The sequence below is a fragment of the Bradyrhizobium sp. S3.12.5 genome, assembly GCF_040548225.1.
In the GTDB taxonomy this organism is placed as follows: Bacteria; Pseudomonadota; Alphaproteobacteria; order Rhizobiales; family Xanthobacteraceae; genus Bradyrhizobium; species Bradyrhizobium cytisi.
In genome coordinates, this window is the sequence record NZ_JBEPRF010000004.1 from 225774 (window position 1) to 282341 (window position 56568).

General features: G+C 64.3%; 55 protein-coding genes (2 of these 55 running past the window's edge). 39 read left to right on the forward strand and 16 right to left on the reverse strand.

Annotated elements, in window-relative coordinates; genetic code table 11:
* The 5 genes from ABIC09_RS07125 to ABIC09_RS07145 all read left to right on the forward strand — a co-directional run.
* On the forward strand, positions 1-432 hold the 3' portion of the coding sequence (locus tag ABIC09_RS07125) for an aspartate/glutamate racemase family protein (protein WP_148749489.1). The gene continues 312 nt to the left of window position 1, outside the view; 432 of the gene's 744 nt are visible here — the last part of the coding sequence; the start codon falls outside the window, past its left edge; the stop codon is at positions 430-432.
* Between the two features lie 17 nt (positions 433-449).
* Positions 450-1154: a GntR family transcriptional regulator gene (locus tag ABIC09_RS07130; RefSeq protein ID WP_354108820.1), complete on the forward strand. Its 705-nt coding sequence runs from the start codon at positions 450-452 to the stop codon at positions 1152-1154.
* Positions 1155-1315: 161 nt separating this feature from the next.
* Positions 1316-1858, forward strand: coding sequence for a thiamine pyrophosphate-binding protein (locus ABIC09_RS07135; RefSeq protein WP_354108821.1), 543 nt, complete (start codon positions 1316-1318; stop codon positions 1856-1858).
* A 5-nt stretch (positions 1859-1863) separates the two neighbouring features.
* Complete coding sequence (locus ABIC09_RS07140) at positions 1864-2454, forward strand: thiamine pyrophosphate-dependent enzyme (protein WP_354108822.1); 591 nt, start codon at positions 1864-1866, stop codon at positions 2452-2454.
* Between the two features lie 57 nt (positions 2455-2511).
* Positions 2512-3291: an SDR family NAD(P)-dependent oxidoreductase gene (locus tag ABIC09_RS07145; RefSeq protein ID WP_354108823.1), complete on the forward strand. Its 780-nt coding sequence runs from the start codon at positions 2512-2514 to the stop codon at positions 3289-3291.
* 216 nt (positions 3292-3507) lie between these two features.
* Here ABIC09_RS07145 and ABIC09_RS07150 read toward each other — a convergent pair whose 3' ends face one another.
* The 3 genes from ABIC09_RS07150 to ABIC09_RS07160 are packed head-to-tail and all read right to left on the reverse strand — an operon-like array spanning position 3508 to position 7279.
* The gene (locus ABIC09_RS07150; RefSeq protein ID WP_354108824.1) at positions 3508-4302 is read right to left on the reverse strand and encodes an IclR family transcriptional regulator; all 795 of its coding nucleotides are present in this window, start codon (positions 4300-4302) and stop codon (positions 3508-3510) included.
* A gap of 20 nt (positions 4303-4322) precedes the next feature.
* A complete protein-coding gene (locus ABIC09_RS07155; protein WP_354108825.1) occupies positions 4323-6056 on the reverse strand; it encodes an FAD-dependent oxidoreductase in 1734 nt (577 codons plus the stop codon).
* An 8-nt stretch (positions 6057-6064) separates the two neighbouring features.
* A complete protein-coding gene (locus ABIC09_RS07160; protein ID WP_354033063.1) occupies positions 6065-7279 on the reverse strand; it encodes an ABC transporter substrate-binding protein in 1215 nt (404 codons plus the stop codon).
* Between the two features lie 395 nt (positions 7280-7674).
* Between ABIC09_RS07160 and ABIC09_RS07165 the strand changes: the two genes are divergently transcribed.
* Complete coding sequence (locus ABIC09_RS07165; RefSeq protein WP_354108826.1) at positions 7675-8976, forward strand: MFS transporter; 1302 nt, start codon at positions 7675-7677, stop codon at positions 8974-8976.
* A 6-nt stretch (positions 8977-8982) separates the two neighbouring features.
* Here the strand turns inward: ABIC09_RS07165 and ABIC09_RS07170 are convergent, their stop codons facing one another.
* Positions 8983-10455 carry a glycosyl hydrolase family 79 N-terminal domain-containing protein gene (locus ABIC09_RS07170; protein ID WP_354108827.1) on the reverse strand — a complete coding sequence of 491 codons (1473 nt, stop codon included), beginning with the start codon at positions 10453-10455 and terminating at the stop codon, positions 8983-8985.
* A 263-nt stretch (positions 10456-10718) separates the two neighbouring features.
* Here ABIC09_RS07170 and ABIC09_RS07175 point away from each other — a divergent pair, with 263 nt between their 5' ends.
* The 11 genes from ABIC09_RS07175 to ABIC09_RS07225 all read left to right on the forward strand — a co-directional run bounded on the left by ABIC09_RS07175 (position 10719) and on the right by ABIC09_RS07225 (position 21954).
* Positions 10719-12080 carry an ABC transporter substrate-binding protein gene (locus tag ABIC09_RS07175; RefSeq protein WP_148754820.1) on the forward strand — a complete coding sequence of 454 codons (1362 nt, stop codon included), beginning with the start codon at positions 10719-10721 and terminating at the stop codon, positions 12078-12080.
* An 81-nt stretch (positions 12081-12161) separates the two neighbouring features.
* Complete coding sequence (locus ABIC09_RS07180; protein WP_354108828.1) at positions 12162-13052, forward strand: ABC transporter permease; 891 nt, start codon at positions 12162-12164, stop codon at positions 13050-13052.
* Positions 13049-13939 (forward strand): ABC transporter permease, encoded by an 891-nt coding sequence (locus tag ABIC09_RS07185; RefSeq protein WP_354108829.1) that lies wholly within the window; start codon positions 13049-13051, stop codon positions 13937-13939. Before ABIC09_RS07180 ends, ABIC09_RS07185 begins: the two co-directional genes overlap by 4 nt.
* Before the next feature lie 7 nt (positions 13940-13946).
* The gene (locus ABIC09_RS07190; protein WP_354086113.1) at positions 13947-15053 is read left to right on the forward strand and encodes an ABC transporter ATP-binding protein; all 1107 of its coding nucleotides are present in this window, start codon (positions 13947-13949) and stop codon (positions 15051-15053) included.
* A gap of 19 nt (positions 15054-15072) precedes the next feature.
* The gene (locus ABIC09_RS07195) at positions 15073-15564 is read left to right on the forward strand and encodes a (2Fe-2S)-binding protein (protein WP_354108830.1); all 492 of its coding nucleotides are present in this window, start codon (positions 15073-15075) and stop codon (positions 15562-15564) included.
* A gap of 2 nt (positions 15565-15566) precedes the next feature.
* Positions 15567-17954 (forward strand): xanthine dehydrogenase family protein molybdopterin-binding subunit, encoded by a 2388-nt coding sequence (locus tag ABIC09_RS07200; protein ID WP_354108831.1) that lies wholly within the window; start codon positions 15567-15569, stop codon positions 17952-17954.
* A gap of 11 nt (positions 17955-17965) precedes the next feature.
* Positions 17966-18763: an FAD binding domain-containing protein gene (locus ABIC09_RS07205; protein WP_354108832.1), complete on the forward strand. Its 798-nt coding sequence runs from the start codon at positions 17966-17968 to the stop codon at positions 18761-18763.
* A gap of 16 nt (positions 18764-18779) precedes the next feature.
* Positions 18780-20264, forward strand: coding sequence for an amidase (locus tag ABIC09_RS07210; protein WP_354108833.1), 1485 nt, complete (start codon positions 18780-18782; stop codon positions 20262-20264).
* 239 nt (positions 20265-20503) lie between these two features.
* The gene (locus ABIC09_RS07215) at positions 20504-20965 is read left to right on the forward strand and encodes an Hsp20 family protein (RefSeq protein ID WP_354086118.1); all 462 of its coding nucleotides are present in this window, start codon (positions 20504-20506) and stop codon (positions 20963-20965) included.
* Between the two features lie 74 nt (positions 20966-21039).
* On the forward strand, positions 21040-21531 hold the full coding sequence (locus tag ABIC09_RS07220; RefSeq protein ID WP_148754811.1) for an Hsp20/alpha crystallin family protein: 492 nt from the start codon (positions 21040-21042) through the stop codon (positions 21529-21531).
* 87 nt (positions 21532-21618) lie between these two features.
* The gene (locus ABIC09_RS07225) at positions 21619-21954 is read left to right on the forward strand and encodes a hypothetical protein (protein WP_354108834.1); all 336 of its coding nucleotides are present in this window, start codon (positions 21619-21621) and stop codon (positions 21952-21954) included.
* A gap of 90 nt (positions 21955-22044) precedes the next feature.
* Here the strand turns inward: ABIC09_RS07225 and ABIC09_RS07230 are convergent, their stop codons facing one another.
* From ABIC09_RS07230 to ABIC09_RS07245, 4 genes are all read right to left on the reverse strand, one after another.
* A complete protein-coding gene (locus ABIC09_RS07230; protein ID WP_354108835.1) occupies positions 22045-22221 on the reverse strand; it encodes a hypothetical protein in 177 nt (58 codons plus the stop codon).
* On the reverse strand, positions 22218-22436 hold the full coding sequence (locus ABIC09_RS07235; RefSeq protein ID WP_354033051.1) for a hypothetical protein: 219 nt from the start codon (positions 22434-22436) through the stop codon (positions 22218-22220). Before ABIC09_RS07235 ends, ABIC09_RS07230 begins: the two co-directional genes overlap by 4 nt.
* Before the next feature lie 142 nt (positions 22437-22578).
* The gene (locus ABIC09_RS07240) at positions 22579-23478 is read right to left on the reverse strand and encodes a LysR substrate-binding domain-containing protein (RefSeq protein WP_148754809.1); all 900 of its coding nucleotides are present in this window, start codon (positions 23476-23478) and stop codon (positions 22579-22581) included.
* 74 nt (positions 23479-23552) lie between these two features.
* Entirely contained in the window at positions 23553-24521 is a 969-nt protein-coding gene (locus ABIC09_RS07245; RefSeq protein ID WP_354086121.1) for a LysR family transcriptional regulator, read from the reverse strand.
* 135 nt (positions 24522-24656) lie between these two features.
* Here ABIC09_RS07245 and ABIC09_RS07250 point away from each other — a divergent pair, with 135 nt between their 5' ends.
* The 7 genes from ABIC09_RS07250 (at position 24657) to ABIC09_RS07280 (ending at position 33847) form a co-directional block, all read left to right on the forward strand.
* Positions 24657-25970 carry a cation:dicarboxylate symporter family transporter gene (locus ABIC09_RS07250; RefSeq protein WP_354108836.1) on the forward strand — a complete coding sequence of 438 codons (1314 nt, stop codon included), beginning with the start codon at positions 24657-24659 and terminating at the stop codon, positions 25968-25970.
* 18 nt (positions 25971-25988) lie between these two features.
* On the forward strand, positions 25989-27023 hold the full coding sequence (locus ABIC09_RS07255) for a PdxA family dehydrogenase (protein ID WP_354108837.1): 1035 nt from the start codon (positions 25989-25991) through the stop codon (positions 27021-27023).
* Complete coding sequence (locus tag ABIC09_RS07260; RefSeq protein ID WP_354108838.1) at positions 27013-28467, forward strand: MmgE/PrpD family protein; 1455 nt, start codon at positions 27013-27015, stop codon at positions 28465-28467. Before ABIC09_RS07255 ends, ABIC09_RS07260 begins: the two co-directional genes overlap by 11 nt.
* 17 nt (positions 28468-28484) lie before the next feature.
* Positions 28485-29921 carry an MmgE/PrpD family protein gene (locus ABIC09_RS07265; RefSeq protein WP_354108839.1) on the forward strand — a complete coding sequence of 479 codons (1437 nt, stop codon included), beginning with the start codon at positions 28485-28487 and terminating at the stop codon, positions 29919-29921.
* Between the two features lie 209 nt (positions 29922-30130).
* Positions 30131-32290 (forward strand): carboxypeptidase-like regulatory domain-containing protein, encoded by a 2160-nt coding sequence (locus ABIC09_RS07270; RefSeq protein ID WP_354108840.1) that lies wholly within the window; start codon positions 30131-30133, stop codon positions 32288-32290.
* Positions 32291-32349: 59 nt separating this feature from the next.
* Positions 32350-33141: a fumarylacetoacetate hydrolase family protein gene (locus tag ABIC09_RS07275; RefSeq protein ID WP_354033045.1), complete on the forward strand. Its 792-nt coding sequence runs from the start codon at positions 32350-32352 to the stop codon at positions 33139-33141.
* Positions 33142-33430: 289 nt separating this feature from the next.
* Entirely contained in the window at positions 33431-33847 is a 417-nt protein-coding gene (locus tag ABIC09_RS07280) for a hypothetical protein (RefSeq protein WP_354035306.1), read from the forward strand.
* Positions 33848-33856: 9 nt separating this feature from the next.
* Here the strand turns inward: ABIC09_RS07280 and ABIC09_RS07285 are convergent, their stop codons facing one another.
* The 4 genes from ABIC09_RS07285 to ABIC09_RS07300 are packed head-to-tail and all read right to left on the reverse strand — an operon-like array spanning position 33857 to position 37170.
* A complete protein-coding gene (locus tag ABIC09_RS07285) occupies positions 33857-34597 on the reverse strand; it encodes an IclR family transcriptional regulator (RefSeq protein ID WP_148754800.1) in 741 nt (246 codons plus the stop codon).
* A gap of 21 nt (positions 34598-34618) precedes the next feature.
* The gene (locus tag ABIC09_RS07290; RefSeq protein ID WP_354108841.1) at positions 34619-35470 is read right to left on the reverse strand and encodes an HpcH/HpaI aldolase/citrate lyase family protein; all 852 of its coding nucleotides are present in this window, start codon (positions 35468-35470) and stop codon (positions 34619-34621) included.
* Positions 35470-35958 carry a MaoC family dehydratase gene (locus ABIC09_RS07295; RefSeq protein ID WP_347340246.1) on the reverse strand — a complete coding sequence of 163 codons (489 nt, stop codon included), beginning with the start codon at positions 35956-35958 and terminating at the stop codon, positions 35470-35472. The genes ABIC09_RS07290 and ABIC09_RS07295 overlap by 1 nt, the downstream gene beginning before the upstream one ends.
* 9 nt (positions 35959-35967) lie before the next feature.
* Positions 35968-37170, reverse strand: coding sequence for a CaiB/BaiF CoA transferase family protein (locus ABIC09_RS07300; protein WP_354086128.1), 1203 nt, complete (start codon positions 37168-37170; stop codon positions 35968-35970).
* 227 nt (positions 37171-37397) lie between these two features.
* On the opposite strand from ABIC09_RS07300, the gene ABIC09_RS07305 reads away from it, so the two are divergent.
* From ABIC09_RS07305 to ABIC09_RS07325, 5 genes are read left to right on the forward strand one after another with little or no spacing between them, the layout of a single operon-like run.
* Positions 37398-38423 (forward strand): TRAP transporter substrate-binding protein, encoded by a 1026-nt coding sequence (locus tag ABIC09_RS07305; protein WP_354108842.1) that lies wholly within the window; start codon positions 37398-37400, stop codon positions 38421-38423.
* Positions 38424-38450: 27 nt separating this feature from the next.
* The gene (locus ABIC09_RS07310) at positions 38451-39005 is read left to right on the forward strand and encodes a TRAP transporter small permease (RefSeq protein WP_354108843.1); all 555 of its coding nucleotides are present in this window, start codon (positions 38451-38453) and stop codon (positions 39003-39005) included.
* 12 nt (positions 39006-39017) lie between these two features.
* A complete protein-coding gene (locus ABIC09_RS07315; RefSeq protein WP_354108844.1) occupies positions 39018-40307 on the forward strand; it encodes a TRAP transporter large permease in 1290 nt (429 codons plus the stop codon).
* Positions 40308-40355: 48 nt separating this feature from the next.
* The gene (locus tag ABIC09_RS07320) at positions 40356-41522 is read left to right on the forward strand and encodes an acyl-CoA dehydrogenase family protein (protein ID WP_354035296.1); all 1167 of its coding nucleotides are present in this window, start codon (positions 40356-40358) and stop codon (positions 41520-41522) included.
* A 7-nt stretch (positions 41523-41529) separates the two neighbouring features.
* Positions 41530-42777 (forward strand): acetyl-CoA hydrolase/transferase family protein, encoded by a 1248-nt coding sequence (locus ABIC09_RS07325; protein WP_354108845.1) that lies wholly within the window; start codon positions 41530-41532, stop codon positions 42775-42777.
* 1 nt (position 42778) lies between these two features.
* On the opposite strand, the gene ABIC09_RS07330 is transcribed toward ABIC09_RS07325, so the two are convergent.
* The 4 genes from ABIC09_RS07330 to ABIC09_RS07345 all read right to left on the reverse strand — a co-directional run bounded on the left by ABIC09_RS07330 (position 42779) and on the right by ABIC09_RS07345 (position 47124).
* A complete protein-coding gene (locus tag ABIC09_RS07330) occupies positions 42779-42994 on the reverse strand; it encodes a hypothetical protein (RefSeq protein WP_354108846.1) in 216 nt (71 codons plus the stop codon).
* A gap of 105 nt (positions 42995-43099) precedes the next feature.
* Entirely contained in the window at positions 43100-43315 is a 216-nt protein-coding gene (locus ABIC09_RS07335; RefSeq protein WP_354108847.1) for a hypothetical protein, read from the reverse strand.
* Between the two features lie 13 nt (positions 43316-43328).
* A complete protein-coding gene (locus ABIC09_RS07340) occupies positions 43329-44630 on the reverse strand; it encodes a hypothetical protein (RefSeq protein WP_354108848.1) in 1302 nt (433 codons plus the stop codon).
* 79 nt (positions 44631-44709) lie between these two features.
* Positions 44710-47124, reverse strand: a complete 2415-nt coding sequence (locus ABIC09_RS07345) for a hypothetical protein (protein WP_354108849.1) — start codon at positions 47122-47124, stop codon at positions 44710-44712.
* Positions 47125-47637: 513 nt separating this feature from the next.
* On the opposite strand from ABIC09_RS07345, the gene ABIC09_RS07350 reads away from it, so the two are divergent.
* From ABIC09_RS07350 to flgK, 10 genes are all read left to right on the forward strand, one after another.
* Entirely contained in the window at positions 47638-48336 is a 699-nt protein-coding gene (locus tag ABIC09_RS07350) for an RNA polymerase sigma factor (RefSeq protein WP_354108850.1), read from the forward strand.
* Positions 48337-48477: 141 nt separating this feature from the next.
* Entirely contained in the window at positions 48478-49302 is an 825-nt protein-coding gene (locus ABIC09_RS07355; protein ID WP_354108851.1) for a flagellin, read from the forward strand.
* Between the two features lie 72 nt (positions 49303-49374).
* A complete protein-coding gene (gene fliD / locus ABIC09_RS07360) occupies positions 49375-51066 on the forward strand; it encodes a flagellar filament capping protein FliD (protein ID WP_354108852.1) in 1692 nt (563 codons plus the stop codon).
* Between the two features lie 14 nt (positions 51067-51080).
* Positions 51081-51494, forward strand: coding sequence for a flagellar export chaperone FliS (locus ABIC09_RS07365; RefSeq protein WP_354108853.1), 414 nt, complete (start codon positions 51081-51083; stop codon positions 51492-51494).
* 174 nt (positions 51495-51668) lie between these two features.
* Positions 51669-51938 (forward strand): hypothetical protein, encoded by a 270-nt coding sequence (locus ABIC09_RS07370; protein ID WP_354108854.1) that lies wholly within the window; start codon positions 51669-51671, stop codon positions 51936-51938.
* A 259-nt stretch (positions 51939-52197) separates the two neighbouring features.
* Entirely contained in the window at positions 52198-52866 is a 669-nt protein-coding gene (locus ABIC09_RS07375) for a flagellar hook assembly protein FlgD (protein ID WP_354108855.1), read from the forward strand.
* Between the two features lie 31 nt (positions 52867-52897).
* Positions 52898-54163: a flagellar hook protein FlgE gene (gene flgE, locus ABIC09_RS07380; RefSeq protein WP_354108856.1), complete on the forward strand. Its 1266-nt coding sequence runs from the start codon at positions 52898-52900 to the stop codon at positions 54161-54163.
* Positions 54164-54166: 3 nt separating this feature from the next.
* Complete coding sequence (locus ABIC09_RS07385) at positions 54167-54427, forward strand: hypothetical protein (RefSeq protein ID WP_354108857.1); 261 nt, start codon at positions 54167-54169, stop codon at positions 54425-54427.
* Positions 54428-54436: 9 nt separating this feature from the next.
* Positions 54437-54910: a flagellar protein FlgN gene (locus ABIC09_RS07390; protein WP_354108858.1), complete on the forward strand. Its 474-nt coding sequence runs from the start codon at positions 54437-54439 to the stop codon at positions 54908-54910.
* A gap of 18 nt (positions 54911-54928) precedes the next feature.
* A protein-coding gene (flgK, locus tag ABIC09_RS07395; protein WP_354108859.1) for a flagellar hook-associated protein FlgK crosses the window boundary here: on the forward strand, positions 54929-56568 show its 5' portion. It continues 136 nt past the right edge of the window; the window shows 1640 of its 1776 coding nt (coding positions 1-1640); its start codon is at positions 54929-54931; the stop codon falls past the right edge of the window.

Here is a 56568-nt window from a genome sequence, read left to right on the forward strand (position 1 = left end):
GCCGCCGTCGGCGTTCCCGTCGCGACCTCGTCACTGATGCAGGTGCCGTGGGTGCAGGCGACCTTGCCCCCCGGCAAGCGCGTCGGTCTCGTCACGGTGTCGGGCTCGACCCTGACGCCGGCCCATCTCGAAGGCGCCGGCGTGCCGCTCGATGCGCCACTGGTCGGCACCGAGCACGGCAAGGAGTTTTTCCGCGTCCTGATCAAGGCCGAGAAGGACGACATGGACGTCGGCCTGGCCGAGCGTGACGTGGTCGAGGCCGGCAAGCAGCTGGTCGCCAAAAACCCTGATGTCGGCGCCATCGTGCTCGAATGCACCAACATGCCGCCTTACGCGGCCGCGTTGCAGGCCGAGGTGGGGCTGCCGGTTTATGATATCTATTCCATGATTACGTGGTTTCATGCTGGACTGCGGCCGCGTCGGTTTGGTTAAAGGTCGAGAAGCTGCCCATGAACAAGCACCTGGAACTCACTTCCGACAGCATCGTCGATCGCGTCTATGAACAGCTCAAGGCGATGGCGATCAGCTATGAGTTCAAGCCGGGCGAGCGGCTGAACGAGGGTGAGCTGGCAAAACGCCTCGGGGTCAGCCGCACGCCGCTGCGTGAAGCGCTCAACCGTCTCAACACCGAGGGCTTCCTGCGCTTCACGCCGGGCAAGGGCTTCTTCTGCCGCGAGCTCGACGCCCACGAGATCTTCGATCTCTACGAATTGCGCAAGTCGATCGAGGTCGCCTCGGTTCGCCTCGCCATCAAACGCGCCAAGGACGAGGACATCGACGCGCTGCTGAAATTTCTCGAAGCCACCGGCCCCGATCCCGGGGAGCGCTCCTCGGTGGAGCTCGTCGAGCTCGACGAGACCTTTCACGAGCGGCTGATGGCGATGTCGAACAATACCGAGATGCTGCGCGTGCTCCGCAACGTCAACGCCCGCATCCGCTTCGTGCGCTGGATCGACATGGACAGCATCAACCGCTCCAACACCCAGGTCGAGCACCGCGCGGTCGTCGAAGGGTTGAAGGCGCGTAACGAAGAGGCTTGCGTCTCCGTGCTGGAAAAGCACATCGACCGCCGATTGGATCGCATCACGTCGGCGATCAAGGAAGGCTACGCGCAGATCTACATGCCGGCCGCGGCAAGGTCCGCGGCGAATTAGCTTTCGAGCCGCAGTGACGGTGCCCTCCCTTCTCCTCTTGTGGGAGAAGGTGGCGCGAAGCGCCAGCTATACAATCCGTCGATACCTGCTCATGCCAGACGGTCAGAGCTTTCGCGCCCGAATATCGCTAGCATGCCGCTCGAAATCTAGGGAGACACGCGGTGCACAGCCCTCAACCGAATCCCGACTCGCGCAGCAGCGACGACTGGCCATCCGAGCTCTTTCGCGTCCTGAAAGCCGCCGACGTCAGGCAGATGTCGTACGTCCCGGATGCCGGCCACAGCCAGCTGATCCGCCTGTTCTCGGCCGACACGGACGTCACCACCAACGTGCTGACCACGGAAGAGGAGGGCATCGCCATTGCCGCACGCGCCTGGCTTGGCGGCCAGCGCAGCGTGCTGCTGATGCAGTCGAGCGGCGTCGGCAATTGCATCAACATGCTGTCGCTGTCGGCGATCGGCCGCTTTCCGCTGCTGATGCTGGTGACGATGCGCGGCGAATGGGCCGAGTTCAATCCGTGGCAGGTGCCGATGAGCCGGGCGACGCAGCCCTCGCTGGAGGCGATTGGGCTGAGGGTGATGCGCGCGGAAACGGCGGAGGATCTGGTCGAGACGGTCGAGTCGGCCGCTTCGCTGGCCTACGAGGCCGACCAGCAGATCGCGGTTCTGATCGGGCAGCGCCTGATCGGCAAGAAGAAGTGGTGATGTCGATGTCCGTTCGCTCTCAGCTCGATCGCCGTGCCGCCGTCGCGGCTCTTCTCAACAGCCGCAAGGACACGCTGGTTGTGTCCGGCCTTGGCTCGCCCACCTATGACCTGCATTCCGTCGGCGACCACGACGGCAATTTCTATCTCTGGGGCGCCATGGGCGGCGCCGCGCTGATCGCGCTTGGATTGGCGCAGGCGCAGCCGGGCAAGCGCGTTCTCGCCTTGACCGGCGACGGCGAACAGCTGATGGGCCTCGGCGGCATCGCCACCATCGGGGTCGCGCGCCCGCACAATCTCGACATCGTCGTGATCGACAACCAGCATTTTGGCGAGACCGGAATGCAGGCGAGCCACACCGGGCGCGGCGTCGATCTCACGGCGATCGCCACGGCCTGCGGCTTTACAGCGACCGGAACCGTGCGGACGATCGAAGAGGTGCAACGCCTCGCGGCCCAAATCACCGAGCCGGCCGAGGGCCCGCGGCTTTTCGTCATCAAAGTTTTGGCCGAAAATCCGCCGCGCTCGCTGCCCTCGCGCGATGCCGTCTTTATCAAGAACCGGTTCCGTGCTCATCTCGGTTTCGCGGCGGCTTGAACGGGAGTCCTCTCCGGGATAGCTCGCTGTGTAAGCAGCTATTCTGGAGTGAGACCCATGAAACTATCCGGCAAGGTCGCCGCCATCACCGGCGCGGCACGTGGCATCGGCAAGGCCTGCGCAAAGCGATTCCTCGATGACGGCGTCAAGGTCGTCATCTCGGATGTCGATGCCGACGGTCTGGCTGCAACGGCCGCCGAGCTCGGGCGGCCGGACGCCTTGCGCAGTGTGGTCGCCAATGTCGCCAGGCGCGCCGACGTCGATCAGCTTGTCGCGACCGCCGTGAAAGAATTCGGCCGGCTCGACATCATGGTCAACAATGCCGGCGTCGCCCGCAGCCGGGACATCCTGGAGATCACCGAAGAAGAATTCGACGAAATCATCGGCATCAACCTGAAGGGCGCGTTCTTCGGCGTGCAGGTCGCGGCGAAGCAGATGATCGCGCAAGGCGGCGGCGGGGTCATCATCAACATGTCCTCGGTGAACGCGCTGCTGGCGATTCCGGCGCTTGCGACCTACGCGATGTCCAAGGGTGGCATGAAGCAGCTCACGTCGGTTGCCGCGGTGGCGTTGGCTCCGCATAACATCCGCGTCGTCGCGGTCGGTCCCGGTACGATCCTGACCGACATGGTGGCGTCCTCCATCTACACATCAGAGGATGCGCGCAAGACCGTGATGTCACGCACGCCGGCCGGCCGCGGCGGCGAGCCGAGCGAGGTCGCCTCGGTCGTTGCGTTCCTAGCCAGCGACGATGCGTCCTACATCACGGGGCAGACGATTTATCCGGATGGCGGGCGATTGGTCCTGAACTACACGGTGCCGGTGAAAGAGAAGTGATCCGCTGAGGCAGTCTGGATTGCCTCGCTGCGCTCGCAATGACGATGCCGTGGCACGTGCGCTCCTCATACTCGGTGTCATCGTCCGGCTTGACCGGGCGATCCAGTATTCCGTGACGCCTGTGGTCAAACCGAAACGCCGCGGCGTACTGGATGCCCCGCTTTCGCGGAGCATGACAGCGGTGGTCGTGTGCAGCAGCGCGGACAACGCGAGGCCTTACTCCGCCGCGATCGTCATGCCGTAGCCGAGCCGCTTCGAGATGTGGCCGGCGCAGTCGCGTAAGGCACAGGCGATCGGGCTGTCCCAGCGGGCATCGAAGGTGCCTTCCGGCCCCATCGCGGTGATCACCAGCGCGACATGGCCGGCATGGTCGAACACAGGCGCGGAGAACGCGTTTACGCCGGGCAGAGGATCGCCGAGCGCGCGGGCAAGCCCGTGCTTGCGGACCTCGGCAAGCATCTCGGTGAGCTTGGCGCCTTTCACCGGCCGCTTCGGATTGTAGCCGACGCCCTGGCGATCGAGCCCGCTTTCGAGCGCAGCGTTGATCGTCTTCTCCGGGAGGTAGGCCGCGAAGGCCCGGCCCGTGGCGGTTTCCAGCAGCGCCATCACCGAGCCGGCGCGCATCACGATGTGCACGGGCTGGCCGGGCTCCTCCAGCTGCACCACGGTCGGGCCGTGTGTACCCCAGACCGCGAGCGAGACTGCGTGCCCGATCTGGCTCGCGAGCGCCGCGATTCTCGGCTGGGCGATGCGCACACCGGACAGACGTCGCAGGCTGATCAGGCCGAGCTCGAGCGCGAGCGCGCCGATCTCGTAGCGACCGGTGGTTTCATCCTGCTCGATCAAGCCAATGCGCGAAAAGCTGGCCAGATAAGGGTGCGCCTTGGCCGGCGTCATGCCGGCCTCGCGCGCGAGATCGCGCAGCATCATCGGCTCGCCGCATCTCGCGAGCGCACGGAGCAATTCTCCGCCGACCTCGATCGACTGGATGCCGCGGCTTTCTCTCTTCATGCGCCTCCGATGCGCTTTGGTTACGCCGCGTCGCGCTTGGCGGCGCTGTCGGCGAGATGACGGCCGGCAATGTAGCCGAAGGTCAGCGCCGGCCCAAGCGTGATGCCGGCGCCGGGATAATTGCCGCCCATGATGCTCGCCATGTCGTTGCCGGCGGCATAAAGCCCGGGAATCATCCGGCCCTCGGCGTCGAGCGCGCGCGCGTTCTCGTCGGTGACGATGCCGGCATAGGTGCCGAGATCGCCGATCACCATCTTGATGGCGTAGAACGGGCCGCTCTCGATCGGCGCGATGCAGGGGTTGGGTCCGTGCATGGCGTCGCCCTGGTAGCGGTTATAGGCCTTCGAGCCCTTGCCGAAAGCGGCATCGTGCCCTTGCGGCGCCGTCGCATTGAACTGCCTGACCGTCTCGGTGAACGCCTTGGCGTCGATGCCCGCCTTCGCCGCGAGCGCTTCGAGTGTATCGCCGCGCATGAGATAGCCGATGTTGAGGTGATGGCCGAGCGGCATCGGGAAGGGTGGCACACAGCCGAGGCCGTACTTCCGCAGCGTCTTATGATCGCAGACGAGGAACGCCGCGATCTCCTCGCCGGGTTTTGCTGCCTTCGCCATGGCCTGGACGAAGTCGTGGTAGGAATTGCCTTCATTGGCAAACCGCTTGCCGTCGCGCATCACCGCGATCACGCCGGGCTTGGCGCGGTCGATGAAGTGCGGCATCACACCCTTCGAGCCGTCCTTGCGCGTGGTGAGCGAGACCGGCACCCAGGCCGCCGCGTTCGGCAGCCGGTCCTCGACATGTCCGCCGGCGCTTTCGGCGAGACGCAGGCCGTCGCCGGTATTGCCGGTGGGGCCGGGCGAATAATGCTCATGGCCGGTCGGCGCATGCGGAAACATCTTCTTGCGCCGTTCGACGTCGTGCGGGAAGCCGCCGCAGGCGAGCACGACGCCTTGTCGCGCGCGAACGCGCATCTCGCGTCCCTCGCGCGAAACGATCGCACCGGTAACGGTGCCGTTCTCGACCGTCAGCTCACGCACCGGCGAGGACAGCCACATCGGAATTTTGAGGTCCTGCGCGGATCTTGCCAGGCGGCCGGCGAGGGCATTGCCGTTGGTCAGCGTCATGCCGCGGCCGTAGCGCAGCACGTCCATCAAGTGCCGCGACAGGCGTTTTGCGACATAGACCGCCGAGGTCAGCGACTTTGTCACCCGCATGAAATGGATGATCTCCTTGCCGCTTCCGAGCATCATGCCGAACACGGTGAGCTCGGGCAAGGGCATGCCGAGCGTCTTGATCTGCTCGCCGAGCTCGCGGCCGTCGAATGGCCGTGTCACCATGGAGCGGCCCCCTTGCGTGCCGCCGGGCGCTTCGGCATGGTAGTCCGGAAACACCAGCGGCATGTCGAAGCGCAGCGCGGTCCTGGTGGTGAAGAAGTCGACGGCTTCAGGGCCCGCGCTCAGAAATGCATCAACACGTGCGGCGTCAAAATTGTTGCCGGCCTCGTACCGCAGATAGGTGCGGGCCTGCTCCGGCGTCTCCTCGATGCCGTAGGCCTTCGCCAGCGATGTGCCGGGAATCCACAGCCAGCCGCCGGAACGGGCGGTGGTGCCGCCGAAGCGCGGCTCCTTTTCGACGATCAGCACGTCGAGGCCGCGGTAGCGCGCGGTGATCGCCGCCGACATGCCGGAGCAGCCCGATCCGGCCACGAGCACATCGCACTCGTAAATCTCAATGGCGTTGCGCTCGTTGCCGGTCATGTCTCATCTCACTTCTTCAGCAGCGGACATTTGGATTCGGAGACCGGGCGATAGGCGTCCTCGCCCTTCACGGTCTTGACGATCTCCAGATAATCCCAGGGCTCCCTGGACTGCTCGGGCGTCTTCACCCTGGCCAGATACATGTCGCGGATGACGCGGCCGTCCTCGCGCAACTTGCCGCCATGGACGAAGGTGTCCTCGATCGGCAGCTCGCGCATCTTGGCCATCACCTTGGCCGGATCGTCGCTGCCGGCGGCCTTGATGCCTTTCAGGTAGTGCAGCACCGAGCCGTAGACACCGGTGTGGATCATGGTCGGCATCACATTGGTGCGCGCGAAGAATTTTTTCGACCAGGCGCGGGTCTGCTCGTCCATGTTCCAGTAGGAGGCCGTCGTCATGTAGGTGCCCTGCGCGGACTTCAGCCCGATCGCGTGCACGTCGGTGTCGAACATCAACAGGCCGACCAGCTTCTGGCCGCCCTGGACCAGGCCGAACTCGCCGGATTGCTTGATGGCGTTATCGGTGTCCTGGCCGGCATTGGCGAAGGCGACGACGTCGGCTTTCGAGCTCTGTGCCTGCAGCGCGAAGGAGGAGAAGTCTGCCGTGTTGGTCGGATGCTTGACGCCGCCCAGCACCTTGCCGCCCATCTCGTTGATGAAGCGGGTCGCGTCCTTCTCGAGCTGCTGGCCGAACGCATAGTCCGCGGTGATGAAGTACCAGGATTTGCCGCCTTCCTTGATCACGGCGGAGGCCGTCACCTTCGACAGCGCGTAGGTGTCGTAGGTGAAGTGCACCGTGTTCGGGCTGCACAGCTCGTCGGTGAGCGAGCTCGCGCCGGGACCGGAGAGCAGGGCGATCTTGTTGCGCTCGCGCACCATGTTGTGCACGGCGATCGCGATGCCGGAATTCGGAATGTCGACGACGGCATCGACCTTGCCGTTGTCGAACCAGCCGCGCACGATATTGACGCCGACGTCGGTCTTCATCTGGTGGTCGGCGCTGATGATCTCGATCGGCTTGCCGAGCACGGTCGGCCCGAACTCCTCCACCGCCATCTTGGCCGCCTCGACCGAGCCCGGGCCGCTGTTGTCGCGGCCCCAGCTCGACAGATCCGTCAGCACGCCGATCCGCACCACATCGTCGGAGACTTGCGCGGTGGCCGCCGAAGTCATCGCAGCCGAAGTCATGGCCGCGAGCATGGCGCAGGCCAAAAGCCCTCTCATCGTCGTTCCCTCTCTTTTATGGGCCGCTTGGCGCGGCCAGGGCGATAAATTAGATATTGGCGAACGAATTTGTCAATGGCGAACTTGGCCCGTCGATGGGTTCCACGTCGCCGGGGAGAGATTGCGGAGACGTCTGCGCAACTGCCTCAACAGCCGTCATTGCGAGCGCAGCGAAGCAATCCAGAATCTTTCCGCGGAGACAGTCTGGATTGCTTCGTCGCATCAGCGCAAAATTGCTGCGCAATTTTGTCGCGAGCTCCTCGCAATGACGGCCGTTGAAGCAGTGACGTGCAAAACCTGGCGCTGCGACATCGGTCAAAGGCAACGCTTCTCCAAGTTGCAAGCCTCACCGCGATTGGCCATGATGCATCCGGAATCTTTTGGGGCGGATGGCAATGACGGCAGCAACTGGGATCTCCGGCGCGGCGGAGAGGTCGACGACGGCGCATGTGGTGTGGGCAAGCGCGCTTGGCACTGCAATCGAGTGGTACGACTTCCTGATCTACGGCACCGCCGCAGCCCTCGTGCTCAACAAGCTGTTCTTCCCGAGCTTCGATCCCTTTGTCGGCACGCTGGCGGCGTTCTCGACCTACGCGGTCGGCTTCGTGGCGCGGCCGATCGGCGGCGCCATCATCGGGCATTATGGCGATCGGCTCGGACGCAAGACAATGCTGGTCGCGACCATGATCGCGATGGGGCTCGGCACCTTCCTGATCGGATGCCTGCCGACCTACAGCCAGATCGGCGTCTGGGCGCCGATCTTCCTGGTGATCCTCCGTTTCATCCAGGGCATCGGTCTCGGCGGCGAGTGGAGCGGCGCGGTCGTCATGGTGGCGGAGCATGCCGGCAACCGGCGCGGCTTCTACGGCAGCCTGGTGCAGATCGGTTTTCCCGTCGGCGTCGCCGCGTCCACCGGCATCTTCGGGCTGATGACGCAACTGCCCGAAGCGGACTTCTTGAGCTGGGGCTGGCGCGTGCCGTTCCTGATCAGCATTTTGCTGGTCGGGGTCGGCTTCATCGTGCGGCTCAAGCTCGCGGAGACGCCGCACTTCAAGGAGGTGGTCGAGCGCAAGGAGGTGCTGGCGCAGCCGGTGTGGGACGTGCTTCGCCGCGACTGGCGCAGCTTTCTGCTGGCGGTCGGCATCACGGTGTCGGAGGTCGGGCTCGCTTATCTGCTCACTGTCTTCACCGTGGTCTATGCCACGACCAAGCTCGGCCTGCCGCGTCAGGTGATCCTGAATGCGGTGGTCTATGCCGCGATCGTTGAATTCGCGACGCTGCCGCTCGCCGGCTGGCTGTCCGATATCTTCGGCCGCAAGGCATTGTATCTGGCCGGCGGCGTGTTCTCGGTGGCGCTGGCGTTTCCGCTGTTCTGGTTCCTCGACACCAAAGAGCCGGTGCTGATCACGCTCGCGCTCGTGGTCACGATGACGCTGACGCATGCGCTGCTGTTTGGACCCAAGGCGGCATTCATGCCGGAGCTGTTTCGCACCCAGGTGCGCTACAGCGGTGCTTCGCTGGGTGCCAACGTTGCGGCTGCGATCAGCGGCGGCTTTTCCCCTCTGATCGCGGCCGCGCTGCTTGCCTGGGCCGGATCGTACTGGCCGGTGTCGCTCTACATCATCGCCCTGTCGATCATCACGATCGTCGCGACCTTGATTGCGCCGGAGACCGCGCGCAACTTGCTGAGATCCTGAGAGCGGCTAACGGCAGGCGGGATTCGCGGCTGCTGGAAATACCAGGAAGGTGATGCTCGCCGGCGCAAGCCGGATCGCACCCGCCGCTGCTGCGCGCGGCTCAAGCCGGGGCAGTTCGTCATCGGCGCTCAGCGCGAGCGTCTTGCCGTTCAGCTGCACGGTCGCGCCTTGCAGCTGTGTCGCATGCAACGTGTAACGCTCGGCCGGATGCGACAGCGTCAGGGCGAATGATGCATGCCGCGATGCGTTGATCGCGAGCACGGACACCGCGCCCCGCAGGCCCGGATGGCAATGCGCATAGAGATGGAGATCCGGCGCTGCGACCGAGCTCGCGTCGAGCACGATCGTTCCCATCAGCCGGTGCCAGAGCAGCGCAGCCCAGTAGTTCGGTCGCGGACGGAACGTCGCTTCGTCGAGCAGGCCGTAGTCGCTGGCGGCCAGCGTGTTGTGCATCACCACCTGGACTCCGGCTCTTGCCAGCCGACCGAGCTGGTCGAGATAGCGGAACGCGTCGAGAAACGTCTTGTCCCAGCGATTGCCGCCGCAGGCGGCATCCGCGGTCTCCGTGAGCCAGATCGGCTTGCCCGGCTCGAATCTGTCGCGCAGCGCGCTGTAGATCGCGAGAGTCGCGTCGGTGCGCGCCAGCCATTGCCCGGAAAGCGCCTGCGCCGGATCGTCGCGGCCACCGCAGCGCGGCGAAAGCGTATTGTAGTGATGATAGGAGAAGCGATCGAGGCCAGGGCCGGACGCGGCAAGCAGGTCGCGCGTGGTGAGGCCCGACCCGGATGGCGACGGCGCGTCGCCGATCGAACCCGGACCCACGATCAGCGTCTCGGGCGCCGCGCGCCGCATCCATTCGCGAAAGATCCTGAAGTCGCGGCCATAGGCCTTCGCGTCATATCCGGGCGGTGCACCGTTCGTCGCGGCGAGTGTTGGCTCGTTCATGAACTCCACCGCCGCGATGTGGCCACCGAGCGAACGCGTCGTGTCGATCAGGTGCTCGGCCTGATCGGTCTTCCACGCGCCATCGGCACCGCGGCTGCCCGGGCTGATCGCAAAGGATGTCACGATCTCCGCATCGACCGCGCGCGCAAAGTCGATGACGTCGCGCCATCGGTTGCGGCCGAGCACGGAATCGAATCCCGGCGGGGGCTTGGCCGGCGGAGGGTCCATGTCGGCAAAGAACGTCGCATTGGCCCAGCTGCCGCTGACGCGCAGATAGGCCGGCGCCAAGGCGGCCGCGAGCTTGCGCAGCCGCGCGTTGGCAAGATCGATCGGCGGCCGCGTGCCGTAACGATCCCGCGCATCAAGCGCGCGCATTGTTCGCGGATAGGGCTTCCAGAACCGTCCGCCGGTCACTTCCGTCATCTCGATGTTGTAGGATTGAAAGCGCGCATCGATCGTGCCGATCGACTTCAGTTTCGTCGGCGCAACGGACACATCGCCGGCGCGCGCTGCGCACAAGGTTGCGGCACTCAATAGCGCAATCGTTGTCGCGCCTGCTGCGCGAACCAGCCCGCGCGATCGGAGCCATCGCCTTGTATGCACGCTCTGACGCCTTCTTATGCGCGCTGCCGAAACCCAATGCAGCAGCCTGATCCATTAGCCGCGTTTATACGCCGAATTTTTACTTCCAATTTTACTTCGCGAAATCCTGCCCCTAGCCTTGCGCGTAATGATCACATCCGCAGCCGATCAATGGCGATCGGTGCGAGCGTTCACCGTAGCCAACGGGGGTTGCCATGTCTGACGGGACCAAGGGGACGTTCACTTCCGATCCGGCGGGAACGGGAGCCAGAACGGACGTCAAGTCGACGAAAAAGCTGAGCCGGCGCACACTCTTGAAGGGTGCGGCGGCCGTTGCGGGCGCAGCCGCAGGATCGGATGCGATCCGCGGATTCCCGACCATCTGGGCGCAGGAGATCAAGGACATCGAGCTGCGCCATGTCGGCGTCTCCTATTCCGTGGTGAAGGCGATCGGCGACCAGGCCGCCAAGGATCTCGGCTTCAAGGTGACGATGCAGAACCTCGACACCTCTGCCGCCATCAACCGCTTCATAAGCCAGCCTAATACGGTCGATATCGCCGATCTCGAGGGCTGGCAGGCCAAGCTCGCCGCCAAGCGCAGCGTCATCCAGGGCATTGAGGTCAAGAAGATCAAGGAGTTCGACAACATCCTGCCGATCTTCACCAAAGGCGAGATCGACGGCCACAAGATCCCGCGCCAGGGCATCTCGCCCTACGAAGCCATGTACATCGCGAAGCCCGACTCGACCGATCTGAACGACGGCGTCACCGAATGGGCGACCTTCCTGCCGCAGGTCTACAACGCCGATTCCATCGGTTACCGCCCCGATCTCGTCGGCCACGAAGTGACCGAATGGAAGGATCTGATCGATCCCAAGTTCAAGGGCAAGGCCGCCATCCTCGACGTGCCCGCGATCGGCATCATGGATGCCGCACTCTGCTTCGAAAGTGCCGGACTGATCAAGTACGGCAACAAGGGCAACATGACCAAGGAGGAGATCGACTTCACCTGCAACAAGCTGATCGAGCTGAAGAAGCAGGGCCAGTTCCGCGCGACTTGGACCACTTTCGACCAGTCGGTACAGCTGATGGCCGCAGGCGAAGTGGTGATCCAGTCGATGTGGTCGCCGGCAGTGGCCGCGGTCCGCGTAAAGGAAATCCCCTGCGTCTACGCGCCGGTCAACGTCAAGAACGGCAAGGAAGGCTATCGCGGCTGGTGCAACGGCATGGGCCTGATGAAGCACCTCTCCGGCAAGAAACTCGACGCCGCCTATGAATATCTCAACTGGTATCTCTCGGGCTGGCAGGGCGGCTTCGTCGGCCGCTACGGCTACTACAGTCCGGTGCCGTCGACCGCGAAGAAGTTCCTGACCGCTGCCGAATGGGACTTCTGGTACGACGGCAAGCCGGCGCCGGAAGTGATCAACGATCCCTACGGCGTGGCGATGGAGAAGGCCGGCACCAAGCGTGACGGCGGCTCGTTCCTCGACCGCGTCAAGAACATCTCCTGCTGGAACACGCTGATGGACGAGGCGGCCTACATGAACAAGCGCTGGAATGACTTCAAGGTGGCCTGAAACCTGCTTTCCCTGACCTGAAGAAGCACCGGCGCCGTCACGCGCCGGTGCGACAAGACCGACTTCGAGGCATTTGCTGATATGCAGCCAAGTTCGAGCTCAGCTCAAGCTCCATCGCGTTCCAATCTCGCCGGCTGGCTCTATGTCTCGCCGCTGGTCCTGGTGCTGGTGCCGTTCTTCGTGGCGCCGATCCTGGTCGTGCTGGCCGCAAGCTTCTTTGCCACCGACGGCTTTGGCGGGCTGACGCCGGGCTTCACGCTCGCAAGCTATGTCGAGGTGCTGCATTCGGCGCTGACGCTGAAGCTGTATTTCGCGACCATCAAGTTCACCGTGCTGACCTGGGTCTTCACCCTGATCATCGGATTCTTCGTCGCCTACTTCCTGGTGTTTCACGTCCGCAACCAGTTGCTGGCGATCGGCCTGTTCCTGTTGTGCACGGTGCCATTCTGGACCTCGAACATCATCCGGATGATTTCCTGGATCCCGCTGCTCGGCAAGGAAGGCCTGATCAACCAGGCGCTGCTGGCATTGGGCGTGATCCATCAGCCGCTGGAGGTGCTGCTGTTCTCCGATCTCGCGGTGGTCATTGCCTATGTCCACCAGCTCACGATCTTCATGATCGTGCCGATCTTCAATTCCATGGCGCGGATCGACAAGAAGCTGATCGAGGCCGCGATCGATGCTGGCGCCAGCCGTTTCGACATCATGCGCCTGATCGTCGTGCCGATGTCCAAGAGCGGCATCGCGCTCGGCACCATCTTCGTGGTGTCAATCGTGATGGGCGACTTCTTCGTGGTCAAGGTGATGTCCGGCGGCGGCTCGGCCTCGGTGGTCAGCGCCTTCTATGAGGATGTTGGCGTGCTGCAATATCCGACCGCGGCGGCGAGCGCCGTGCTGCTGACGCTGGTGCTGGTCGCGATCGTCTCGCTGATCCTGCGCACCGTCGATATCAGGCAGGAGATCACGCGATGAGCGCTGTTCTCGCCGACATGCCCGAGAGGGTCGCACCCGCGACGACCAAGGCGATCGCGCCGAGCAAGGGCGGGCGTCCCTGGACGTTCTACGTGCTGGCGACGCTGTTCGGGCTCTACGTGATCGCGCTCTACGGCCCGATGTTCTGCATCTATGTCCTGTCGTTCCAGGACATTCGCGGCGGCCTTGTGTTTCCGATGAAGGGCCATTCGCTGCACTGGTTTGTCGACCTCTTCACCCAGGTCCGGACCGGTGACGTCAAGGGCTCGTTCGACCGCTCGATCAAGCTCGCCGTCATCGTCACCATCATCACGGTCGTGGTCTCGTTCCTCGCCGGGCTCGGCTTCCGCAAGCGCTTTCGCGGCGACACCTTTGTCTTCTACATGATGATCGGCAGCCTGGTGGCGCCTGGCCTCGTGCTCGGTCTCGGCACGGGTCTCCTGTTCCAGGCGCTGGGGCTGAATGCGAGCTGGTACACCTCGGCGCTCGGTGCGCAGCTGTCCTGGACGCTGCCGTTCGGCGTGCTGGTGATGTTCGCGGTGATGTCGCGCTTCGATCATGTCTGGGAGGAGGCGGCCTACGATCTCGGCGCCAGCCGCTGGCAGTCGATCCGGCTGGTGATGATCCCGGTATTGGCGCCCGGCCTCGTCGCGGTCGCGCTGTTCGGGTTCACGCTCTCCTACGACGAGTTCGCGCGCAGCCTCCAGACCGCGGGCTCGCTCAACACGCTGCCATTGGAGATCTGGAGCATGACATTGAACGTCACCTCGCCCTCGCTTTATGCGCTGGGCACGGTGACGACCATCGTCTCCTTTATCGTCATCGGTGCGAGCCTCGGCAGCATCGTGCTGATTCAAAAGAGGCGCGGTAGCAGTGCAAAGGGTTGATTCGGGAATGAAGAACGATCGCGGCGATATTGAACTGGCAGGCGTCTGCAAGAGCTTTGACGGCGTGACCAACGTGGTCGACGGCGTCAATCTCAGGATCGCAGACGGCGCCTATTGCTGCTTCATCGGTCCCTCCGGCTGCGGCAAGACCACGATCCTGCGCATGATCGCGGGCCACGAGGACCCGACCGCGGGCGAGATCGTGATTGGCGGCCAGAACGTCGTCGGCCTCGCGCCGGTGCAGCGGCGCACCGCGATGATGTTCCAGTCCTACGCGCTGTTCCCGCATTTGACGGTCCGCGAGAACATCGCTTTTGCGTTGCGCGTGCGAGGCCAGTCCAAAACCGATCGCCTGCGTGCCGCCGACGCCATGATCGAGAAGGTGCGGCTGACGCAATTCGCAGATCGCCTGCCGGCGCAGCTCTCCGGCGGCCAGCAGCAGCGCGTGGCGTTGGCGCGCGCCGCGATCACCGAGCCGCGCGTGCTGCTGCTCGACGAGCCGCTGTCGGCGCTCGACGAGCAGCTCCGCGTCCAGATGCGCCAGGAATTGCGGCGGATGCAGCAGGAGCTCGGCATCACCTTCATCCACGTCACCCACACCCAGCTCGAGGCGATCGCGCTTGCCGACCTTGTGGTGGTGATGGAGCAGGGCAAGATCAAGCAGGCGGGTGCCGCGCGCGACGTCTACGCCCATCCGCACGATCGTTATGTCGCCGAGTTCATGGGCGGCCAGAACGTGCTCTCCGGCCGGGTCGAAAAGGTCAACGGTGCAAGCTTTACGCTGGCACAGGCCGCGCCTGATGGCATCGAGGTGCCGCTTCAGGCGCGCCCGGCCGTCAGCGTCGGCGACAAGGTCGATATCGCGGTGCGTCGCGACGACGTCGCGCTGGTCAGGCCGGGCAGGGATCTGCCGCCGGGCTGCACCACTTCGCTGCCGAGCCGGGTGCTTGCGATCGAATACCAGGGCTATTTCGTCAAGGTCATGCTCGACACCGTGCCGGACGACGAGTTCGTCGCCTATGTGCCGGAAAAGACTTTCTTCGCAGATCCTTTCACCGTCGGCGATGTCGTCATGGCCACATGGGCCACCGGCAGCGCGCTTCCACTCGCCTAAAGACCCGTCGCGCAGGAGCATGACCTTGCAGATATCCTTCACACTCAACGGCCGGCCCACCACCGTGGACGTCGAACCGGCGACGCTTGTCGCCGAGCTCTTGCGCGAGCAGTTCAATCTCACCGGCACCCATATCGGCTGCGACACCAGCCAGTGCGGCGCCTGCGTCGTCCATCTCGATGGCCTGCCGGTGAAGAGCTGCACGCTGCTGGCGCCTGCGCTCGATGGCGCGACGCTGCTCACCATCGAAGGTCTGCAAGGAGCGCCCGGCTCGAACCAGATGCATCCAATGCAGGAGGCGTTTCGCGAGCATCACGGCCTGCAATGCGGCTTCTGCACGCCCGGCATGCTGATGACGGCGATCGCGCTCGCCACCGGGAAACCGGATCTGACCGAGGCCGATGTCCGCCATGGCCTCGAAGGCAACATCTGCCGCTGCACCGGCTACCAGAACATCGTGGTTTCCGTGCTGGCCGGCGCCGCCGCCATGAACGCCGGCAAGGGAGAGTGACCATGGGCAATGTGATCGGCATCGGCGCCTCACCGAAGCGGAAAGAAGACCAGCGCTTCCTCACCGGCCGCGGCAATTATGTCTCCGACATCAAGCGTCCGGCCATGACGGCCGGCGTGTTCGTGCGCTCTCCGCATGGCCATGCCGTGTTGCGAGGCATCGACAAGAGCGCGGCGCTGGCGTCGCCCGGAGTCATCGCGGTCTTGACGGGCGAGGATGTCGCGGCCGACAAGCTGGGCTCTCTGCCCTGCGGCTGGGGCATCTCGGACGCCAAGGGCGTGCCGATGAAGGAGCCGCCATTCCCGATGCTGGCGCAGGGCAAGGTGCGCTTCGTCGGCGACATGGTGGCCTTCGTCATCGCCGAGACGCCGGGGCAGGCCAATGCCGCGGCCGAGCTGCTGACGGTCGATTACGAGGTGCTGCCCTCCGTGGTCGGCGTGCTCGAAGCCGTCAGGCCCGGCGCGCCGCAACTGTTCGACGACGTGCCGAACAACATCTGCTGCGACTGGGAGCTCGGTGACAAGGCCGCGGTCGAAACCGCGTTCCGCAAGGCTGCGCATGTCGCCAAGCTCAGCCTCGTCAACAACCGCCTGATCGGCAACCCGATGGAGCCGCGCGCGGCGATCGCCGAATACGAGCCGGGCACCGATCGCTTCACACTGTGGACCACCAGCCAGTTCCCGCACGTCGTGCGCTTCCTGATGGGCGCGCTGGTGCTGAACATCCCGCAGCACAAGCTGCGCGTCGTCGCACCCGATGTCGGCGGCGGCTTTGGCGTCAAGCAATTCCACTACGGCGAGGAGGCCGTGATCACCTGGGCCGCCAAGCGCGTGATGCGGCCGATCAAATGGGTCGCAAGCCGCTCGGAAGGCTACGTCTCCGATCGTCACGGCCGCGATCACGTCACCGAAGCCGAGCTGGCGCTGGATGAACACGGAAAGTTCCTGGCGTTCCGCGTCAATACGCTCGCCAATATGGGCGGTTATCTCTCGACTTTCGGACCGAACATCCCGACCAATCTCTATGGTCCGCTGCTCGGCGGCGTCTACACCACGCCCGCAATTTACTGCAACGTGAAGGTGGTCTTCACCAACACCGTGCCGGTCGATGCCTACCGCGGCGCGGGCCGGCCTGAGGCGACCTTCGTGCTGGAGCGCATCGTCGATGTCGCAGCCAGCGAGATGGGCATCGACCGCGTCGAGATTCGCCGGCGCAACATGATCCCGAAGGAGGCCTATCCGTATCAGACGCCGGTGCTGGTGCAGTACGATTCCGGCGATCCGATGGGATGCCTCGACGGCGCGCTCGTCGCCGCCGACGTCAAGAATTTCGGCGTGCGCAAGGCAGCCTCTGCGAGCAAAGGCAAATTCCGCGGGCTCGGCTATTCCACCTATGTCGAGGCCTGCGGCCTTGCGCCGTCGCGCTTCGCAGGGCGGTTGGGCGCGCGCGGCGGTCTCTACGAGAGCGCCACGGTGCGCGTGCATCCGACCGGCCAGGTCACGGTCATGATCGGCACCCACAATCACGGCCAGGGCCACGAGACGACGTTTGCACAGATCGTGTCGGAGAAGCTCGGCGTTTCCTTCGAGAATGTCGACATCGTGTTCGGCGATACCGACCGTGTCCAGTTCGGCATGGGCACCTATGGCTCGCGTTCCCTAGTTGTCGGCGGCGCAGCGCTGTCGAAGGCGACGGACAAGGTGATCGCCAAGGGCAAGAAGATCGCGGCGCATCTGCTCGAGGCCGCTGAAGTCGATATCCAGTTCGAGGCCGGAAACTTCTCGGTCGCGGGTACGGACCGCATCAAGTCGTTCGAGGAGATCGCGGGCGCCGCTTATGTGCCTCACAACTATCCGCTCGAGGTGCTGGAGCCGGGGCTGGAAGAGCAGGCCTATTACGACCCCGTCAACTTCACCTATCCCGGCGGCTGCCACATCGCCGAGGTCGAGGTCGATCCCGAGACGGGCACGGTGACGCTGGTCAATTACACCGCGGTGGACGACGTCGGCACGGTCATCAATCCGATGATCGTCGAGGGCCAGCTGCACGGCGGCATCGTTCAAGGTGTCGGCCAGGCGCTGTTCGAGAACGCGGTCTATGACGAAGGCTCGGGTCAGCTGCTGTCGGGCTCGTTGATGGATTACTGCATGCCACGCGCCGATCACATGCCGATGATGAAGGTTGCGACCCATTCCACGCTCTGCACGCACACACCAATGGGCGTGAAGGGCTGCGGCGAAGTCGGCACCATCGGCTCGCCGGCCGCCGTCATCAACGCGGTGGTCGACGCGCTCGCGCATCTCGGCGTCACCCATGTCGACATGCCGGCAACGCCGAACCGGATCTGGCGCCTGCTGCAAAACGCGTCGCTGCCGGTCGCCGCGGAATAGGGAGGACAACAATGAAACCATTTGCCTATCACCAGCCGAGCGAAATTCCAGACGCGGCCAAGCTCTTGATCTCGATCGAAGACAGCAAGCTCGTCGCCGGCGGCATGACGCTGATTCCGACGATAAAGCAGCGGCTGGCGAGCCCCGTCGCATTGGTCGATCTGTCGAAGCTCGGATCTCTCAAAGGCATCACCGACGACGGCGCCAGCATCACCATCGGTGCGATGACGCCGCATGCCGTGGTGGCTGCCTCCAGGCTTGTGCAGACGAAAATCCCCGGGCTCGCCGCGCTGGCGTCGATGATCGGCGATCCCGCCGTGCGCAACCGCGGCACAATTGGTGGCTCGGTCGCGAACAATGATCCCGCCGCCGATTATCCGGCCGGCGTGCTCGGACTCGGCGCCACCATCGTCACCAGCACGCGCGAGATCGCGGCCGACAAGTTCTTCCTCGGCCTGTTCGAGACCGCACTCGAGCCCGGCGAGATCATCACCGCGATCCGTTTCCCTGTGCCGCTCAAGGCGGGTTACGCGAAGTTCAAGGCGCCGGCGTCGCGTTATGCGCTGGTCGGCGTGTTCGTCGCGAAATTTGCCGATGGTGTCCGCGTCGCCGTAACCGGCGCGGGTCCCGGCGTGTTCCGCGTGCCGCCGATGGAGGTGGCGCTGTCGGAGAATTTTGATCCGTCCGCAATTGCGGCGATCAAGATCGACAACGACGGTCTCACCTCCGATATCCACGCCGAAGCCGATTACCGTGCGCATCTCGTCACGGTGATGGCCAAGCGCGCCGTCGACGCGGCGCTCAGCTAACTCTTTAGGGTTGATGATGACTGATGGTTCCGGCCGAGCGGCCTTCCCGCCGGCGCCGACTGGCCTTGGCGCGCTTTCTGCAACCGAGATCATGGCCGGCTACCGCCGCAAGGCGTTCACCCCGCGCGATGTCGTCGACGACACCATTGCCGCGCTCGAAGCCACGAATGAAGCCTGCAATGCGGTGGTGACACCGATGTACGAGCAGGCGAGGACGGAGGCCGACCGTCTCACCAGGGAGATGCGCGCGGGCGAGGTGAAGGGATCGCTCGCCGGCGTACCTGTCACGATCAAGGATCTCGTGTTTGTCGCGGGCGTGCCGGCCTATGCCGGCTCACCGATGAACAAGGCGTTCGTGCCCGATGTCGATGCCGCCGTGGTGTCGGCGCTGAAGGCGTCCGGTGCGATCATCACCTGCAAGACCACCACCTGCGAGTCCGGCTACAAGCTGACGGCGGATAGCCCCGTCACGGGTACGACGCGCAATCCCTGGAATCCCGGCCGAACCAGCGGCGGCTCGAGCGGTGGCGCGGCTGCGGGTGTGGCCGCGGGCTGCGGCCCGATCGCGATCGGCACCGATGGCGTCGGCTCGATCCGCGTACCGTCATCATTCTGCGGCGTGTTCGGGCTGAAGCCGACTTTTGGCCTGGTGCCGCGCTCGCCCGGCTTCTCGCCGCCGTCCTGGGCCTCGCTCGCGCATACCGGACCGATCACGCGCACGGTCGCGGATGCGGCGCTGGTGCTGGAGATCATCGCTGCTTACGATCCACGCGATCCCGCGAGCCTGCCGGTGTCGCCGCGCTGCTTCGATACGAACGCGACCTCATTGAACGGCCTCCGCATCGGTGCGAGCGCCGATCTCGGCTACGCCCCGATCAACGCTGACGTCCGCGCGGCATTCGGCAAGGCGCTCGCCATTCTCGATTCCTGCGGCGCGCAGGTCACCATGGATGGCCCGGGTCTCGATCCCGGCATTCTCGAGCACACGCTGAAGCCGATCGCCTTCACCGAGCAGGCGGCGGCGGTGGCGACCAAAAGCACGGCCGATCTCGCCAGCTCCGAAGCCGACTATCGCGACGTCGTCAGCGCCGGCCGCCACTACAGCGGCACGGATTATATCGAAGCCAGCTACCGGCGCGGCCAGGCCCGCAATGCGTTCCTGAAATTGTTCGAGCGCGTCGATGCGCTGGTGACGCCGACGGTCGCGGTGACCGCATTCGAGGCCGGCCGGATCGGCGTCGACACGATCGACGGCAGCAAGGTCGATCCGCATCTCGGCTGGTCGCCCTTTACCTGGCCGATCAATCTCGCCGGTCTTCCGGCGGCGACGCTACCCTGCGGCTTCGATCGCGACGGTTTGCCGATCGGCCTTCAGATCGTTGCGCCATGGCTCGACGAGCCCACGATTTTCCGGATCGCAGCCGCGTTCGAAGCGGCGCAGCCCTGGGCCAGATTCTGGCCGCCGCTGGCCTTGCGCGAACCGGCCCGCGCGAAGGCTTGAGGCAAATCCGGCCTGGAACTCACCGGCCGTCTTGCCAGACCGTACCGCGCGCTCGAAAATTTTTTCGACCGCCCTCTTGAAACCGATATCCCTTCTTCTAAGTCATTTTTGCCGCGAGAGCGGTGTGCCGGGTGCCCGAGAGGGCCCGGCGCGGGCGCTGGGCCGGTGTCTTCGGACCCTGTCTGAAAACCCTGTCCTGCGTTCCTTCGTATCCATCTTGCTCTTTGGAGGACTTGGTTATGAGGACCAGCTTTGACTTCGCGCCGCTGTGGCGCTCCACCATCGGCTTCGATCACCTAGCCGACCTCGTCGACAGCACGCTGCGCCAGACGACCGAGGACAACTACCCCCCTTATAACATCGAGCGGTCCGGCGAAGACCACTACCGGATCAGCCTCGCCGTGGCCGGCTTCGGCGTCAACGACATCACGGTGACGGCCGAACAGAACGCGCTCACAATCGAAGGTCGGAAGCCCGACGACGCTGCGCGCGAATATCTCTATCACGGCATCGCTGCGCGTCCATTCCGGCGCGTGTTCAACCTCGCCGACTACGTCCAGGTGAAGCAGGCGTCCTTCCAGGACGGCCTCTTGATCGTCGACCTGGTCCGTGAGGTCCCGGAAGCCATGAGGCCGCGCCGGATCCAGATCGCGGGTGCGGCCCCTCCTGCATCTCAGATCGAGCAGAAGGAAGCAGCCTAACGCGCGGTCGAGGGATTGGCGGAACGCGGCGCTCAGATGCGCGCCGCGCTCCCAGATGCATGAAGGAGAGAACCATGGCTTTTCGTGATCTCATTCCCTGGTCAAAGAGCCAGGAGCTTGCGCCGGTCCGCGACAGCTTCGATCCGTTCCTGACGCTTCATCGCGAGATGAACCGTCTGTTTGACGACGTGTTTCGCGGTTTTGCCGGGAGCAACCTGTCGCCCATTATGGAAGGCCGTTTCGGCTGGCCCAAGGTCGAACTCAGCGAGACCGACAATATGCTGACCGTCACGGCCGAACTTCCGGGACTGACGGAGAAGGACGTCGAGGTCGAAATCGCCCACGGCGTCCTCACTCTCCGCGGCGAGAAGAAGGCCGAGCGCAACGGCGAAGGCAGGTACTTCACCGAGCGTTACTACGGCGCATTCGAGCGGCAAGTCCCGCTCGAAGACGTCGAGGAAGACAAGGCCGAGGCGTCGTTCAAGAACGGCGTCCTGACCGTCTCGTTGCCCAAATCCGAGAAGGCGCGGGAAGGCATCAAGCGTATCGCGATCAACACGCACTAGCTTGAACGCGGATGGCGGCGGTGCCCGCCGCCATCCCATCATCAACCTACCATCCCTTCGAAAGGAGCGTAAAGGGAGGCACAACCGATGACCAACGTGAACACGAATTCGGACAATCTCAACCTACTGTTTCACCCGGCGGCGCACTACGGCTCGCCCGCTGACGTCCTGAACGCAGAAGAGCTATCTGCGCCGGAGAAACGGATTATCCTGTCGTCCTGGGCGTCCGATATGTACGCGGTCGAATCCTGTCCCGCCTTGCGCGAAGTCCCCGGCATGTGCCACACCGTTCGGCTCGCCGATATTCTCGCGGCCCTGCGCCGGCTCGACAGCGACAATGACGACGACGACCCGCCGCGTGGCGGCGGTGTCCCGATGCGTCTACGGCGGCCTTGGGCCGCCGCAGAGCGGCAAGGCGCATGATGCAGGGGGCAACCGCCTCGTCCGCTAAGTCGATTGCCGGAGACCTGACCTTCAGCAACCGCCGACGGCGGAGCCTCACCACCGGACAGCTCATGCCGCCCGGCGATCGAGCTCGCCCTGGAAATCCCTGATCAACCGCCGCTCGCGCTCTATCCGTTGCCGATAGAGTTCGCGCTCATGCTCGGTCTTCGCGCTGGCAGGAAGAAGTTCGTCGTGCCCGATCACCTTCTCGCTGCCTCGAATGAGCAGGTCCCGGGCGACGTTCATTGCGCCGCTCCCGTATCGATCGGTGCCTTCGAGGCGAAGATGGAAACCGGAAAGGCCGCGGCGGCGAGGCTATCAAGGGCCGACTGCTCTTCTGCCAGGCGTCTCTCGATGTACTGGCGTTCTATCTCTGTCAGCCTGGTCTTCAGCAGTCGCCGATAACGGTGGATGTTATTCCTGTGCACGCGAATTTGAGGCAGAGATTCGTTGAGCATCATCGTCTCCGACGGTCGCATTGGGTCCTTGAATTTCGAGGGTGAGAGAGAGATCTCTAGATCTCTCGGCGCAAAAAATATGCAGCTGAAAGTCGCTGTCAAGACGTTCGTGATATTGCTGCGCTTGCGAACTTCGCGTGGCGGTTCAAGACAACTCGATCGGCGCACCGCGGCCGCTGAGCTCTTCGTCAAGGCGCAGATAATGCGCGAGATAGTCGTGCAGCGCGGTCGCCGCCTTCGAGGTGGCGCCGCTCGACTTGTAGAGCAGGAGCTCGATCTTCGGCAGCGGGGGCAGGCCCTCGTTCGGGCCGATCTCGCGCATCGCCGGCACCAGCGCGCTGCGGCCGAGCACGGTGACGGCCATGCCGGCAAAGGCTGCGGCTTGCAGTCCGCCGACGCTTTCGCTGACGCAGGCGATGCGCCAGCGCAAATTCGCGCGCTCCAGCGTATCGATCGCATAGTCGCGATAGATGTTGCCCGGCGGCAGCAGCGCGAGCGGGATCGGGCGCTCCTGGTGCGCGGCGGATTGCTCGCCGGTCATCCAGACCAGCTGCTCGCGCCGCACCACCTGGCCGCCGGTGAAATCGTTCATGCGGGTGACGAGCGCGATGTCGACGTCGCCGCGCTTGACGAGGCCGACCAGCGGCGTCGACAGCGCGCAGTTGAGCTCGACCTGCACGCGCGGAAACGATTTTCGGAACACGCTGAGGATCGACGGCAACATGAAGGCCGCGTAGAGGTCGGGCGTGCCGAGCACGACCTGGCCCTCGATCTCCTGTGACGCCAGCTGCGAGATCAGCTCGTCATGTAGCCGCAGGATGGATTTGGCGTAGGTGAGAACCGTGGTGCCGTCGTCGGTCAGCATCAGCCGCCGGCCCACATGCTCGAACAATTGCTTGCCGGTGAGCTCCTCCAGCCGCTGCAATTGCAGCGTGATCGCCGGTTGGGTGCGGCCCAGCCGTCGCGCGGTCTCGGTGATGCTGCCGGTCTCGACCACCGAGATCAGCGACCGGAGCATGCGGATGTCGAGACTGATGAGGTTCATGCGGCGTCCCTGTCGCCCAGAATTTATGCAAGTTCCATGCTAGGGCTCACTTGCCAGGGCTCACCTGCTAGGGCTCACTTGGCCCGAGACGCAGATGCGGCGGATTTCACGCCCGGCCGGCCCTTGCGCACCGAATTCCAGAAATTCTCGGCCGCCCGGGTCATGCGGGCGCGGGTGCGAAACAGCGACACGTTGATCGGAATGTCCCATTCGCCGCCGCCCGCACGCAGCAGGCGGCCGGTGTCGAGATCGGCGCAGACGAGGCTCATCGGCGCCCATGTCACGCCGCGTCCCTCGCGCGCCATGTCGATCAGCAGCATGACTGGCGCGGCGAAACCGGGAACGAGCCAGGCCACCGGATCCTTTGCCGCCAGGAACGATGTGACAAGCCGTCCCACACCCGAGCCCGGGTGATAGGCGAGATAGGGCAGCGGCGCGCCGGATGCGCCGGGCAGGGCGTAGCGCGGCTGCGTGCTCTTGCTGCGCCGTCCGCCGCGGCCCGGCTTTGCCGCCGGAGCGCTGATCGGGATCAGCACGTCGGTTGCGAGATCGATGCGCTGGAAGCGGTCCATGTCGAGCCGGCTCACCAATGACGGATGGTAATGCGCCAGCATGAAGTGGGCCTGCGCGTCCAGCAGCAGCTTCTCGCAGCCGGCGAAATTCGAAGCGACGAGCTGCACGGCCGAGCCGTCGCGCGCGCCGTCCGAGTTGCGGATCCATTCCGGGAAGAAGGTCTGCGACAGCGAATGCGTGGCGACGAAGGTGATGGTCTCGGCCTTCAGCCGTGCGACCTCGAGCGCTTCCTCGCGACCGACCAGGATCCGGCGCAGCACGTCCTCCGCGACGGGACGAAAGCTCTCGCCGGCGGCCGTCAGCGTGATGGTGTGGGTCGAGCGTTCGAACAGCTGCGTCCCCAGCCAGTCCTCGAGCGACTTGATGCGGCGGCTCAGCGCCGGCTGGGTCACGTGCCGTCGCTCGGCGGCGCGGGAGAACCCGCCCTCCTCGGCGATGGCAAGGAAGTCCTCCAGCCAGACCAGGTCCATAATAACGTTTTGTCCTCAAATCATACCGATACGGCATTAGCGCCTGACACGCCGCTGGTCCAATGTAAACGCCATCGAAAGACAAGAACGAAGCGCCCTCAACGCATGGCGCCGAAGACGTTGGAGGAAAATACATTGCAGATCGCCGCGACGCCGCTGTCTGAACCCATATCGAGCTCCACGTCCAGCCGCCGCCGCAAGCCGCTCTGGCGCGAGCAGTATGTCCTGGTGGTTGCCGGTGCTGCGCTCGGGGCTCTGCTCGGCGCTCTGTTTCCGAATTTTGCGGTGGAGCTCAAGCCGCTCGGCGATGTCTTTATTTCCTTGATCAAGATGACGATCGCGCCGCTGATCTTCCTGGTCGTGGTCACCGGTATCGCGCAGGTCGGCGACATGAAGGCGGTCGGCCGCATCGGGCTCAAGGCTTTCGCCTATTTTGAGGTGGTGACGACGATTTGCCTCACGATCAGCTTCGTCGTGGTGCGCTGGGTCCAGCCCGGTGCCGGCGTGGCGCATGCCACCGCGCAGCAGGCCGAGACGGTCGCGCGCTATCAGCAGGCTCATGTCGGATCATTGTCCGCCTACATCCAGCACATGGTGCCGGAGAGCTTTGTCGGTGCGTTCGCGGCCGGCGACGTGCTTCAGGTACTGGTGCTGGCGCTGCTCTGCGGCATCGGCCTGTTGCTGCTCGGCGACAAGGCCGGTCCGTTGCGGACCGGCCTGGAGCGGGTGACCGAGCTCGTCTTCAGTGTCGTCCATGTCGTGGTGGCGCTGGCGCCGATCGGTGCGTTCGGCGCCATGGCGTTCACGGTGGCGAAGTTCGGTGCCGCGACGCTCTATGCGCTGGCGCTTCTGGTCGGCACTGCCTGGGCGATGATGGCGTTCTTCATCTTCGTCATCCTCGGCACCATCTGCCGCCTGGTCGGCATTCGCCTGATGGACCTCTTGCGCCTGCTGCGCACCGAGCTGCTCGTGGTGCTCGGCACTTCGTCGTCGGAGACCGCCATCCCCGGCATGATGGAAAAGTTGCCGAAGGCGGGCGTAGGGCGTGCTGTCGCGGGCCTCGTCATTCCCTCCGGCTATTCCTTCAATCTCGACGGTGTCGCGCTGACATTGCCGCTCTCGACCATCTTCGTCGCCCAGGTCTATGGCGTCGAGCTGTCGGCCGCGCAGCAGCTCAGCCTGTTCGTGGTGATGCTGTTCACCAGCAAGGGCGCAGCCGGCGTCACCGGCGGCGCGTTCGCGGCACTTGCTGCGACCGTCGTCGCCGCAGGGCTGCCGGCGGAAGGACTGGCACTGCTGCTCGGCATCGACCGTTTCATGTCGCTGGCGCGCGCCATCACCAACACCATCGGCAACGCGGTCGCCGCGATCGTGGTCGCCAAATGGGACGGCGAATTCAATCGCGAGGACTGGGCTCAGTCCGCCGCACAAATCCAGCAAGCGAAGTAAGGATCCAAGGTCTCCAATATGGCTACCAGCACCAACGAACTTCCCGTCATCGCGCTGACCCCTGGTGACTGCACCGGCATCGGTCCCGAACAGGTCGCGCGCATCCTCTCCGACGACCGCCTCGCCGACGTCGCGCGCCTCGTCGTGGTCGGCGATGCCCGCGTGCTCGACATGGGCATGGATCATGCCGGCGTGAAGCTGAAGGTCGAGCGGATTGCCTCGCCCAAGGCCGCCAAATGGGGCCGCGGCACGGTGCAGCTTGTTGATCTCGGCAACACCGATCCTGCCAAAATCCCGCTCGGCAAGGCCAGCGCCGAGTCCGGCCGGTTGACCGGCGAGACGCTGTCGCGCGCGATCGATTTCTCCAGGGACGGCGAGGTCGACGCCATCACCTTCGCGCCGCTGAACAAGCGCGCGATGTTCGACGGCGGCTGGAAGTTTCCCGACGAGCACAAGATGTTCGCGAGCCTGCTCGGGCACAAGACCTATTTCTCCGAGATGAACGTGCTCGATGGCCAGTGGATGTCGCGCGTCACCGGGCATCAGTCGCTGCGTGAAGCGCTCGACGGCATCAATCCGGAGAGCATCACCGATGCGATCGAGCTGGTCGACCGGATGATGCGGCGAGCCGGCGTCGCCAAGCCGCGCATTGCGGTTGCGGCGCTCAATCCGCATGCCGGTGAGAACGGCCTGTTCGGCCGCGACGAGATCGAGATGATCCGCCCGACGGTCGAAGCCGCCGCCCAGACCGGCATCGCCTGCACCGGACCTTATCCCGCCGACACAGTCTATATCCGCGCCTTCGCCGGCGAGTTCGACAGCGTGGTCGCGATGTATCACGACCAGGGCCAGATCGCGACCAAGCTGCGCGGTTTCAACCGCGGCGTCACCGTCACCGCCGGGCTCGAGACCGTCTTCACCACGCCGTCACACGGCACCGCGTTCGATATCGTAGGCCAAGGCGTCGCCAACACCGGCGCGCTGGAGAGCGCGGTACGTCTGGCCGCCAAGCTGGTGTCGATCAAGGTCGAGGAGGCCGCCTATGCACACTGATCGCAGAACCCTGCTCCAGGCGGCAGCCGCGCTGCCCTTCGCAACTGTCGCCACCAACACGGCCTTTGCGCAAGCCTCGCCTGCGGCTCCTGCCGCGGCGCCGCCGAAGGACGTCACGCGCGCGCTCGCGCATTATCTCGTCACCGCAAGCTATGACGACCTGCCGGCCAATGTCCGGAAAGAGGGCATCCGCACGCTCCTGAACTGGGTCGGCGTCGCCATCGGCGGCTCGCATCACGAGACGGTCGATATCGCGGTGTCCGCGCTCGGCCCGTTCTCGGGGCCGCAGCAGGCTTCCCTGTTCGGGCGGCGCGAGCGGTTCGACATCATGAACGCCGCCTTCATCAACGGCGTGTCGAGCCACATCTTCGACTATGACGACACGCATCTGAAGACTATCATCCATCCGGCCGGTCCCGTGGCCTCGGCGATCCTCGCGCTGTCGGAAATGCAGCCGGTCTCCGGCAAGGAGTTCTTGAACGCACTGGTGCTCGGCGTCGAGACCGAGTGCCGGATCGGTAACTCGGTCTACCCGAACCATTACGATGTCGGCTGGCACATCACCGGCACGGCCGGCGTGTTCGGCTCGGCCGCGGCCGTCGGCAAGCTGCTGAAATTGAACGAGCAGCAGATGACCTGGGCGCTGGGTCTTGCGGCGTCGCAGCCGGTGGGCTTGCGCGAATCCTTCGGCTCGATGAACAAGAGCTTCAATCCGGGCCGCGCGGCTTCCAGCGGCATCTTCGCCGCGATCCTGGCATCGAGGAACTTCACCTCGTCCGACGCGATGATCGAGGCCAAGCGTGGCTGGGCCAACGCGATCAGCACCAAGCAGGACTACAACGAGATCCTGGGTGACCTCGGCAAGCGTTATGAGGCGGCGCTCAACACCTACAAGCCGTTCGCCTGCGGTATCGTCATTCATCCCGCGATCGATGCGGCGATCCAGCTCCGCAACGAGAACAGGCTGACCGCCGACCAGATCGAGCGGGTCGATCTCAAGGTCCACCCGCTGGTACTGGAGCTGACGGGCAAGAGGACGCCAAGCCAGGGCCTCGAAGGCAAGTTCAGCATCTACCATGCGGTGGCGGTGGCCATTGTCGAGGGCGCTGGCGGCGAGAAGCAGTTCAGCGACCGCGCGGTGACCGACCCGACCATCGTTGCGCTCCGCGGCAAGGTCAATCCGATCATAACATCAGGCATCAAGCCGGAGCAGGTCGATCTCACCATCGTGCTCAAGGACGGCCGCAAGCTGAACCGCTACATCGAGCACGCGATCGGCAGCGTCGAGGTGCCGATGACCGACAAGCAGCTCGAAACCAAGTCCTCCGATCTTGCCGACGGCATCATTCCCGCTGCGACGATCCGACGCGTGATGGACGCCTGCTGGAATGTCGAGAACCTGCCGAGTGCGGCGGAGATCGCCAAGATGTCGGTCGCGGTCTGATCGCGAAGGAGGGAAGCATGCCATCGCGCCGCCATTTCCTGCGGTCCGCCGGGTCGGTTGCCGCTCTGGCAGCCACCGGCGGCCGCATGGCCGTCGCAGCCGGCCCGGGCGTGACGGAGCGTCTCGCCCGCTACATGGTCGCCGCACGCGATCAAGAGTTGCCCGAGCAGGTGCTGCGCGAATGCAAGCACCGCATCCTCGATACGCTCGGCGCGATGATCCCGGGCTCGCGGATGAAGCCGGGCGAGATGGCGTTGAAATATGTGCGCACACTCGGCGGTGACGCCCAGGCCTCCGTGGTCGGCTCCGACTTCCGCTCCACGGCGGTCAACGCAGCGCTGGCCAATGCGATGTGCGCCCATGCCGACGAGACCGACGATTTCGAGCCCGTCACCAAGGCGCATCCGGGATGCTCGGTCGTGCCGGCCGCGCTCGCTACCGGCGAGGGGGAACATCGCAGCGGACAGGATGTCATTCGGGCCGTCGCGCTGGGCTACGATTTGACCTGCCGCCTGCTGATGGCACTGGGCCCCGATCTCGTGCGTGGCGCCCACCGGAGCGCCGAAGGAACGTCATCGACCTTCGGCGCGCTCGGTGCGGCTGCATCACTGGCGCGGCTTGATGAAACGGGGATGCGCTACGCGATTTCCTACTCCTCGCAGCAGGTTTCCGGGTTGTGGAGCTGGGTGAAGGACCACGACCACATCGAGAAGGCTTTTGACTTCGCCGGCATGGGAGCCCGCAATGGCGTCATGGCCGTCGACATGGTGCTCAGCGGCCTGACCGGCGTCGACGACGTGCTCGACGGCACCCATAATCTCTTCATCGCGCTCTCGACCGATCCGAAGCCGGAGGAGATGGTGAAGGATCTCGGCAAGCTCTTCTATGTCACGGAAACCGCGATCAAGACATTCTCGGTCGGCTATCCCATCCAGTCGCCGCTGGATGCGATGCTGACGCTGCGCAAGCAGTATAGCCTCACGCCGGATAGCGTCCGTAGCATCCTGGTCAGGTTGCCGACCGATGCGATGGGGATCGTGGGCGAAAGCGCGATGCCTGATGTCAATTGCCAGCACCTCGTGGCGGTCGCGCTGGTCAAGGGCGGAGTGTCGTTCAACGACAGCCACGATGTCGCGCTGATGCGTGATCCGAAGATCCTGGAGCAGCGTGCCAAGGTGACGCTGGCCGGTGACAAGGCGCTGATGGATCCGGTCGCGCCGCGCGGCGCTGTCGTCGAGGTGACATTGACCGATGGCAAGAAGGTCGAGCACTTCACGAAATATCCGCCGGGCACCAGGGAGAATCCGCTCAGCACGGAAGCCGTCGCGGCGAAGACGCGGGATCTGATTGCGCCGGTGCTGGGCAGTGACAGGGCCGAGAAGCTGATCGACCAGATCGGCAATCTCGAACGGCTTGACGACGTCGGAAAGTTGAGGCCATTGCTCAGCGCGTGATGCAAGGCCAACAACAAGGTAAGCATCGGGAAAAACACATGGGCGGGATCATCTTTCGCTCCTTCATGTCCGCGAGCGTGGCCATGCTGGCCTGCGGCGCAGGATTATCCGTTCCAGCGCGTCAAGATCATCGTGCCGTTCCCGGCCGGCGGCTCAAACGAAATCATCGCCCGAATTGTCGCGACGCAACATAACGCATGGGAGGAATGATGGGCTTGAAGCGAATGCTTGCCGGCTGTCTCGGCGCGATGGCGCTGCTGCACGCCGGTGCCGCCGTGGCGGCAATTGTCGAGATCTCCGCCAACGATATCGGTGGGCAGGTGACCAGCGAGAACGGCGTCGAGGCGGGCGTCTGGGTGATCGCCGAGACGCGGGATCTCCCGACCAAATACGCCAAGGTGGTGGTGACCGACGATCAGGGCCGTTTCGTCATCCCGAATCTTCCCGCAGCCAGCTACAAGGTCTGGGTGCGCGGCTATGGCTTGCAGGACACCGCGCAACAGGATGCACGTCCAGGCAAGGTGCTGGATTTCAAGGCCGCTGCCGCCTCACCGAAGGAGGACGCTCAGAACTATCCGGGCATGTATTGGTATTCGATGCTCGACATCCCCAGACCTGAGGAGTTTCCCGGCACCGGCGACAAGGGCAACAAGATGCCGGATACCATGAAGTCGCAGGCCCAGTGGGTCGATACGGTCAAGAACATGTGCCAGTCCTGCCACGCGCTCGGCACGCGCGGCATCCGCGAGATCCCGAAGGTGTTCACCGATGGGTACGATTCCCACACGGCATGGGCCGTCCGCACCCAGGCCGGACAGGCCCAGGAATACATGGCGACGGTGCTGGCCAGCATGGGTCCGGAAAAGGTCTATGACCTGTTCTCGAAATGGACCGATCGTATTGCAGCCGGCGAGTTACCGTTCGCCAAGCCCGAGCGGCCCAAGGGCATCGAGCGCAACGTCGTCTTCACGATGTGGGATTGGGCGACGCCGACGCACTATCAGCACGATGCGATCTCGACCGACAAGCGTAACCCGCGGGTCAACGCCAACGGCCTGATCTACGGATCGTCGGAGGAGAGTTCGGATCTCGTGCCGACGCTCGACCCGGTCAGGAATGTCGCCGGGACCATCAAGCATCCCTATCTCGATCCTAACACGCCATCCTCGACCGACGCGCCGCGCGGACCGTCGGCCTATTGGGGCGACGAACCGATCTGGGATGGCCACACCAGTATCCACAACGTCATGATGGACGAGCAGGGCAAGGTCTGGTTCACGGCGCGGCTGCGCCCGCCGGCCAACCCTGACTACTGCAAGCAGGGCCCGGATCTGCCGTCGGCGAAGGTGGCGCCGCAGGCGACCTCGCTGCGCCAATTGTCGCGCTACGATCCCGCGACCGGCAAATGGGACCTGATCAACACCTGCTTCACGACCCATCATCTCTACTTCGACGACGATGCCAACCAAACGCTGTGGACCAGCTCCGGTGGTCCGGGCCTCGGCGGCGGCATTGTCGGCTGGCTCAACACCAAGCAGTATCGCGAGACTCTCGACAACGTAAAATCGCAGGGCTGGACGCCGCTGATCATCGACACCAACGGCAACGGCAAGCGCGATGCCTATGTCGAGCACAAGGATCCCGTCGATCCGGCCAAGGACAAGCGCATCGCCGCGTCCTTCTACGGCATCATGCCGAGTCCGGTCGACGACACGATCTGGGGCCAGGCGATGGATCGAGGCTTCTCCCGCATCGATCAGCCCGGCTACATCGTGCGCGTGGTGCCGGGACCAGATCCCGCCAATACCGCGCTCGCCGAAGTCTATCAGCCGCCGGAGGGCACGTTCGGCCCGCGCGGTCTCGACATCGGGCTTGATGGTGTGGTGTGGACGGTCTTGTCCAGTGGTCATCTCGCAAGCTTCGATCGTAAGCTCTGCAAGGGCCCGCTGAACGGCCCGACCACGGCGGAGGGCAAGCAGTGTCCCGAGGGATGGAAGACCTGGCGGATGCCCGGGCCGCAGTTCAGGGGGCTCGACGCCAGCGGCAGCGCCAATCATGCCTATTATGTCTGGGTGGACCGCTACAACACGTTCGGCCTCGGCGCGAACGTGCCGATCGCGAGCGCCAATGGCAGCGAGTCCCTGCTGGCCCTTGTCAACGGCGAGCTGGTGAATCTGCGCAATCCATACCCGCTCGGCTTCTTTACCAAGAATGTCGACGGGCGGATCGACGACCTCGATACCGGTTGGAAAGGTCGTGGCCTGTGGAGCACGACCGGAACGCGGGCGAGCTTCCATGGGGAAGGCGGCAAGGAGGCTTCACCTAAGGTCTACAAAGTGCAGATGCGGCCTGATCCATTAGCCCATTGACCCTTTCGCCCCAAGAATAGCGCCGCTGCAAACCAGCGGATAAGCCAGGGAACAGAATCATGACGAAAACTTCTCGACGTGACGTGCTCACCGCCGCAGCCGCGATGACCGCGGCGGGCCTTGCCGATACGGCGCCGGCCGCAGCGCAGGCCGCACCCAAGCCGATCTTCCCGGTGCCGATGGTCGCGATCCCGATCGTTGGCGAGACTCAGGTGTTCCAGGTCCGCCGCATCTATTGTATCGGTCGCAACTACGCCGCGCATGCGATCGAGCGCGGCTCGGATCCGAATCGCGAGCCGCCATTCTTCTTCCAGAAGCCGACGGACGCGATCCAGAACGTCGCGATCGGTGAGGTCGCCGATCATCCCTATCCGTCGCTGACCAAGAACTACCACCACGAGGTCGAGCTGGTCGCCGCATTGAAATCCGGCGGCGCCAACATCCCGGCCGAGAAGGCGCTCGACCACGTCTATGGTTACGCGCTCGGCCTCGACATGACCCGGCGCGATCTCCAGAACGGCATGGCCGCGGAGAAGAAGCCGTGGGAGATCGGCAAGAGCTTTGACCATGCGGCGGTGCTCGGTCCGATCCATCCCGCGAGCAAGACCGGCCATTTCGAGAGGGGCGCCATTTCGCTCGCGATCAACGGCACCGTGAAGCAGAGCTCGGATCTCAGCAAGATGATCTGGAGCGTTGCCGAGCAGATCGCAAAGCTCTCGGAAGCGTTCGAGTTGAAGGCCGGCGACATCATCTATTCCGGAACGCCGGAGAATGTCGGGCCGGTCGTGAAGGGCGACGTGCTATTGTGCAAGCTCGAGGGCCTCCCGGATATGTCGATCAAGATCGTCTAATGGCGGCAGTACGGGTGAGGGGGACTCTCCGCGAGTCCAGTTCTCACCGTGATTGCGGATGCAGCCCCTCACCCCAACCCTCTCCCCGTAAGAACGGGGCGAGGGAGAAGACTGCAGCTTGTCGGTGAGGCGTCCGAGGCGCCGAGCGACATCGCACCGCCGGAACCATGGGCGGCGAAGGTCTTTGAATTGCCGGAGTTCCATCGGCCATTGCCCTCCGTTGGGCAACGAACAAACCTCGTGCGGCCATATTTGAGTAAGAGTGATCTCCCCTGAAGGAGGCGCTCCGATGAAGAAAGCTCTGATCACTGCCGTCGTCATGCTGGCTGGCGTGCCCGCAAGTGCCGTTGCGCAGGAGCGCGCTGGCGCTGCGGCGCTCGGCGCCGTGTCCGGCGCCGTCGTGCTGGGCCCGATCGGTGCGGTCGCCGGCGCAGTTGTCGGCTACACCGCCGGACCTTCGATCGCGAGGTCATGGGGCGTGAGAGGTTCGCGGTCGGCAAGATACCGGCAGCCGCAGCGACGTCAGGCGAACCGCTTGGCCACTACCAGCGCTCCACAGTCCACGCGCGCGGCGATCGAATCCAACGGCCAGATGAGAGCTGCCAGCAATCCGCCGGTTCAAGCCGCGCCTGCGGTGCAGGCCGTTCAAGCCGCTCCGGCGGCGCCGGCAGAGACCTCGACGCCGCCCGTTCAGGGATTCGACTGAGGCTGTGGCTTACGCCGCAGACTTCGGTCGCAGCCGGTCGACCGTCCGCGCGATCAGCGACGCGACGTCTGCCACCTTCGGCCCAATCCGAAACTCCGGCCCTGCGACGACAACCGACAGGCGGCGGTCGCCGATCGGCAGCGGGATCGCGGCGCCGGCGAGGTCGCGGCTGTAGTCGGCAAAGCTCTGGCAGTAGCCGCGCTCGATCGAATTGCGCAGCTCGGCTTCCACCGCCTCGATGCTGATCGGCGTCGACGGGCCGTATTGCTTGAATTCGATCTTGCGATAGACGGAGTCGCGCTCCTCCGGCGAATATTGCAGCAGCAGCGCGCGGCCGCTGGCAGTGGCGTGAATCGGCACGCGGTGCCCGATGGTCGCGAAATAGCGGATCGCGGCTTGGGACTCGACGACGTCGATGAACACCGCCATCACGCCCGCCGGCGCCACGATCGACGCGGTCTCGCCGGTCTCGGCGGAGAGATCGGCGATCAGCGTATGCGTCCAGGGCGGCAGCGGTTCGACCTCGGAGATCATCCGCGCCATCGCGAGCCATCGCGGCGTCGGATAGAATCCGGCGCGCGGACGCGGTTCGTAGAGATAGCCCTTCTCCGACAGCGTCGCGAGCAGGTTGAAGGTCGACGAGCGCGGCCAGCCGAAATGATCGGCGATTTCGGCAAGCGTCGCCGGCTTCCTCGTTTGCGCGAAGAATTCCATGATCTCCAGGACGTTTGCGGCTTGGCGAACGATCATGGCGGGGCTTTGCGTCCTAATTTAGGGCTGGCCGAGGATCTTCTTCGCGGCGCGAAGATGCGGCTTGTCGATCATCTGGCCGTCGAGCCGCAGCGTGCCGGAATTTGGATTGCTCGCGAACGCCGCGATCACCTTCTCCGCCCATGCGCGCTCGGCGTCCGTCGGCGCGAACGCCGCGTTGACGACGTCGACATGTTTCGGATGGATCAGCGCCTTCGCTGAAAACCCGTCGCGCCGCGCCGCGCACGTTTCCTGCTCGAGGCCTGCGAGATTGTCGATGTCGGTATAGACCGTGTCGATCGGCGCCACTTCCGCCGCGGCCGCCGCCATCAGGCAGAGATCGCGCGCGAGGCGATAGGGGCTGTGGAACACACCGCCCGACGCCTTCTCGGTCGCGCCGAGCGAAGCCGAGAGATCTTCCGCGCCCCACATCAATCCGGCGAGGCGAGGGGAGCAGCCCTTGTAGCTGCCGAGGCCAAAGATCGAGCCGGCGGTCTCCGTTGCGACGCAGACGATGCGCGTCGTGCCGACCGCGATGCCGGCCGCTGCTTCCAAAGCTTCCAGCCAGGTCGCGACGCGCCGCACGTCGTCGCCGCCTTGCGATTTCGGCAGCACGATACCATCGGGCTTGCCCGGCATCACCGCGGCGAGATCGGTCAGCGTCACGCCGGTGTCGAGCGCATTGACGCGGACATAGAGCTGATGCGGGCCGCGAGAGCCCTTCAGCATCGCCAGCGTCAGCCCGCGTGCCTCCGGCTTCTTGTCGGTGACGACGGAATCCTCGAGATCGATGATCAGCGCGTCGGCCTTGCCTTCGCTCGCCTTCTCGAATTTGCGCGGGGAATCGCCCGGCACGAACAGCATCGAACGCATCAGACCGGCCTCTTGTGCATCATCGCCATGCGGCGGCATTTGCCGACGATCTCGTCGTTCTGGTTCAGTGCGTGGTGCTCGAACTCGACGATGCCCGCTCTCGGGCGCGATTTGGATTCTCTCAACGAAAGCACCTTCGTCGTCGCCCGCAGGGTGTCGCCATGGAAGACCGGTTTTGGAAAAGTCACGTCGGTCATGCCGAGATTGGCAACGGTGGTGCCCATGGTCGTATCATAGACCGTCATGCCGATCATGATGCCGAGGGTGTAAAGGCTGTTGAAAATGCGCTGGCCGAACTCGGTCTTTTCGGAGAAATGCGCGTCGATGTGCAGCGGCTGCGGATTGAGCGTCAGCAGGCTGAACATGGTATTGTCCATCTCCGTGACGGTCCGGGTCAGCGGATGCCTGAACTCCTGGCCCACGGAAAAGTCTTCGAAATAAAGTCCGGCCATCGCGGTTTCCTCCCGGTATTGTTGCGATTTGGCCAGCGCCTGCCGCTAGGGCGGCGGCGCCAGGTGAACTGCCTTCTGCTCTGCGAGCCGCTCGATCTCGTCGGCCGAGAAGCCGGCCTCGCGCAGTATGTCGCGGCCATGTTGGCCGAGTGTCGGTGCCGGGCCAGCAGCCTCCGGCTGGGTCACGCTCCAGGTCGAGGGTACGCGCATCTGGCGGATGCGGCCTTCCACGGGGTGGTCCACCGTCCTGAAGAAGTCGATGGCTTTGAGATGCGGGTCATCGAGGATCGTCTCCAGCGTATGCATCGGCATCACCGGAATGTCGGCGCTCTCCAGCAACTCGCGCCATTCGGCAGTGGTGCGGGTGAGGAAAATGTGCCCGATCTCCTCGTAGATCTCGTCGATGTGTTTTGTGCGCGCGGCGTGGTTGGCAAAGCGCGGCTGCTCGAGGAAATGCGGCTGCCCGATTGCCTCGAAGAAGCTGCGCCAGTGCTTGTCGTTGTAGATGAGGACGCAGAGATAGCCGTCGCTGGTCTTGTAGGGACGGCGATAGCGCGACAGCAGGCGGGCATAGCCGCCATGGTCGAGCGGCGGATCGTAGGTGAGACCGCCCAGATGATCGACCAGCACGAACTCCGTCATCGATTCGAACATCGGCACGTCGATGCGCTGGCCCACACCGGTGCGCTGCTGGTGCATCAATCCGCCCATGATCGCATTGACCATCATCAGCCCGACGATGCGGTCGGCAATGGTGACGGGAACGTAGCGCGGCGTGCCGTCGCCGGCGGCCGCAAGCAGCGTCGGAATCGTGGCGGCGCCCTGGATCAGATCGTCATAGGCGGGCTTGGCGGCGTAGGGGCCTGACTGGCCGTAGCCGAACGCGCCGACATAGACCAGCGACGGATTGATCGAGCGAAGCGTCTCGTAATCGAGGCCGAGCCGCGCCATCGCCTGCGGGCGCACATTATAGACAAGCGCGTTGGCGCTTTTCGCCAGCCGCAGCAGCGTATCGCGTCCTTCGGGCGTCTTGAGGTCGAGCACGATGCTGCGCTTGCCGCGATTGGCATTGTGGAACATCCCGCCCATGCCGGGTGTGCGCCCGGGGCCGATCTGGCGAACGATGTCGCCTTCGGGGCTTTCGACCTTGATGACGTCAGCGCCCATGTCCGCCAGCACCTGGGTGCCATAGGGGCCCATCAGCACCGAAGTCAGGTCGAGAATGGTGAAGCCGGCGAGCGGTCCCATGGGGCCTCGTGGGATGAATTCATATATGTGGAGTTAGAATTCATAAACCGGCGATGTCAATCGGCTGGGCCGGCGAGCAACGCATAGCTCCATGCATAGTTCATATACTTGACAGATAAATTCACATATATGTACTTTTTCCTCAAGCAAGAAATGGAGCGTGGGGCCGAACGGCTTGGCAGCAAACGGCTGCCGCCTTCGGCGTGGGACGCGTCAGGGAGAATGAAATGAAGACAAATCTGGTCCGGGCTGCAGCCGTGCTCGCTTTGTCGCTGCCGGTCTCGACACTGTCGGCGCAGGCGCTTGAGCTCAAAGTCGCCGACAGCTTCCCCGCCGGACATTATCTCGTCCGCCTGATGCTCAAGCCCTGGATCGACGACGTCACCAAGCGCACCAACGGCGCGGTGACCTTCACCTATTACCCGAACCAGCAGATCGGCAAAGCCGCCGACATGCTGCGGCTAACCCAATCGGGCGTGGTCGATATCGGCTACATCGGGCCGTCGTATGTTTCGGACAAGATGCCGCTATCGGAAGTCGCGCAGTTGCCGGGTGCGTTCGCGACCAGCTGCCAGGGCACGCTTGCTTATTGGAAGTCCGCGCGCGAAGGCGTGCTGGCCAGCCGCGAATACGCGCCGAACAAGATCAAGCTGCTGATGGCCGTGGTGCTGCCGCCCTACCAGGTGTGGACCGTCAAGTCGAAGGTCGAGACCACCAAGGACATGCAGGGCCTGAAGCTGCGCACCACCGGCGGCGCGCAGGATCTCACGCTGCGGGCGCTCAACGCCGTGCCGGTGCGCATGGCCGCGCCCGATGCCTATGAGTCGCTGTCGCGCGGCACGATGGACGGGCTGCTGTTCCCGCTCGACAGCGTCGTCGCCTATGGCCTCGACAAGCTGGTCAAGCACGCGACCGAAGGCGTCAGCTTCGGCAGCTTCATCGTCGCCTATTCCATCAGCCAGTCGGTCTGGGACAAGCTGCCCGACGACGTGAAGACCGCGATGAACGAGGCCTCGGATGCGATCACGCCGAAGGCTTGCGCCGATGTCGACAAGGAAGGCGAGGTGACCAAGAAGCACATGCAGGACGAAGGCGTCAGCTTCGATCCGCTGCCGGAAGCGACGCGCGCCGAGATGAAGGACAAGCTCAAAGGCGTCGGGCATGAGTGGGCAGCCGGTCTCGACAGCCGTGGCAAGCAGGCGTCTGCCGCGCTGAAGGAGTTCGAAGACTTGCTTGGCGCCGACAGCAAGTAATCCGCAAATCGAACAGGGAGGCGCGAAATGATCGAACGGGCGGGGCATGTGCTCGGCGCACTGGAGCGCGCGCTGACGGTGATCGCGGTGCTATTCATGTTTGTGATCATGGTGCTGGTCGTGACCGACGTGTTCATGCGCTACGCGCTGAACAGCCCATTCTCCTTCACCTATGATCTGATCGGGCTCTATCTGCTCGCGGGCGTGTTCTTCTTCACGCTGTCGGATGCCTTGCGCGAGCATGTCCATGTCGGCGTCGACATCCTGTTGTCGCGCTTCTCGCCGGCGGGGCGGCGGCTGTCCGAGATCGTCACCGCGCTCGCAGGCCTGTTCGTGTTCGTCCTGATCTGCAAGGTCGGGTTCGCGCGCGCGCTGGAGAATTACGAGCAGCATGACGTGCTGTCAGGCGCTATTCCCTGGCCGACCTGGATTTCGGCGGCGCTGGTGCCGTTCGGCTGCGGCGTGCTGGTGCTGCGGCTGGCGCTGCAGCTGGTCGGCAATGTGCTGAGCCTCGTCAGCGGACGCGACCTCTATCCGCTGCCGCCGGTCACCGGCGTCGGCGAAGCGCGCGGCTTCGAGTAACGGCGGATATCCATGACACCTCTCATCGTTCTCGCTCTGCTGTTCGGCCTGCTTGCGCTCGGCACGCCGGTCGGTTTTGCCATGGCCTTTTCCGGCTCGGTCGGCCTCGTGATGGTCGGCGGCTTTCCGACCTTGTTCGGCATCCTGGAGACCGCGCCGCTCTCGACCGTTTCCTCCTACGAGCTGATCACCATTCCGATGTTCCTCCTGATGGCGGACCTCGTGCTGCTGTCCGGCGTTGCGGATGATCTGTTCAAGACAGCCTCTGCTTGGGTCGGGCGTGTTCCTGGCGGCCTCGGCATGGCGACAGCGCTTGCCGGCGCAGGCTTCGGCGCGATCTGCGGCACCTCGACGGCATCGGCTGCGACGCTGTCCTCGACCAGCCTTCCCGCGATGATCCGCCAGGGTTATGAGCCGAAGATGGCTGCCGGCATGGTCGCGATCTCGGGCACGCTGTCGATGCTGCTGCCGACCAGCGTCGCGCTCGTCATCTTCGGCCTGCTCGCCGAGGTGAACATCGGCAAGCTCCTGATCAGCGGCATCATCCCCGCGATCCTCGTCACCTTCACCATCATGGCCACGATCTACTTTTTGGTCTGGCAGGATCCCTCGCGCGCGCCGGCCGCGAAATCGGTGCCGTGGCGCGAGAAATTCGCGCTGCTGTGGCAGGTCTCGCCGATGGTGGTGCTGTTCTCGATCGTGACGGGCACGATCTATCTCGGCGTCGCGACGCCGACGGAGGCATCCGCCTTCGGTGCGTTCGGCGCCTTCCTGCTCGCGATCGTCAAGGGCAAGATCACGCCGTCCTCGCTCTACAAGACGCTGCTGCGCGCCTGCCATGGCACCTGCATGATCATCATGATTCTGGTTGGCGCCTCGATCTTCGGCTATTTCTTCACGCTCACTCATGTGACGCAGGACCTCGTCGCCTGGATCGGCTCGCTGCCGGCCTCGCGCTGGGTCATCATTACGTTGATCCTGTGCGGGTACATCGTGCTCGGCTCGTTCATGGACCAGATCGCGATCCTGGTGCTGACCGTGCCGATCGTGCTGCCGCTGATCAAGACGCTCGGCTTCGATCCGATCTGGTTCGGCGTCATCAAGATCGTCACCGCCGAGGTCGGCATGATCACGCCGCCGGTCGGGCTGAATTGCTTCATCGTCGCACGCTACGCCAAGCGGCCGGTGGCGGAGGTGTTCCACGGCACCTTTCCGCACTTCATCGCCCACCTGATTGCGATCGCGATTCTGGTGGCGTTTCCGTCTATCATACTCTGGCTGCCGTCGCAGATGGGGCGCTAGCTCAAGCGCAATGTTATTGCGCTTGAGAGCCTCCACAAGGAGACCACCATGGATTTCGCGCTCACCGATCAGCAGGAAGCCATTCGCGACGCCATCGCCAAGATCTGCGAAGGCTTTCCCGATGCCTATTGGCTGAAAAAGGACCACGACGGCGGCTTCCCGCATGACTTCCACAAGGCGCTGGCTGACGCCGGCTGGCTCGGCATCTGTGTGCCGGAGGCCTATGGCGGCTCGGGGCTCGGCATCACCGAAGCCGCGATCATGATGCGCACGATCGCGGAGTCGGGCGCCGGCATGTCGGGCGCCTCCGCGGTGCACATCAACGTGTTCGGTCTCAATCCCGTGGTCGTGTTCGGCACCGAGGAGCAGCGCAAGCGCATGCTGCCGCCGATGGTCGAGGGCCGCGAGAAGGCCTGCTTCGCCGTCACCGAGCCCAACACCGGCCTCAACACCACCCAGCTCAAGACCCGCGCGGTCGCCAAGAACGGCCGCTACATCGTCAACGGCCAGAAGGTGTGGATCTCGACCGCACAGGTCGCGCACAAGATCTTGCTGCTGGCGCGCACCACGCCGCTGGAGGAGGTGCGCTCGCCGACCCATGGTCTCAGCCTGTTCTACACGGATTTCGATCGCAAGAAGATCAAGGTCCATGAGATCGAGAAGATGGGCCGCAAGGTCGTCGATTCCAACGAGCTGTTCTTCGAGGATTTCGAGATCCCGATGGAGGACCGCATCGGCGAAGAGGGCAAGGGCTTCCAGTACATCCTCGAAGGCATGAACCCCGAGCGCATCCTGATCGCGGCGGAAGCCGTCGGCCTCGGCAAGCTCGCGCTGTCGCGCGCGACCGAATACGCCAAGACGCGCGTCGTCTTCAATCGTCCGATCGGCAAAAATCAGGGCATCCAGCATCCGCTCGCGGTGAATTGGGTCGAGCTCGAGGCGGCCTGGCTGATGGTGATGCAGGCGGCCTGGCAATACGACAAGGGCTTGCCGTGCGGCGCCGGCGCGAATGCTGCGAAATATTTTGCAGGTGAAGCCGGTTACCATGCCTGCGAGCAGGCGGTGATGACTCATGGCGGTTTCGGCTACGCCAAGGAGTTCCACGTCGAGCGTTATTTGCGCGAGGTGCTGATCCCGCGCATCGCGCCGGTCAGCCCGCAGCTCGCGCTCAGCTTCATTGCGGAAAAGGTGCTGGGCCTCGCGAAGTCGTATTGAGGCGGCAATGCCCGGGGACACCGCGCCAATCGGCTTCTCCGGCTTGGTCCGTGAGGGCGATCTCGTGGTGTGCGGCCAGGCGACGGCAGAGCCGGTCACCTTGACTGAAGCGCTGATGGCGCAGGCCGGAAATCTGCCGGCATTCCGGATGATGGTCGGGCCGATCTTCTCGGAAACGTTCTTCGCGGCCTGTGCGCCCAACGTGTCGTTTAACAGTTATGGCGTGATCGGCAATGCGCGGCGGCTCGCCAGGGCTGGGCGGCTCGAAACGATCCCGAGCAACTACAGCGCCTTCTGTGCCGACTTCGCCTCGCGGCGGCATCAGGCCGATGTCGTCCTGGTGCAACTCGCCGAGTCCGGGGGGCGGCTCAGTGCCAGCCTCTCCAACGATTACGTCATCGATGCCGCGCGTGGTGCGCGCCTCGTGATCGCGGAGATCAACCGGGATGGACCTTTCACATTCGGAGCCGAATGGCCGGGCGACGTGCCGATCCACATCCGGGTGGCGGCCCTACGCCCGCCGGTCGAATTGGCGTCACCGCCGCTCGATGATATTTCACGGCGCATCGCCGCGCACGCGGCGAGCCTGATCGTAGATGGCAGCACGCTCCAGTTCGGTGTGGGGCGCATTCCGGACGCGATCCTCTCGTCGCTCTCCCACGCACGCAATCTCGGCATTCACTCCGGCCTGATCAACGATGCCGTGGTCGACCTGATCGAGCGCGGCGCGGTCACGAATGCGGAGAAGGGAATCGATGCGGGGGTCACGGTCACCAACCAGGTGATCGGCACGAAGCGGCTCTATCGTTTCGTGCACGAGAACAAGGCGGTCGCAGTGCGGCCGACGTCCTACACGCACGGCCACGGCGTGCTGGCGCGGATCGACCGGCTGGTCGCGATCAATTCGGCGCTTCAGGTCGGGCTCGACGGCAGCGTGAACTCCGAGACGCTGAATGGCATTGCGATCGGGGCGATCGGCGGGCAGCTCGATTTCGTACGTGGGGCCAATGCGTCTCCCGGCGGGCGGGCGATCATCGCGCTGCCGGCGACGGCATCGGATGGCACCAGCCGGATCGTCGCCCATGTCGAGACGGTGACGACGCCCCGCGCCGATGTCGATGCCATCGTCACCGAATGGGGCATCGCCGAGCTACGCGGCTGCGGTCTCGCCGAGCGCGCGCGGCGGATGATCGCGATCGCGGCACCGGAGCAGCGCGATGTGTTGTCGGAGCAGCTCCGCGGCTCGGCGCGCTAGCTCAGTTCATCATGGCAAGCGTCGGCCGCTCGCTCTCGGCAGATCCGATGATCCCGGGGAGATCGGTCACTTCGCCCGCGATCATGATCGACATCCGCCAGAACAAATGGGCCAGGCGCGAGAACACCAGCCGCTCGCGCTCGGCGGCAACGGTGCCGTCCGGGATCGTCACGGTCTCCAGTCCGACCACTTTCTTAAAGTCGGGCCAGATCATCATCGATTGCGCGATGACGGAGTAGCAGTGCGGATTCTCGTCGCTTTCGTCGGGCGCAGGCGGCAGCCCCGGATATTGCGTCGCCGCGGCGTAGAACTTGTAGGCACCTTAGCCGAGCTGCAGCAGGAATCTTTCGGGGACCGCAACGTCGGCGGCGAAAGACACCAGACGTGCCTCGCTCAGGATCTCCGGCTCGATGGCTCTGAGGTCCTGGGCGCGGAGCGCGGAGCAGAACGCGAGCTCGCGATTGTGCTCGCGCAGCAGGTTGGCTAGCGGTTGCTGCTGTTGCACGGTGTCGGTGAGCAGGATGATGGTCTTGAGCATCGCGTGATGTCCCTCAGAGGAAGAGATGGCGGGCGGTCATGACGGCGTCGTCGGCCGCGCAGTGGGTGAAGAAGTCGTTGGCGATGCGCTGTCCCGGCGCGATCTCCAGGATGCGGTAATGCGCCAGCGCCGCCGCATCACGCGCCGCGCCGACATCGTCCTGCCAGGCGCAGAGCGACAGTTCGAGGCGGCCATAACCACCGCAATCGGCGGCATAGGCGCCAGTCACGGCTTCGACGGTGGCGGCGACCGCGCCGGCGTCGCTGGCCGAGATATCGCGCAGGATCACCGCGATGCCTTTGCCGGCCTCGGCCTTCGATGTCATGACCATGAAGGCATCGCGCGCGCCGGTGCGGCCGGCGCGGCGTGCGGTGCGCACGAGGCCGGCGAAGGCCGGATCAGGGCCGAGCTCCAGCGTCGTCGTCTGCTGATCATGCAAGATCGTCGCGCGGATCGCGCCGAGATCGCCCTTCAGCGCGTGATACGACCGCGGCAGCCACACCATGTCGAGCGGCACCTGCGAAGAGGTCAGGCTCCAGGCCTGGTCGAGCAGATAGCCCTCCCAGATCGCGGGATAGGACGCGGCGAGATGCTGCCAGGTGCGTAGCAGCATCTCCGCAGCCCCGGTGCGGCCGAGATAGAGCGTGCGGGCCGACATCTCCCAGCGATTCCACTTGTGGAGTGCGATGTCGCCGCCGAGGAACGACGGTAGCAGCGGCGCCTCGCGGAGCACGGCGCCGGCTTCGATGAAGAGCAGCGGCTCGCGATACTTGTTCCACATCCGCAGCATGAACTCCGCCTTCTCGAAGCAGAGCAGGCGGTCGCCGAACTGGGTGTCGATCGGCTCGATATGACAGGCGAGATCAAATCGTTCGAGCGAGTGCCGGAGCTCGAACGCGGCGGTCGCGTCGCCGCCGCGCGGGTAACAGGAGACGATCCGCGGGCGGGCGGTGGATGTATCGGCGGCCGCCAGGAATTTCGACCAGCCGATGCCGCCCCACCACATCTCGTGCGGGCCGTCCGCGCCGCAGGGGCCGACCGTGCCGAACTCGGTCAGCTTGGACTTGAGGAAATCGAATCCGGGGTTCTCGCTGGCCGGAATGACGACGGCACAGCCGGGATTGAGCGAGCGGTAGAACAGCTCCGCGGCCGCGCCGCTCGGCGGCTCCTTGAGGATGACAACGCCGCTGCGCCCGCTCCCGGCGTCCAATGTCGGGGCGCCATATTGGTCGGTCAGCCAGTCCAGTCGATCGCGCTGGGCCCGGCCGAGCCGGATGCCGCCGGATTGCAGGAGGTCATCAAGGTTTGCGTGCATCCCGTCCGTCAATTCCGTGCCCCTCGCCTCGCCAGCCAGCCCTTGGACTTGAACGGCCGGGGCGGCGCGATCAGGCGCGCTATTTGGGGCTGGAACCGAGCGGGGTGATCGCGACCGAATAGATCGCGATGTCATGCGCCATGGGGCCGACGGGGATCAGCAGGCAGGCATCGTCGTTCTCGGTGCGATAATGGGCACCGTTGTGCTGTACGCCGGCTGAGATGAGGCTTTCGGCGGCGATACCGGCCACATCCTGGCTCTCGGCGGCGTCGCGAATGTCGTCGGCCGATTGGACGGTCACGCCATGAAGGAGACCTTCTGCGGCGAATTTCGGTAGCGGCAGCGCGATCATCGCGATGGCCATCGTGCGCGAGAGGGGAATGCGCAGGCGCAGCTCGCCGAAACCAGTGCGATAGAGGGTCACGGTGTCCAGCGTGGCAGCGGCATTGGCGCGGAACAGTCCGATCTGGACCTGACCACAAGGGCTCTCTTCGAAGACGTCGGCCGGCAAACGGTTGGCCCCGAATAATGCATAAAGATAGGCGTTCGACGGTGACAGCCGGGCAAAGCTGCCGGCGAGCCACATCGGCGGGGCGGCTGACGCGCAGGCCGCGGAAAAGCCGCGGGCGGTGATCTGCCGGCGGAGGAAGTCGCTGTCGATCATCGGCGCCAGTGCATGCGTGCCGAGATTGACGTCGTGTTTCAGCCCGCCGAGCAGCGCCAGCTCGTCCTCATCAGGCAGCAGCAGGAACCGCGCCAGTGTCGCCGTGCACCAGCGCGCAGCGATATCAGGCGCGGCATTGGGGTCGAGACAGAAGTCGAGCGCGACATCCTCGGCGCTCTTCGCAAAGGCCAGCGCGCCGGCCTGAATCTCCGCGGCGAGCGCGATCTGGCTGGCCGGTCGCGGATTGATCTCCCGTAGCACCCGGTCGCCGTCATAATCTCGGACCGAGCCATCCGCGGAGCAGCAGATCTGCTCAAGCAGCGCAACGTTGCGGATCAGCATGCGCTTGATATGCGGCGTCACCACGAGGTCCGAGATGAAGCCCGCCGCGGTGTCCTGTTCGGCGACATCATCGAAGGCATCGTCGAGCGAGATCAGATAGGCGCCGTGGAGACGGATCTTGATGCCTTCCATGTCGAACACGCGACGCAATGCCTTCTGCACGCTCCCGGAATAACCGAGATCGGCGAGCACCAGGTCGGTACAGTCGTCGAAATCCGGGATCGTGTGACGCAGGTAGGCGAGCAATCGCGCGCGCAGTGCAGCGGCGAGATCGACGATCTCGCCGGCATCCATCAGCTTCGGCAGGGCTTCGGCGAGATCCTCGCCGGGAGCAATTCCGTCAGGATAAGCCGCGAAGAACGCGGCGACCTCCGGCGGCAAAGTCTTGATCATGTCGCGGAAGGTCGGCGCGTCGATCTTCAACACCTTGCCGAGAAGGTCAATGAGCGGCTGCATGGTATCGGCCGAGGCGATCAGGCTGACGCGCCGGTTGATCTCGAGATAGGCCGATGTGGTGCCGTGCAAGTCCCGCCAGATCCGGTGTGGCAAGAAGCCGTCGCGGCCGAGGAAGGCGAGCGCGACCTTCCTGCCGGAGCCGGCAACCTCCCGGTGGCGCCGGGCGATGAAGGCATCGAAGGCCGTCATCACCGGACCGAGCACACTCATGCCGAGATGAAAGGCGGGAGATTTCCCGGCGTTGCGCGCGGCGACCATGCGCCGCAAGGTCCGCGCGCCATGATCGAGCCGCACCGGCGCGCCGGCGCACAACAGCTCGATCAGCGCGGTCTCGCGCTGGAATTTCGAGGCCAACTGCGGCGTCGCCTGCGGATAATAGCGCGGCCGGATGCCGTGGCGCTTCGCGCTCTTGATATCAGCCTTATCGTTGTCGCCGACGTGAAAGGAGACGCTGGCGTCGATACCCTGCTCGGACAGGTATTTGGCGAAAAGCGTCTCGCTTTTGCCGCTGCCGTGGTCGCAGGAGGCGTAGAGGAAGTCCCAGGTCAGCCCGGGGCGGCATGCCCGCAGCAATCGCGCCAGCGAAGCGGAATCCCAATAGGTGTCGGAGATGAAGCCGACGCGATGGCCGGCCTGCTTCATGTCCATATATTGCCGAAGCATGTCCGGATTGGCGCGGCAGAGCTCGAGCTCGGCTGCGAACTCTGATTCGGCGAGATCGCTCAGATGATGACGCGTGAGACCGAACAGCTTGAATGGAAAATAGGAATAGATTTCATCGATGCGAATTTCGCTGCCGCCGCGCTTCTCTTTCGCGGTCCTCCGCGCGCGTGCTTCGGCCTGGATACGATGCTGAACGAAACTCGCGGAAACATTCGGACAAGTCTGTGAAATGCCGGAAAGCTCGTAAGTCCTTTCAAATACGCCATCCGGCGTCGTGCAGGCGCGCAGCAGAAATGTATCGAAAACATCGAACGACCAAGCAGAAACAATTTGCGCGCGACGCTTCGTGCCGGCCGTTGCGATCGTCATGTGCAGATTCCCCGCCAATCAGATCAATTAACGTGCACGTTCACCATGTCAGGCGCCACAAGCGCGAAAATAATTCACGCGCGATTCAAAAACGCATTCGCCGCGACTGACAGATTCAAAAAAATCGTTAGGTTCGAAAAAGGTGATTCGGAAAAAATTGCCGGGTGCGGAAGTCGTCTCGCGTTCATTCACACTCGGAAACAATCGCTTCCTGATGCGCAAGGCGCGCGTCGCGCTTGATCGCCTAGTGCCGCGTAATGTCAGCGTTTTCTCTCAACGACATCTGTTCAGGATGGATGATCCGCCATGACGCGAGACGATGTGATGATTGCGGAATTGATGCGCGAGAGTAGCGCGCGCTCGGCAATTATTGCCCGATACTCGGCAAAAGATACCGTATAACATCTTGAAAAATAACAAAGATTCTCCGCCTGGATTGTTTTTGCCCCGCGTTCAACGCCTGGAAGCCGTGTGGCATGTGCGCCGCCGGCATTGCGGGTTGGAGATTGCGGGATGAGTTACGCTGCTGATGTCTGGGCTCCCGCCGAGGCCGAGATCACGACGACGCTGCCGGCTGAAGAGATGGTGCCCGTGATGCCGTCGGTACCGCTGGCGCCGGACAGCACGCCGGTCGCTGCCGAAATCGTCTTCGATGAGGACAGCGAACTTCTCGACAGACTTGCCACCGGCGACGAGGCTGCGTTCCGCATGCTGGTCGAGCGTCACATCGATCGCGCCTATGCGATCGCGCTGCGTATCGTCGGCAATGCTGCCGATGCCGAAGACGTGGTGCAGGACACCATGCTCAAGATCTGGAGCCATCGCGGGCGCTGGCAGCACGGCCGCGCCAAATTCTCGACCTGGCTCTACCGCGTCATCTCCAATCGCTGCATCGATCTGCGCCGCAAGCCGCGCAACGAGAATGTCGAGACCGTGCCGGAGGTCGCCGACGGCCAGCCCGGCGCGGTCGAGATCATCGAGCGCAACGAGCTGAACGGCATGCTGGAGCTCGCGATGCAGCGCCTGCCCGAGCAGCAGCGCATCGCGGTGATCTTCTCGTACCACGAGAACATGAGCAACGGCGAGATTGCCCAGGTGATGGACACCACGGTGGCTGCGGTGGAGTCCCTGCTCAAGCGCGGACGTCAGCAGTTGCGTCAGTTGCTGCGCAAGCACGAGCGCGACATCCGCACCGCGTTTACCGATTGCTAACCATAAAACCGGCCCTGCGAAAATATTCGCGCCTGATCTCCTTGCGCTTCCCCGTTTGAGCGAACGGACGGGGCTGCGGTCCGCGTCGTCAATCGTCTTCAACGATGCGGCACGCCATGCCCATCAGCACAGGAGTTTCCAATGCCTGCAATTTCCACCAATACCGCGGCCAACTCTGCGGTCCGCTACCTCAACATCAATTCCGCGCAGGAGAGCAGCGCGCTCGCCAAGCTGTCGAGCGGCTCGCGCATCACCTCTGCCTCCGACGACGCCGCCGGCCTCGCGATCTCGACCCGCATCTCGTCGGACGTCACCACGCTGCAGCAGGCCGCGACCAACGCCTCGCAGGCGACCGCGATCCTCCAGACCGCCGACGGTGGCGCCTCCAACATCTCGGACATCCTGGCGCGCATGAAGTCGCTGGCCTCCGAGTCGGCCTCGGGCACCACGACCGACTCCAGCCGCGGCTACATCAATTCGGAATTCACGCAGCTCACGAGCGAAATCGATTCGATCGCGACCGGCACCCGCTACTCGAGCCAGAGCCTGCTCGACGGGACCAGCGTGTTCTCCTCGGGCGTCTCGGTCCTGGTTGGCTCCTCCGGCTCGGATACCATCACGATCAAGCTGTCGAGCTTGACCTCGTCGTCGCTCGGGGTGACCTCGCTCGACGTCAGCTCGCTGGATGACGCGGCATCGGCACTGACCACGCTTGATGCCGCGATCGACACCGTCTCCGCCGCCCGCGCCAGCATCGGCGCGCAGGAATCGCGGTTCAACTTCTCGTCGGACTCGATCTCGACCCAGACCCAGAACCTGCAGTCGGCGAACTCCGCGATCAAGGACGTCGATATTGCGGCCGAGCAGGCCACGCTTTCTTCGGCCGAGGTGAAGACCCAGGCCGCGGTGTCGGCGGAATCCGCGGCGAACCAGATGCCGCAGTACCTGCTCAAGCTGCTCGGCTAAGCGCTTAGGCAAGAGATCCCCGGGCCGGCCTGACGCCGGCCCGGTTCACCCTCGGATGGATCGGGCAGCACAGTGACGTCAGTCAGTTCGAGCACCAGCAGCGCCGCGAGCACGTCGAGCGCCTCCACGGTGACCACGACCGGCACGACCACATCGACCAGTGTGGACTGGAGTGCGCTGATCACCGCGGCGGTGAACGCCAAGCTGACAGCTGCGACCACGATCTCGACCTCGATCACCAACAACGAAGCCAAGATCTCCGCCTACCAGACGCTCCAGACCGATCTTTCGACGCTTTCCAGCGGCCTTTCCTCGCTCGCGACGGCTGTCGTCAATTCGCTCGCGACCAACGCCTTCGCCACCCGGGCGGCGACCATCAGCTCGTCCGGCGACGTCAGCGCGTCCTCCGCGCTCTCGATGTCGGTCGGCAATGGTGCTGCGACCGGCGACCACACGCTGACCATCAGCCAGGTCGCGACCGCGCAGAAGGTGATCGGCACCTCGCAGTCGAGCCAGACCAGCGCGCTCGGCTATTCCGGCACCTTCTCCCTTGGTCTCGGTAGCGGCAGCACCGCCGATATCACCGTCACCAGCACGATGTCGATGCAGGACGTCGTCGACGCCATCAATGCCCAGACCTCGACCACCAACGTGCAGGCCTCGATCGTCCAGGTGTCGAGCGGGTCGTACGAGATGGTGCTGTCGGGCACGGAGGATGCCGCCGACATCGGCTATTCCAGCACGTCAGGCGACGACATCCTGAACGAGCTCGGGGTGACCGACAGCACGGGCGCCTTTGCCGACGTGCTGCAGACGTCGCAAGCGGCTGATTTTTCTCTTGATGGCATCTCGATGACGCGGGATACCAACGACATCACCGACGTGCTCACGGGCGTGACCTTCAACCTGCTCCAGGCGACGCCCAGCGGAACATCGCTCAGCATCAGCATCGAGCCCGACACCAGCCAGATCGAGACGGCGGTCGAGAGCCTCGTCACCAACTACAACACGTTCCGCGATGCGGTGATCGCGCAGCAGGCAACGGCTTCCGACGGCACGGCGGATTCGAGCGCGGTGCTGTTCGGCGACGGCACCATGCGCGACATCATGGATTCGCTCCAGAACGCGCTCAACAGCACGGTGGGCGGTCTCACCATGGCCGACCTCGGCCTGTCCTTCAACGAGAAGAACGAGCTCGAACTCGACACCTCGACGCTATCCAATGTGCTCAGCACGAATCTGAGCGGCGTCACCACGCTGCTGTCGGCGCAGACCAAGACCTCGTCGAGCCAGCTCAGCGTCGTCAACACCGGAACGTCGCCGCAATCCTTCACGCTCGACCTGACCGTCGACTCGTCCGGAAATCTCTCCTCTGCATCGGTCGGCGGCGATTCCTCGCTGTTCACGGTGAGCGGCACGACGATCCTTGGCGCGGCCGGAACGGCCTATGCCGGCATGGCCTTCACCTATTCGGGATCGACGTCGCAATCGATCACGGTGACCTCGACCTCCGGCATCGCCACGCAGCTCTATCAGCTGTCCAAGACCTATTCGTCGAGCTCGGGCTCGTTGCAGACGCTGATCACGAACCTGACGGACCGCGACACCAACCTTCAGCAGAAGGTCGACGACATCGAGAGCGCTGCGTCCGCCTACCAGGCCCAGCTCCAGACCCAGTACGCGAATTACCAGGCCGCGATCACGAGCGCGAACAACACGCTCACCTATCTCAAGGCCTTGCTTAACTCCAGCTCGAGTAGTTGATAATGCATAATCCGATGGCGTACATGGCCAATCAGGCCTATCGGGGCGCGGCCACCAGCGTGCCGCCGCTGAAGGCGATCTCGATGCTGCTTGGCGGCGCGATCACCTTCTTCCAGAAATCCTTGGCCGCGCAGGAAGCGCGGCGCTTCGAGGAGGGTCACGAATATCTGCTGAAGGCAACCGCGATCCTGCGCGGGCTCAGCCACAATCTCGACTTCACCAGGGGTGGAGCGGTGGCCGAGCGGCTGTTCCAGACTTACAACAGCCTGATCGTGGCGAGCCACAAGGCGTTCGGCCGGCCGCATGCCCCGACGAGTTTTCGGCGGATCATCGCGGCCGTGACCGAGTTGCGGGAGGCCTGGGAGCACGTCGACGCGACGGCGCGGGGCGGCAAGATCGCGCCGGCCGATTCGGCCCGCACGGGCTGAGCCGCGACCGCGCGGACCTGCGCAAGCGCCTCCCGGCGATTGGCCGCCCCGGTAGTTTGGCCCCGTGTCCGTGGTGCTCCGGGCGCTTTTTGGCGCGCGAAGCTGCCGGAAATCGGTTTTCGACGGGCTTGCAATGCTTTATGAGGGACCCGACCGAGGCGGGATCGGCGGGCGATGGACGTCACCGAGTTTGAGGAACTGATCGATCGGCTGGGCGAGGACCTCTCCCTCTGGCCCGATGATCGGCGCTTGCCCGCCGAAGAGCTGCTAAAGCGCTCCTCCGCTGCGCAGGCCTTGCTGGAAGAGATGCGCGCCCTGCGCCAGGCGCTCGCCGCACCGCCGGTGCGGGCGCCTGCAGGCCTTGCCGACCGCATCGCCGCCGCCGCGAAAATGAAGAGCGACACGGCCGAGCCGCGCACCGAAGGCGAGACGGCGGGCAGCTGAACGGCTCTTTCCCTGACATTCCGATCCGCATGAGTTTTGCGCTCGCACCGACACGTGCGAGCGGCTGCGCTTTTTCGTAAGCGCGCTTTCAGCATTCCCGGACGCTAGCACGCGGCAGATTTTGCCGTGTCGAAAGCGATCTTCGCAGCCGTGAATCCGCGCCTGAATCCGCGCCGCCACGCGTTTCATCAGCACACAGATTTCAAGCGCGCTGACCGACATCGCTGTCGCCGGCCGCGCGAGAAAGCCGGAGTTTCTGATGACAGTTTCCGCAACGAGTTCTGCAACGACTGCGACCACGACGACGTCATCATCGTCGAGCACCTCGTCCAGTTCGACGCTGACCTCCAGTGATTTCCTGAGCCTGCTCGTCAGCGAGCTTCAGAACCAGGATCCGCTGAACGCGACCTCGACCACCGACTTCATCAACCAGCTCACGTCTTACGCGAACTTCAGCCAGCAGCAGTCGATCAACTCCAACCTGACCTCGCTCTCCAGCTCCTTCTCGAGCCTCGTGACGCTCAACTCGGTCAACTATATCGGCCACACCGTCGAGGCGAAGACCGACACGTCGACCTTGAGCGGCGGCTCGGCGACGTTCGGCTATTCGCTGTCCTCGGCCGCTTCCGACGTCGCGGTCACCATCAAGGACTCCTCCGGTAACACCGTCTACACCGGCACCGGGACCGGTAACTCCGGATCCAACACCTTCACCTGGGACGGCAAGAATTCCAGCGGCACCCAGCTCACCGACGGCGGTCAGTACACCATCTCGGTGACCGCGACGGATTCCGCCGGAAACTCGGTGCTCAACTACACCACCATCACCGGCACGGTGACGGGCATCGACACCTCCACTTCCACGCCATCGTTGACCGTGAACGGCGTCTCCGTCAGCGCCGCCGACATCATCGGCGTCACGTCCTGATCCTACGTCCTGATCCCTCTGGAGTTTCATCATGAGTCTCACCGGTGCACTCTCTTCGGCGATCTCCGCGCTCAGCGCGCAGAGCCAGTCCCTGTCGATGATCAGCGACAACATCGCCAATACCAGCACGACGGGGTACAAAACGACGTCGGCGATGTTCGACGACCTCGTCACCGCATCGAGCAACGCGACGTCTTATGCCTCGGGCGGCGTCACCGTCTCGGGCCGCGCCAACATCACCCAGCAAGGTCTGCTCGCCGCGACCTCGAACGCCACCGATGTCGCGATCCAGGGCTCGGGCTTCTTCGTCGTGACCAGCGCCACGTCGGGCGGCACCACGTCCTATACCCGCAACGGTGCCTTTTCGACCGACAATGCGGGCTATCTCGAGAACAATGGCAGTTACCTGGAGGGATGGCGCACCGATTCGGACGGAAACGTCGTCGGCAATGAATCGGCGAGCAATCTCCAGGCCATCAACACCCAGGTCGCCTCGACCAGCGGCAGCGCCACCACCAAGACCACGATTGCGGCGAACCTGCCGTCGGATGCCGCGACCGGCGACACCTACACCAGCTCGATGACCGTCACCGATTCGCTCGGCGCGGCGAACTCGATGCAGGTTACCTGGACCAAGACCGGAACCAACACGTGGAGCGCGAGCTTCGCCAATCCAACCTCGACGTCGGACACCACGACCGCGACCGGCACAGCTTCGGGGACGATCGCGATCACCTTCAACAGCGACGGCTCGCTGGCGAGCACCAGCCCGAGCCCGGCGACCGTCGCGGTGACGGGCTGGACCGATGGTGCGGCGGACAGCACGATCACGATGAGTCTCGGCACCGCCGGAGGCACGGACGGTCTGACACAATATGCTTCGGGCGAGACGACGCCGACCGTCAACGTCACCAGCATCTCGTCGGACGGCCTCTCCTACGGCAAGCTGTCCAGCATCTCGATCGGCAAGAACGGCATCGTCGACGCCACCTATTCCAACGGCCAGACCATCGCGATCTACAAGATCGCTGTTGCGACCTTCGCCGACCCAACCGGGCTTTCCGCCGCCAGCGACGGCCTCTATTCCGCGACGGTGACGTCGGGGAACGCGGCATTGCAAGCGTCCGGCGAGAACGGTGCGGGCACGATCTACGGCAGCGAGCTGGAATCCTCGACCACCGACACCTCCAGCCAGTTCTCGAGCATGATCTCGGCGCAGCAGGCCTATTCGGCGGCGTCCCAGGTCATCTCCACCGTCAGCAAGATGTACGACACCCTGATTTCGGCGATGAGGTGAGCGATGCGCAGCGAGGAGGCCAAGACCGCCGGAGAAGCGCTGCTGCGCCGGCTGCGACGGCTGGAGGCACGGACCGCAACCGTGAAGGACAGTGACCACAAGCAGGTGCTTGCCTTGCTCGACGATATCGAGACGACCCGCCGCGGCTTGTTGAAGGAATGCGCAGCGGTCGAGGGTGAGATGAGACAGGCGACCGTCAGGACGACCGCGATCGGCGCTTATTTGCGCAACTCGCAAGTCCATCGCGGAAAACGGCAAAATTAGAAGAAGGCGATGACCATGAGTGTAGCCCAAGCCAATGGTCAAGCCACGCGGACCAACGCCGCAAATGGCGATGCCCGGATCAAGTCGCTGATCGGACTGATCGACGTTCTGACTGCGTTGGTGGCGGAAGAGAATACCGAACTCGCCAAAGGTCTGCCGGCCTCACGCCTGAAGCAGGTCGACGAGAAAAATCGCCTGGCGGAGATCTTCGAACGGTCCGTCGCTGAATGTGCGGCGGGCGGGACCACCATGAACGTGCGGGACCGGATGCTGCGCGAACAGTTGCTGGATCGGATCCTGAAGCTGCGCGCGGCAATGGACGAAAACCTGGTGCGCCTGCGTGCCGCGATCGAGGCCAGCAATCGCCGGATCGAGGCGGTCATGCAGGCGATCCGCGAGCAGATCGCCGCGGTATCGCCCTATGGCGCCTCCGGCCGGGTCGCTGCGCGCGCCGTCTCCAGCGGCACCAGCCGCAGCGCCTGACGAGCAGGAGAGCCCGCCGTGTCGCTCGATATCGCACGATCGATCGCCTTCAGCGGCCTGTCGTCCACGTCGGTGCAGATCAGCGTGACGTCGTCGAACATTTCGAACGCCGACACGACGGGCTATACCAAGAAGACCGCAAACCAGTCGAGCAGCGTCACCAACGGCGTCGGTACCGGCGTCACGGTGACGGGCATCACCTCGACGGTCGACAAGCTGCTGCTGAAGTCGCTGGTCAGTGCGGACTCCGATCTCGGTTCGGTCGACACGGCCAATAGCTATCTGACCTCGCTGGAGAAGCTCTACGGCTCGACCAGCGGCACCGATAGCTCGTCGACCGGGACCTCGCTGGCCAACGGCATCGCCTCGCTGGAATCGGCGCTGTCGTCGCTGGCGAGCACGCCGAGCAGCGCTTCGCTGCAATCCAACGTCGTCAGCGCTCTCGACGACGTCACGAGCCAGCTGCGCGAGACCTCGAGCGGCGTCCAGAAGCTCCGCTCCAATGCTGACCAGGACATTTCGTCCTCGATCGACGACGTCAATACGGACTTGCAGACCATCGCGGATCTGAACGCGGAGATCAAGCAGACGGCGGCGGCAGGCCAGTCGACCTCCGACCTGGAGGACCAGCGCAACACCGCGCTGCAGGACGTCGCCTCGAAGATGAACGTCAGCTACTACACGGCGTCGAACGGCGATCTCCAGATCTACACCACGACTGGGCAGGCGCTGGTCGATAGCTCCGCGCACAAGATCAGCTATACGGCCGCCGCCAACGTGTCGTCGTCGACGACTTACACCGCCGGCTCCTCGTCGAGCGGTTTCAGCGCGATCACGGTGAACGGCGTCGACATCACCTCGCAGATCACCGGCGGCGACATCGGCGCGCTGATCACGCTCCGCGACAAGACCCTGCCGGCGGCGCAGTCCCAGCTCGACCAGCTCGCAACGCAGCTTGCATCCGCGGTCAACACCGTCTCGAACAGTGCCTCCTCGGTGCCGGCGCCGACCAGCCTGACCGGAACGACCAGCGTCACCACCAGCACGGCGCTGTCCGCCACCGGCACGGTGCGCCTTGCCGTGACCGACCAGAGCGGCTATCTGGTCTCCTACGGCGATCTCGACCTGTCGTCCTATTCCACGGTCGGCGATCTCGTCACCGCCATCAATGGCATTTCCGGGATGTCGGCGTCGGTCGATACGAACGGGCATCTCTCGATTACGGCGACAGGCTCGGGCAACGGCGTCGCGGTCAATGAGATGACCAGTTCGGTCGGTAGCTCAAGCGAGGGATTTTCCGACTATTTTGGCCTCAACGATCTCGTGACCGGAACAAGCGCGTCGGATATCGCGGTCAACAGCAACATCCTGTCCGGCACCAGCGCGTTGCAGCTTGCAACACTGGATTCCTCCTCGAGCCTTACGGTCGGCAGCAATGTGCTGACGTCCGGATCTGCGACCGTGGTCAATGCGCTCTACAGCGCATTGACGGCCTCACGGACGTTTTCCTCCACCGGGGGGCTCGCCGCCACCACCGGCTCTTTTGCCGACTATGCCTCGACAATCGTGGCCGATGTCGTGAGCAAGGCCTCGCAGGCGTCCACCAATTACACAGCCAAGGAGACCGCGCAGTCGACCTATGCGAGCTCGCTGTCGTC

Excerpts from the sequence above, each read along its gene's own strand:
- ABIC09_RS07195 (WP_354108830.1), top strand. The coding sequence starts at position 15,073 with ATGACCTTGCAGATATCCTTCACACTCAACGGCCGGCCCACCACCGTG.
- ABIC09_RS07190 (WP_354086113.1), top strand. The coding sequence starts at position 13,947 with ATGAAGAACGATCGCGGCGATATTGAACTGGCAGGCGTCTGCAAGAGC.
- ABIC09_RS07245 (WP_354086121.1), bottom strand. The coding sequence starts at position 24,521 with ATGGACCTGGTCTGGCTGGAGGACTTCCTTGCCATCGCCGAGGAGGGC.
- ABIC09_RS07375 (WP_354108855.1), top strand. The coding sequence starts at position 52,198 with ATGACAGTTTCCGCAACGAGTTCTGCAACGACTGCGACCACGACGACG.
- ABIC09_RS07235 (WP_354033051.1), bottom strand. The coding sequence starts at position 22,436 with ATGATGCTCAACGAATCTCTGCCTCAAATTCGCGTGCACAGGAATAAC.
- ABIC09_RS07350 (WP_354108850.1), top strand. The coding sequence starts at position 47,638 with ATGAGTTACGCTGCTGATGTCTGGGCTCCCGCCGAGGCCGAGATCACG.
- ABIC09_RS07275 (WP_354033045.1), top strand. The coding sequence starts at position 32,350 with ATGACGAAAACTTCTCGACGTGACGTGCTCACCGCCGCAGCCGCGATG.
- ABIC09_RS07330 (WP_354108846.1), bottom strand. The coding sequence starts at position 42,994 with ATGATGATCTGGCCCGACTTTAAGAAAGTGGTCGGACTGGAGACCGTG.
- ABIC09_RS07140 (WP_354108822.1), top strand. The coding sequence starts at position 1,864 with ATGTCCGTTCGCTCTCAGCTCGATCGCCGTGCCGCCGTCGCGGCTCTT.
- ABIC09_RS07165 (WP_354108826.1), top strand. The coding sequence starts at position 7,675 with ATGACGGCAGCAACTGGGATCTCCGGCGCGGCGGAGAGGTCGACGACG.
- ABIC09_RS07180 (WP_354108828.1), top strand. The coding sequence starts at position 12,162 with ATGCAGCCAAGTTCGAGCTCAGCTCAAGCTCCATCGCGTTCCAATCTC.
- flgE (WP_354108856.1), top strand. The coding sequence starts at position 52,898 with ATGAGTCTCACCGGTGCACTCTCTTCGGCGATCTCCGCGCTCAGCGCG.
- ABIC09_RS07220 (WP_148754811.1), top strand. The coding sequence starts at position 21,040 with ATGGCTTTTCGTGATCTCATTCCCTGGTCAAAGAGCCAGGAGCTTGCG.
- ABIC09_RS07310 (WP_354108843.1), top strand. The coding sequence starts at position 38,451 with ATGATCGAACGGGCGGGGCATGTGCTCGGCGCACTGGAGCGCGCGCTG.
- ABIC09_RS07385 (WP_354108857.1), top strand. The coding sequence starts at position 54,167 with ATGCGCAGCGAGGAGGCCAAGACCGCCGGAGAAGCGCTGCTGCGCCGG.
- ABIC09_RS07230 (WP_354108835.1), bottom strand. The coding sequence starts at position 22,221 with ATGAACGTCGCCCGGGACCTGCTCATTCGAGGCAGCGAGAAGGTGATC.
- ABIC09_RS07370 (WP_354108854.1), top strand. The coding sequence starts at position 51,669 with ATGGACGTCACCGAGTTTGAGGAACTGATCGATCGGCTGGGCGAGGAC.
- ABIC09_RS07225 (WP_354108834.1), top strand. The coding sequence starts at position 21,619 with ATGACCAACGTGAACACGAATTCGGACAATCTCAACCTACTGTTTCAC.
- ABIC09_RS07175 (WP_148754820.1), top strand. The coding sequence starts at position 10,719 with ATGTCTGACGGGACCAAGGGGACGTTCACTTCCGATCCGGCGGGAACG.
- ABIC09_RS07240 (WP_148754809.1), bottom strand. The coding sequence starts at position 23,478 with ATGAACCTCATCAGTCTCGACATCCGCATGCTCCGGTCGCTGATCTCG.
- ABIC09_RS07260 (WP_354108838.1), top strand. The coding sequence starts at position 27,013 with ATGCACACTGATCGCAGAACCCTGCTCCAGGCGGCAGCCGCGCTGCCC.
- ABIC09_RS07145 (WP_354108823.1), top strand. The coding sequence starts at position 2,512 with ATGAAACTATCCGGCAAGGTCGCCGCCATCACCGGCGCGGCACGTGGC.
- ABIC09_RS07130 (WP_354108820.1), top strand. The coding sequence starts at position 450 with ATGAACAAGCACCTGGAACTCACTTCCGACAGCATCGTCGATCGCGTC.
- ABIC09_RS07335 (WP_354108847.1), bottom strand. The coding sequence starts at position 43,315 with ATGCTCAAGACCATCATCCTGCTCACCGACACCGTGCAACAGCAGCAA.
- ABIC09_RS07390 (WP_354108858.1), top strand. The coding sequence starts at position 54,437 with ATGACCATGAGTGTAGCCCAAGCCAATGGTCAAGCCACGCGGACCAAC.
- ABIC09_RS07345 (WP_354108849.1), bottom strand. The coding sequence starts at position 47,124 with ATGACGATCGCAACGGCCGGCACGAAGCGTCGCGCGCAAATTGTTTCT.
- ABIC09_RS07160 (WP_354033063.1), bottom strand. The coding sequence starts at position 7,279 with ATGAGAGGGCTTTTGGCCTGCGCCATGCTCGCGGCCATGACTTCGGCT.
- ABIC09_RS07185 (WP_354108829.1), top strand. The coding sequence starts at position 13,049 with ATGAGCGCTGTTCTCGCCGACATGCCCGAGAGGGTCGCACCCGCGACG.
- ABIC09_RS07210 (WP_354108833.1), top strand. The coding sequence starts at position 18,780 with ATGACTGATGGTTCCGGCCGAGCGGCCTTCCCGCCGGCGCCGACTGGC.
- ABIC09_RS07155 (WP_354108825.1), bottom strand. The coding sequence starts at position 6,056 with ATGACCGGCAACGAGCGCAACGCCATTGAGATTTACGAGTGCGATGTG.
- ABIC09_RS07325 (WP_354108845.1), top strand. The coding sequence starts at position 41,530 with ATGCCCGGGGACACCGCGCCAATCGGCTTCTCCGGCTTGGTCCGTGAG.
- ABIC09_RS07355 (WP_354108851.1), top strand. The coding sequence starts at position 48,478 with ATGCCTGCAATTTCCACCAATACCGCGGCCAACTCTGCGGTCCGCTAC.
- ABIC09_RS07270 (WP_354108840.1), top strand. The coding sequence starts at position 30,131 with ATGGGCTTGAAGCGAATGCTTGCCGGCTGTCTCGGCGCGATGGCGCTG.
- ABIC09_RS07265 (WP_354108839.1), top strand. The coding sequence starts at position 28,485 with ATGCCATCGCGCCGCCATTTCCTGCGGTCCGCCGGGTCGGTTGCCGCT.
- ABIC09_RS07255 (WP_354108837.1), top strand. The coding sequence starts at position 25,989 with ATGGCTACCAGCACCAACGAACTTCCCGTCATCGCGCTGACCCCTGGT.
- ABIC09_RS07205 (WP_354108832.1), top strand. The coding sequence starts at position 17,966 with ATGAAACCATTTGCCTATCACCAGCCGAGCGAAATTCCAGACGCGGCC.
- ABIC09_RS07200 (WP_354108831.1), top strand. The coding sequence starts at position 15,567 with ATGGGCAATGTGATCGGCATCGGCGCCTCACCGAAGCGGAAAGAAGAC.
- ABIC09_RS07285 (WP_148754800.1), bottom strand. The coding sequence starts at position 34,597 with ATGATCGTTCGCCAAGCCGCAAACGTCCTGGAGATCATGGAATTCTTC.
- ABIC09_RS07215 (WP_354086118.1), top strand. The coding sequence starts at position 20,504 with ATGAGGACCAGCTTTGACTTCGCGCCGCTGTGGCGCTCCACCATCGGC.
- ABIC09_RS07280 (WP_354035306.1), top strand. The coding sequence starts at position 33,431 with ATGAAGAAAGCTCTGATCACTGCCGTCGTCATGCTGGCTGGCGTGCCC.
- ABIC09_RS07150 (WP_354108824.1), bottom strand. The coding sequence starts at position 4,302 with ATGAAGAGAGAAAGCCGCGGCATCCAGTCGATCGAGGTCGGCGGAGAA.
- ABIC09_RS07315 (WP_354108844.1), top strand. The coding sequence starts at position 39,018 with ATGACACCTCTCATCGTTCTCGCTCTGCTGTTCGGCCTGCTTGCGCTC.
- ABIC09_RS07320 (WP_354035296.1), top strand. The coding sequence starts at position 40,356 with ATGGATTTCGCGCTCACCGATCAGCAGGAAGCCATTCGCGACGCCATC.
- ABIC09_RS07365 (WP_354108853.1), top strand. The coding sequence starts at position 51,081 with ATGGCGTACATGGCCAATCAGGCCTATCGGGGCGCGGCCACCAGCGTG.
- ABIC09_RS07300 (WP_354086128.1), bottom strand. The coding sequence starts at position 37,170 with ATGGGACCGCTCGCCGGCTTCACCATTCTCGACCTGACTTCGGTGCTG.
- ABIC09_RS07340 (WP_354108848.1), bottom strand. The coding sequence starts at position 44,630 with ATGCACGCAAACCTTGATGACCTCCTGCAATCCGGCGGCATCCGGCTC.
- ABIC09_RS07290 (WP_354108841.1), bottom strand. The coding sequence starts at position 35,470 with ATGCGTTCGATGCTGTTCGTGCCGGGCGATTCCCCGCGCAAATTCGAG.
- ABIC09_RS07305 (WP_354108842.1), top strand. The coding sequence starts at position 37,398 with ATGAAGACAAATCTGGTCCGGGCTGCAGCCGTGCTCGCTTTGTCGCTG.